Origin of the sequence: Jiangella anatolica (genome assembly GCF_003236295.1) — a bacterium.
Classification (GTDB): domain Bacteria; phylum Actinomycetota; class Actinomycetes; order Jiangellales; family Jiangellaceae; genus Jiangella; species Jiangella anatolica.
Genome location: NZ_POTW01000039.1, coordinates 1 through 53,634, shown reverse-complemented (window position 1 = coordinate 53,634; position 53,634 = coordinate 1). Strand labels below are relative to the sequence as shown.

The 53,634-nt window shown below is 69.7% G+C and carries 47 protein-coding genes and 1 pseudogene; 24 read left to right on the top strand and 24 right to left on the bottom strand.

Translation table 11 applies throughout. The features are described 5' to 3' along the window. Window positions 1-212 precede the first annotated feature (212 nt). Window positions 213-590 carry a VOC family protein gene (locus C1I92_RS16985; protein WP_111255837.1) on the bottom strand — a complete coding sequence of 126 codons (378 nt, stop codon included), beginning with the start codon at window positions 588-590 and terminating at the stop codon, window positions 213-215. Between the two features lie 431 nt (window positions 591-1,021). Between C1I92_RS16985 and C1I92_RS16980 the strand changes: the two genes are divergently transcribed. Beyond that, window positions 1,022-2,482, top strand: a complete 1,461-nt coding sequence (locus tag C1I92_RS16980) for a helix-turn-helix domain-containing protein (protein WP_111255836.1) — start codon at window positions 1,022-1,024, stop codon at window positions 2,480-2,482. A 3-nt stretch (window positions 2,483-2,485) separates the two neighbouring features. On the opposite strand, the gene C1I92_RS16975 is transcribed toward C1I92_RS16980, so the two are convergent. Beyond that, on the bottom strand, window positions 2,486-3,154 hold the full coding sequence (locus tag C1I92_RS16975) for a cupin domain-containing protein (RefSeq protein WP_146605174.1): 669 nt from the start codon (window positions 3,152-3,154) through the stop codon (window positions 2,486-2,488). Further along, on the bottom strand, window positions 3,151-4,131 hold the full coding sequence (locus C1I92_RS16970; protein ID WP_111255834.1) for an AraC family transcriptional regulator: 981 nt from the start codon (window positions 4,129-4,131) through the stop codon (window positions 3,151-3,153). Before C1I92_RS16970 ends, C1I92_RS16975 begins: the two co-directional genes overlap by 4 nt. 233 nt (window positions 4,132-4,364) lie before the next feature. Here C1I92_RS16970 and C1I92_RS16965 point away from each other — a divergent pair, with 233 nt between their 5' ends. Next, window positions 4,365-5,798 (top strand): tryptophanase, encoded by a 1,434-nt coding sequence (locus tag C1I92_RS16965; RefSeq protein ID WP_199521303.1) that lies wholly within the window; start codon window positions 4,365-4,367, stop codon window positions 5,796-5,798. Here C1I92_RS16965 and C1I92_RS16960 read toward each other — a convergent pair. Then, window positions 5,701-6,003, bottom strand: a complete 303-nt coding sequence (locus C1I92_RS16960; RefSeq protein ID WP_111255841.1) for a helix-turn-helix domain-containing protein — start codon at window positions 6,001-6,003, stop codon at window positions 5,701-5,703. The genes C1I92_RS16965 and C1I92_RS16960 overlap by 98 nt on opposite strands. Before the next feature lie 175 nt (window positions 6,004-6,178). Between C1I92_RS16960 and tsrT the strand changes: the two genes are divergently transcribed. After that, entirely contained in the window at window positions 6,179-7,837 is a 1,659-nt protein-coding gene (gene tsrT / locus C1I92_RS16955; protein WP_111255839.1) for a tryptophan 2-C-methyltransferase, read from the top strand. Here tsrT and C1I92_RS16950 read toward each other — a convergent pair. The 3 genes from C1I92_RS16950 to C1I92_RS16940 are packed head-to-tail and all read right to left on the bottom strand — an operon-like array spanning window position 7,812 to window position 11,504. Further along, window positions 7,812-9,272, bottom strand: a complete 1,461-nt coding sequence (locus C1I92_RS16950) for an MFS transporter (protein WP_111255833.1) — start codon at window positions 9,270-9,272, stop codon at window positions 7,812-7,814. The genes tsrT and C1I92_RS16950 overlap by 26 nt on opposite strands. Beyond that, a complete protein-coding gene (gene rfbA, locus C1I92_RS16945; protein ID WP_111255832.1) occupies window positions 9,269-10,180 on the bottom strand; it encodes a glucose-1-phosphate thymidylyltransferase RfbA in 912 nt (303 codons plus the stop codon). Before rfbA ends, C1I92_RS16950 begins: the two co-directional genes overlap by 4 nt. A gap of 13 nt (window positions 10,181-10,193) precedes the next feature. Next, window positions 10,194-11,504 carry a glycosyltransferase gene (locus C1I92_RS16940; RefSeq protein ID WP_111255831.1) on the bottom strand — a complete coding sequence of 437 codons (1,311 nt, stop codon included), beginning with the start codon at window positions 11,502-11,504 and terminating at the stop codon, window positions 10,194-10,196. Window positions 11,505-11,782: 278 nt separating this feature from the next. On the opposite strand from C1I92_RS16940, the gene C1I92_RS16935 reads away from it, so the two are divergent. Together C1I92_RS16935 and C1I92_RS16930 are read left to right on the top strand one after the other, a co-directional pair. After that, on the top strand, window positions 11,783-12,742 hold the full coding sequence (locus tag C1I92_RS16935) for an LLM class F420-dependent oxidoreductase (protein WP_111255830.1): 960 nt from the start codon (window positions 11,783-11,785) through the stop codon (window positions 12,740-12,742). A 7-nt stretch (window positions 12,743-12,749) separates the two neighbouring features. Then, entirely contained in the window at window positions 12,750-14,024 is a 1,275-nt protein-coding gene (locus C1I92_RS16930; RefSeq protein WP_111255829.1) for a glycosyltransferase, read from the top strand. 38 nt (window positions 14,025-14,062) lie between these two features. Here the strand turns inward: C1I92_RS16930 and C1I92_RS16925 are convergent, their stop codons facing one another. Continuing rightward, on the bottom strand, window positions 14,063-15,598 hold the full coding sequence (locus C1I92_RS16925) for an amidase family protein (protein WP_146605173.1): 1,536 nt from the start codon (window positions 15,596-15,598) through the stop codon (window positions 14,063-14,065). A gap of 455 nt (window positions 15,599-16,053) precedes the next feature. Continuing rightward, a pseudogene (locus tag C1I92_RS34930) lies at window positions 16,054-16,325 on the bottom strand (IS3-like element ISTesp3 family transposase); the annotation flags it as partial. A 572-nt stretch (window positions 16,326-16,897) separates the two neighbouring features. Here C1I92_RS34930 and C1I92_RS16915 point away from each other — a divergent pair. The 5 genes from C1I92_RS16915 to C1I92_RS35860 all read left to right on the top strand — a co-directional run bounded on the left by C1I92_RS16915 (window position 16,898) and on the right by C1I92_RS35860 (window position 19,774). Then, window positions 16,898-17,773: a sugar phosphate isomerase/epimerase family protein gene (locus C1I92_RS16915; protein ID WP_158564176.1), complete on the top strand. Its 876-nt coding sequence runs from the start codon at window positions 16,898-16,900 to the stop codon at window positions 17,771-17,773. 56 nt (window positions 17,774-17,829) lie between these two features. Further along, window positions 17,830-18,825: a Gfo/Idh/MocA family protein gene (locus C1I92_RS16910; RefSeq protein ID WP_158564175.1), complete on the top strand. Its 996-nt coding sequence runs from the start codon at window positions 17,830-17,832 to the stop codon at window positions 18,823-18,825. A 399-nt stretch (window positions 18,826-19,224) separates the two neighbouring features. Continuing rightward, window positions 19,225-19,335 carry a DDE-type integrase/transposase/recombinase gene (locus tag C1I92_RS35870; protein WP_146605175.1) on the top strand — a complete coding sequence of 37 codons (111 nt, stop codon included), beginning with the start codon at window positions 19,225-19,227 and terminating at the stop codon, window positions 19,333-19,335. Beyond that, entirely contained in the window at window positions 19,335-19,532 is a 198-nt protein-coding gene (locus tag C1I92_RS35865) for a hypothetical protein (RefSeq protein WP_199521304.1), read from the top strand. Before C1I92_RS35870 ends, C1I92_RS35865 begins: the two co-directional genes overlap by 1 nt. After that, window positions 19,451-19,774 (top strand): integrase core domain-containing protein, encoded by a 324-nt coding sequence (locus C1I92_RS35860; protein WP_111255824.1) that lies wholly within the window; start codon window positions 19,451-19,453, stop codon window positions 19,772-19,774. Before C1I92_RS35865 ends, C1I92_RS35860 begins: the two co-directional genes overlap by 82 nt. A gap of 99 nt (window positions 19,775-19,873) precedes the next feature. Here the strand turns inward: C1I92_RS35860 and C1I92_RS16895 are convergent, their stop codons facing one another. The 7 genes from C1I92_RS16895 to C1I92_RS16865 form a co-directional block, all read right to left on the bottom strand. Continuing rightward, window positions 19,874-20,824, bottom strand: coding sequence for a Gfo/Idh/MocA family protein (locus C1I92_RS16895; protein ID WP_158564174.1), 951 nt, complete (start codon window positions 20,822-20,824; stop codon window positions 19,874-19,876). 46 nt (window positions 20,825-20,870) lie between these two features. After that, on the bottom strand, window positions 20,871-21,779 hold the full coding sequence (locus C1I92_RS16890) for a zinc-dependent alcohol dehydrogenase (protein WP_233507043.1): 909 nt from the start codon (window positions 21,777-21,779) through the stop codon (window positions 20,871-20,873). A gap of 130 nt (window positions 21,780-21,909) precedes the next feature. Beyond that, window positions 21,910-22,707, bottom strand: a complete 798-nt coding sequence (locus C1I92_RS16885; protein WP_111255821.1) for an ATP-binding cassette domain-containing protein — start codon at window positions 22,705-22,707, stop codon at window positions 21,910-21,912. Further along, the gene (locus C1I92_RS16880) at window positions 22,704-24,692 is read right to left on the bottom strand and encodes a dipeptide/oligopeptide/nickel ABC transporter permease/ATP-binding protein (RefSeq protein ID WP_111255820.1); all 1,989 of its coding nucleotides are present in this window, start codon (window positions 24,690-24,692) and stop codon (window positions 22,704-22,706) included. The genes C1I92_RS16885 and C1I92_RS16880 overlap by 4 nt, the downstream gene beginning before the upstream one ends. Beyond that, entirely contained in the window at window positions 24,689-25,642 is a 954-nt protein-coding gene (locus C1I92_RS16875; RefSeq protein ID WP_369124111.1) for an ABC transporter permease, read from the bottom strand. Before C1I92_RS16875 ends, C1I92_RS16880 begins: the two co-directional genes overlap by 4 nt. Window positions 25,643-25,748: 106 nt before the next feature. Beyond that, entirely contained in the window at window positions 25,749-27,335 is a 1,587-nt protein-coding gene (locus C1I92_RS16870; RefSeq protein ID WP_111255818.1) for an ABC transporter substrate-binding protein, read from the bottom strand. Window positions 27,336-27,349: 14 nt separating this feature from the next. Further along, window positions 27,350-29,962 carry a family 78 glycoside hydrolase catalytic domain gene (locus C1I92_RS16865; RefSeq protein ID WP_111255817.1) on the bottom strand — a complete coding sequence of 871 codons (2,613 nt, stop codon included), beginning with the start codon at window positions 29,960-29,962 and terminating at the stop codon, window positions 27,350-27,352. 248 nt (window positions 29,963-30,210) lie between these two features. Here C1I92_RS16865 and C1I92_RS16860 point away from each other — a divergent pair, with 248 nt between their 5' ends. Then, window positions 30,211-31,110, top strand: coding sequence for a helix-turn-helix domain-containing protein (locus tag C1I92_RS16860; RefSeq protein WP_111255816.1), 900 nt, complete (start codon window positions 30,211-30,213; stop codon window positions 31,108-31,110). A gap of 20 nt (window positions 31,111-31,130) precedes the next feature. On the opposite strand, the gene C1I92_RS35625 is transcribed toward C1I92_RS16860, so the two are convergent. Then, window positions 31,131-31,667 (bottom strand): FAD-dependent oxidoreductase, encoded by a 537-nt coding sequence (locus tag C1I92_RS35625; RefSeq protein WP_111255815.1) that lies wholly within the window; start codon window positions 31,665-31,667, stop codon window positions 31,131-31,133. Then, entirely contained in the window at window positions 31,555-32,553 is a 999-nt protein-coding gene (locus C1I92_RS16850; RefSeq protein WP_158564172.1) for an FAD-dependent oxidoreductase, read from the bottom strand. The genes C1I92_RS35625 and C1I92_RS16850 overlap by 113 nt, the downstream gene beginning before the upstream one ends. 555 nt (window positions 32,554-33,108) lie before the next feature. Between C1I92_RS16850 and C1I92_RS16845 the strand changes: the two genes are divergently transcribed. Next, window positions 33,109-34,110, top strand: coding sequence for a Gfo/Idh/MocA family protein (locus C1I92_RS16845; RefSeq protein WP_111255813.1), 1,002 nt, complete (start codon window positions 33,109-33,111; stop codon window positions 34,108-34,110). 33 nt (window positions 34,111-34,143) lie between these two features. Continuing rightward, window positions 34,144-34,587, top strand: coding sequence for a VOC family protein (locus tag C1I92_RS16840; RefSeq protein WP_111255812.1), 444 nt, complete (start codon window positions 34,144-34,146; stop codon window positions 34,585-34,587). 85 nt (window positions 34,588-34,672) lie between these two features. Here C1I92_RS16840 and C1I92_RS16835 read toward each other — a convergent pair whose 3' ends face one another. The 3 genes from C1I92_RS16835 to C1I92_RS16825 all read right to left on the bottom strand — a co-directional run bounded on the left by C1I92_RS16835 (window position 34,673) and on the right by C1I92_RS16825 (window position 36,803). Beyond that, on the bottom strand, window positions 34,673-34,876 hold the full coding sequence (locus tag C1I92_RS16835; RefSeq protein WP_053205609.1) for a cold-shock protein: 204 nt from the start codon (window positions 34,874-34,876) through the stop codon (window positions 34,673-34,675). 64 nt (window positions 34,877-34,940) lie between these two features. Beyond that, window positions 34,941-35,888, bottom strand: coding sequence for a DNA polymerase domain-containing protein (locus tag C1I92_RS16830; RefSeq protein ID WP_111255811.1), 948 nt, complete (start codon window positions 35,886-35,888; stop codon window positions 34,941-34,943). Between the two features lie 9 nt (window positions 35,889-35,897). Then, a complete protein-coding gene (locus C1I92_RS16825; RefSeq protein WP_111255810.1) occupies window positions 35,898-36,803 on the bottom strand; it encodes an aldose 1-epimerase family protein in 906 nt (301 codons plus the stop codon). 113 nt (window positions 36,804-36,916) lie between these two features. Here C1I92_RS16825 and C1I92_RS16820 point away from each other — a divergent pair, with 113 nt between their 5' ends. Genes C1I92_RS16820 through C1I92_RS16790 form a run of 7 tightly spaced genes read left to right on the top strand, consistent with a single transcriptional unit; the run spans window position 36,917 to window position 44,307 of the window. After that, entirely contained in the window at window positions 36,917-37,792 is an 876-nt protein-coding gene (locus tag C1I92_RS16820) for an amidohydrolase family protein (protein ID WP_111255809.1), read from the top strand. Further along, on the top strand, window positions 37,789-38,481 hold the full coding sequence (locus tag C1I92_RS16815; protein WP_111255808.1) for a ThuA domain-containing protein: 693 nt from the start codon (window positions 37,789-37,791) through the stop codon (window positions 38,479-38,481). Before C1I92_RS16820 ends, C1I92_RS16815 begins: the two co-directional genes overlap by 4 nt. Continuing rightward, window positions 38,466-39,572, top strand: a complete 1,107-nt coding sequence (locus C1I92_RS16810) for a Gfo/Idh/MocA family protein (RefSeq protein ID WP_111255807.1) — start codon at window positions 38,466-38,468, stop codon at window positions 39,570-39,572. The genes C1I92_RS16815 and C1I92_RS16810 overlap by 16 nt, the downstream gene beginning before the upstream one ends. A 9-nt stretch (window positions 39,573-39,581) precedes the next feature. Beyond that, complete coding sequence (locus C1I92_RS16805; protein WP_111255806.1) at window positions 39,582-41,621, top strand: M3 family metallopeptidase; 2,040 nt, start codon at window positions 39,582-39,584, stop codon at window positions 41,619-41,621. A 59-nt stretch (window positions 41,622-41,680) separates the two neighbouring features. After that, window positions 41,681-42,259, top strand: a complete 579-nt coding sequence (locus C1I92_RS33860) for a TetR/AcrR family transcriptional regulator (RefSeq protein WP_111255805.1) — start codon at window positions 41,681-41,683, stop codon at window positions 42,257-42,259. Between the two features lie 14 nt (window positions 42,260-42,273). Next, complete coding sequence (locus C1I92_RS16795) at window positions 42,274-43,482, top strand: Cmx/CmrA family chloramphenicol efflux MFS transporter (protein ID WP_158564171.1); 1,209 nt, start codon at window positions 42,274-42,276, stop codon at window positions 43,480-43,482. A 9-nt stretch (window positions 43,483-43,491) separates the two neighbouring features. Further along, complete coding sequence (locus C1I92_RS16790) at window positions 43,492-44,307, top strand: serine hydrolase domain-containing protein (protein ID WP_111255804.1); 816 nt, start codon at window positions 43,492-43,494, stop codon at window positions 44,305-44,307. Between the two features lie 5 nt (window positions 44,308-44,312). On the opposite strand, the gene C1I92_RS16785 is transcribed toward C1I92_RS16790, so the two are convergent. Beyond that, window positions 44,313-45,305 (bottom strand): Rpn family recombination-promoting nuclease/putative transposase, encoded by a 993-nt coding sequence (locus C1I92_RS16785; RefSeq protein ID WP_111255803.1) that lies wholly within the window; start codon window positions 45,303-45,305, stop codon window positions 44,313-44,315. Window positions 45,306-45,337: 32 nt separating this feature from the next. Here C1I92_RS16785 and C1I92_RS16780 point away from each other — a divergent pair, with 32 nt between their 5' ends. Continuing rightward, window positions 45,338-48,553: an AfsR/SARP family transcriptional regulator gene (locus tag C1I92_RS16780; protein WP_111255802.1), complete on the top strand. Its 3,216-nt coding sequence runs from the start codon at window positions 45,338-45,340 to the stop codon at window positions 48,551-48,553. Here C1I92_RS16780 and C1I92_RS16775 read toward each other — a convergent pair. Together C1I92_RS16775 and C1I92_RS16770 are read right to left on the bottom strand one after the other, a co-directional pair. After that, window positions 48,522-49,313: an ABC transporter permease gene (locus tag C1I92_RS16775; protein ID WP_111255801.1), complete on the bottom strand. Its 792-nt coding sequence runs from the start codon at window positions 49,311-49,313 to the stop codon at window positions 48,522-48,524. The genes C1I92_RS16780 and C1I92_RS16775 overlap by 32 nt on opposite strands. Next, window positions 49,310-50,296 (bottom strand): ATP-binding cassette domain-containing protein, encoded by a 987-nt coding sequence (locus tag C1I92_RS16770; protein WP_111255800.1) that lies wholly within the window; start codon window positions 50,294-50,296, stop codon window positions 49,310-49,312. The genes C1I92_RS16775 and C1I92_RS16770 overlap by 4 nt, the downstream gene beginning before the upstream one ends. A gap of 125 nt (window positions 50,297-50,421) precedes the next feature. On the opposite strand from C1I92_RS16770, the gene C1I92_RS16765 reads away from it, so the two are divergent. From C1I92_RS16765 to C1I92_RS16755, 3 genes are read left to right on the top strand one after another with little or no spacing between them, the layout of a single operon-like run. Continuing rightward, on the top strand, window positions 50,422-51,759 hold the full coding sequence (locus tag C1I92_RS16765; RefSeq protein WP_146605171.1) for a hypothetical protein: 1,338 nt from the start codon (window positions 50,422-50,424) through the stop codon (window positions 51,757-51,759). Then, entirely contained in the window at window positions 51,756-52,382 is a 627-nt protein-coding gene (locus C1I92_RS16760) for a hypothetical protein (protein ID WP_111255798.1), read from the top strand. Before C1I92_RS16765 ends, C1I92_RS16760 begins: the two co-directional genes overlap by 4 nt. Next, window positions 52,379-53,506, top strand: a complete 1,128-nt coding sequence (locus C1I92_RS16755) for a hypothetical protein (RefSeq protein WP_146605170.1) — start codon at window positions 52,379-52,381, stop codon at window positions 53,504-53,506. Before C1I92_RS16760 ends, C1I92_RS16755 begins: the two co-directional genes overlap by 4 nt. The last annotated feature ends 128 nt before the right edge of the window (window positions 53,507-53,634 follow it).

The following is a 53,634-nucleotide window of genomic DNA, read 5'->3' as shown; positions in this document are numbered from 1 at the left end:
GGGAGACTCCCATCGCAGCGGCGATGTGGGCCTGGGGCCAGCCGGCCCGGTGGCGTTGAACGATCAGGCGGCGACCATGCACGGTCAGCCGGGCACTACCGTGGGACACGAGAACCTCCGGGTGGAGTGGGCCTTCGACAAGCCACATCCCATTCGGAGGTTCTCGTTCGTTCAACCAGGCTCGCCGCTACCAACGTCCTGGCCGGGTACACCTAGAGCGGGTCGAGCCGGGACCGCAGCAGGCAGAACTCGTTGCCCTCGGGATCGGCGAGGACGTGCCACGACTCCTCGCCGGTCTGGCCGACGTCGGCGACGACGGCGCCGGCGGCGAAGAGGCGCTCCAGCTCGGCGTCCTGGTCGCGGTCGGTGGCGTTGACGTCGAAGTGCAGCCGCAGCTGCCCGGGTGTCGGCTCGTCGGTGCGGCTGAGGATGATCGTCGGCTGCGGGCCGCCGAACCCGTCGCGCGGCCCGATCTCGATGTCGTCGCCCTCGCGGTCGAGCTCGACGAAGTCCAGCACCTCGCACCAGAACCGCGCCAGCCGCTCGGGGTCGCGGCACTGGAGGATGAGCTCACTGATCCGGCAGGCCATCGGCCCACCGTACCGAGATCACGAAAGCGCGGTGGGGTCGCCCGCACGCACCACCTGGTCCGCGGCAAGCCGCCGCGACGAAAACAGTCCCCGCCTCGTGCACGTCGATGATCGCCAGGCCTTCGCGAAATCGACACGACAGCCGACGAGCCGATCGTCGAGTCGCGTTCCCGGCGAACACTCCCAGTCGCATTGCTGAGGTCAGCGTGGCGGCGCCGCGACCAATCGGGCAGGGGACGACTTTCCGACCTCCGCATGCCCTCTGACCAGGTGAAACGTCAACATCATCGGGTGAACCCTGGTATTTCGCGAAGTGGACAGGCGACGTCGCGAAGTGCACCGTCACGCCGGGCCGAATCGCCGTAATCTCCGAGCAGAAGTCCCGGCACAAAACCCCGGAAGCCGGGCTTTCTCGGAAGAGGTGTGCAGAGATGAGCCCGGATTCTCACGTCGACCCCGATATCTCCATCGGCCAGATGATCCGCTCGGCCCGGATACGGATGCGCATGAGCCAGTACACACTCGCGGACCGGCTGGCCGCCGTCTCCGGCAAGCCCACGATGGGCCGCGACCGGGTGGCCCGGTGGGAGCGCGGCCGGCAGGTGCCGCGACGCGAGTGGCGGCAGTGGCTGGCGGTGGTCCTGGAGGTCCCCGCCGACCGGCTCGACGCGGGTGCGGTCGCGGCCCGGCGGCAGAGCCGGCTGGGCCACGCGGCCGCGCTCACCCCGCCGCCGGAGACCGGGACGGCGCGCCGTCCGCAGGGGACGCCGGCGCTGCTGCCGGTGTTCCGGTCCCGCGTCCAGGCCGGCATCCTCGCGGCCACCCTGCTGAACCCGGACCGCGCGTTCAGCCTGACCGAGCTGGCCGAGCACGCGGGCGGCTCGCTCGCGTCGGTCTCCAAGGAGGCCAAGCTGCTGGAGGACGCGGGCATCCTGATCAGGCGCAACGACGGCGCCATCCGGCTGATGCGGGCGGCCACCGACCGCGCCACCATCGGCCCGCTCACCGAGCTGATCCGCGGCACGTACGGCGTGCCACAGATCGTCGGCGAAGAGTTCGGCCGCGTCTCCGGCGTCGCGCGGATCGCGCTCACCGGCACCTGGGCGGAGCGGTTCACCGGCGTCGTCGGGCCGGAGCCGGACGTCATCCAGGTGCGGCTCACACCGGACGAGCACCACACGCCGGCCCGGCCGGAGCTGGTCGCCGCGGCCCGCCGGGCGGAGCGACGGCTGCACCGCCGGGTGGCGTTCGCGCTGATCGGACGGCCGGAGAACGGCGCCCGCCGGCCGCCCAACGGGCACGGCCCGCTCGCCGTCAACCGGACGACGCCGCGGCTGCGGCAACTGGAGCGGGTCCGGATCCCGCGGCAGCGCGGCAGCCTGCCGGTCGTCCACGTCGCGCCGCCGGCCGCCGCCGACAGCGCGCCCAGCGGGACCGGCGGCTGGCCCGAGGGCGCGGCCGTGGTCGCCGAACTGCTGGCCGGCAATCGGCTGGAGCTGTTCAGCGGCCCGGCCGCCGACGCTCGTCCCTACCTCGACCTCGCCGCACACCACCTGACGGCAGCGGAGGACGTCATGGCGGCATCGGCGGGCTCGGCGTTCGTGCTGGTCTGCCAGGCGGCGCAGCTGATCGGCTGCGGCCTGCTCGCGGCGCAGGGGCTGCGCCCGGCGCCGGGCGCGGATGCCGAGATCGTCGGGCGGTGCGTGATCGCCCAGTTCGGCGACCGGTTCGGCCACCTGGAGCTGCTGCGTCAGCGCCAGCTCAGCCTGAGCCGCCCGGTCGGCCGCGACAATCGCGTCAACGTCGCCGACGTCGAGGCCGCGCTGCCCGCCGTCCGGTCCCTGATCCAGGAGGCGCGCACGCTCGCCCCGCAACTCGACCTCTTCGGCTGACCCTCAGCGCAGCTGCGCGGAGTAGGTGTTGGGCTGGGCCCGCAGCAACCCCGTCAGCAGGGTGTCCTCCAGCTGGCGGATCATGACGGAGTTGCCGACGAGCCCGAACACCTGGTTGAGCCGTTGGGTGAGCGGCCGGACGATGCCCAGGTTGAGGTCGCGGCCGGGCCCGGTGAGCAGGTCCATCGCCGGCTCGAACCGCAGTTCCTCGTCGAGCGGACGGCGGAGCAGGCCGGCCAGATGGTCGCGGTAGTCCGCCGCGCTCACCCGGAAGCACAGCATCGCGCAGTCGGCGGACCACCAGGTGCGCACGTCGGGGCCGGGCGACAGCACGATCGCCGCGCCCGGCTGGGCCCGCACCTCGTGGCCGTCCAGCCACACCGCGTACGTCCCGGCGAGCACCACCTGGAGCACGTAGAAGTCCAGCTGGCCGGGGTGGGTGCGGGCCTCGGCGCCGAACGCGAGGTAGGCGGCTCCGACGCGGTCCAGCCGCCGGCCGTTGATGTAGGCGTCGACGCCGGCCTCGGGGTGCACCAGCTCGACCGGATGCCGGGCCACGAACCGGAAGACGACCTCGCGGGTGTGCTCGACGTCGGTGGAGCGGAGGACCGGGAACCGGTCGATCGGTGGCGCGTTCATACCCGCGCCGGCGTCATGGCGCGGCCCGCTCACCGCGCCAGGGTCTGCGACGGCAGTTCGCCGAAGCGCGCGTAGTAGGCCTGGGCGAACCGGCCGGGATGGCCGAGACCCCACTTGGCGACGACCTTGTTCACCGTGGTCATGTCGCGTTGCGACGCGAGCAGCTCATCGTGAGCGCGGCGCATGCGCACGTCGGTGAGGTACGCCCGCGGTGTCGTGCCCAGGTGGTGACGGAACGCCATCTGCAACGCCCGGACGCCGACCTGCGCCTCCTTGGCCAGGCTGGTCACGGTGTGCCGCCACTCCGGATGGCTCTCGATCAGCTCGCGCGCGATCGTGACGGCGCGGTGCGGGACCGGCGAGCGGCTGGTCCTGTCGAGCATCGTGGAGTAGTTGTTCGGCTGGGCCAGCAGCAGGCCGGTCATCAGCCAGTCCTCGTACTCGACCGCGACCGCGTGCTTGTTGATCATGCTGTGGTCCACGCGGTCCAGCTCCTCGACCAGCATCCGGAACACCGAGAGCCAGCTGCGGCCGGCGCCGGTGGTGACGTCCATGCCGAGGTCGAAGCGGATCGGCTGGGCCAGCGGCGCCTCGATCAGCCGGCGCAGGTGCGCCTCCAGCGCCGGTCGCTCGACGCGCAGGATCAGCTGTGCGCAGTCGGCCGACCAGCGCTGCGTCAGCGCGACCGTCGGCGAGATCACCGACGCCATGTCGGCCGTGGACAGCAGCTCCTCGCCGCCGTAGAGGACGAGGCCGCGCCCGGACAGCGGCACCTGCACGACGAAGAACGACTCCAGCTCACCCGGCTCGATGAGCACGTCGCCGCCGTAGGTGATGTAGTTCGCCGCGATGCGGTCGATGCGGCGGGTGTTCATGCGCGCGTTGATCTCGGTGGACCGGCCGAGCAGGTCCAGACGGTGCGGCGTGAAGACTCGCCCGACCACGTCACGTGCGTGATCGAGCTCGTGTGACTCGAACAACGGATACCTGTCGAGCGGAACAGTCGTCATGGTGGTTCTCCCTGCGGGCGCGCTCCCGCCGCGGCACACCACACCGTACTACTACGCGATCCGGCAAGATCAATTCGAAGGCTAGTCCTCGCCCACGGGCACGTCACCCGATGGAGTGTCACAATCCGGACCTCGATGTCACAGTCTCGGCCGGAAGGGGAACTGGCCCCTGCCGGGCGCGGCGGCGGACGCACAGACTCGGACGTGACGAGTCCGACGGAGGGAGTGCGCCGGTGCCCGCGTTCATGGAGCCGTTCCGCATCAAGGCCGTCGAGCCGATACCGTTCCCCAGCCGGGCGCAGCGCCGGCGCGCGCTGCAAGACGCCGGGTTCAACCTGTTCCGGGTGCCGGCCGCGGCGATCACCATCGACCTGCTCACCGACTCCGGCACCAGCGCGATGTCGGCTGCGCAATGGGCGGCCCTGATGGTGGGCGACGAGTCCTACGCCGGCGCCCGTTCCTACCAGCGGTTCGAGCAGGTGGTGCGCGAGCTGACCGGGTACGCCGAGGTGATCCCGGTGCACCAGGGCCGGGCCGCGGAGCGGATCCTGCTCGGCCGGCTGCTCCGCCCGGGCGACCTCTCCGTCTCGAACACGCACTTCGACACGACGCGCGCCAGCGTCGAGGCGGCCGGCGCGCGCGCCGTCGACCTGCCGGCCGAGGCCGTCGGGCCGGTGGCGTTCGGCGGCGACCTGTCGGTCCCGGCGCTGCGGGACCTGCTCACGGGCCCGGACGGCGGCAGCGTGCGGTGTGTCGTGGTGACGGTGACGAACAACGCCGGCGGCGGGCAGCCGGTGTCGCTGGGCAACGTCGTCGCCGTCCGCGAGCTGTGCGACCGGCACGGCGTGACGCTGCTGCTGGACGCGTCCCGCTTCGCCGAGAACGCCTACCTCATCACCGAACGCGACCCCGCGCAGGCCGGCCGGCCGCCCCGCGACGTCGCCCGCGAGGTGTTCGCGCTGGCCGACGGCTGCTGGGCGAGCCTGAAGAAGGACGGCATCGCCAACATCGGCGGGCTGATCGCGCTGCGCGACGCCGACCTGGCCCGCCGCTGCCGCGACCAGCTGATCGCCGTCGAGGGGTTCCCGACGTACGGCGGGCTGGCCGGGCGCGACCTGGAGGCGCTGGCGCAGGGCCTGCTGGAGGTCACCGACCCGGACTACCTGCGCTACCGCGCGCAGACCACGCGGTGGTTCGGCGACCGGCTGGCCGACGCCGGGCTGCCGGTGCTGCAGCCGACCGGCTGCCACGCCGTGTACGTCGACGCCGCGGCGCTGCTGCCGCACGTCCCACCGCACCGGCTGCCGGCGACCGCGCTGGCCAACGAGCTGTACCTGGCCGGCGCGGTGCGGGTGTCCGAGCTGGGCACGCTGGTGTTCGGCAGGCCCGACCCGGACGGCGGCGACGACCTGCCGGCGCCGCGTGAGCTGGTCCGGTTCGCGCTGCCGCGCCGCGTCTACACGAAGAGCCACCTGGAGTACGTCGTCGAGACCGCGGCGGAGGTCGTCGCGAAGGCGACGGAGATTCCCGGCTACCGCGTCGTCGAACAGACGGGTCCGCTGCGGCACTTCACCGCTGTGCTGGCACCCGGCGAGCCCGGCGGGCCCGCCGCGCTACCCGGGCGGCCCGCTCCAGATCCGACGAGCCCACCCCGAGCACCTCACTGATCCACTGCCGCCAATACGGGCCGGGGATGCGCTTGCCGCGTTCCCAGCGGGCGACCTCGTCGCGGGTGAGCGAGCCGTTGCCGGAGATCCGGGCCAGCTCGTCGGCGATGTCGTATTGGCTGTAGCCGAGTCGGCTGCGGGCCTGCCGGATCACCGAGCCGACGGTCTGGTCTGCCGATGTCACGCCTGCGGTGCGGACGATCATCTTCACGCTTCCGAGCGTGCTGACCGCTCGATCGACATACCAGGACAGAATGCGAACGATCCTGTCCACTTTGCGAAAACGACCAGGTCAGCACTCCGGCGCAAAAGCGGCCCCCTCCCCAGCTCCCAGCACGCCTGTAACGCTGGATGATCGACTCCATCCCCGGGGAGGCGTGGTGAATCGCCCGCTCGTGACACTGGTGAACCCGAACCTGGTTCACCCGCCCATCACTCCATATGCGCTCGACATCCTCACGACGTCGCTGGAGGCGGCCGGCTTCGAGGTGGACGTCCTGGACCTGACGCTGATCCGGGACCGCTGGCGGCACGCCGTCGCGGCCTACTTCGGCGAGCACCGCCCGCTGCTGGTGGGCGTCACGTTCCGCAACACCGACACGATCTACCCGCAGGAGCAGCGCGTCTTCCTCGACTCGCACCGTGAGATCGTGCGCGAGATCCAGCGGTGGACGACGGCGCCGATCGTCGGCGGCGGCGTCGGCTTCTCGTCGATGCCGTTCGCGCTGGTGGACTGGTTCGGCATCGACTACGGCGTCAAGGGCCCGGGCGAGACGACGATGGTCGAGCTCGCGCGCAGGCTGGCCGAGAACGACTCGCCGGCCAAGGTCGGCGGGCTGATCATCAACCTCGGCCGCGGCGACGTCCGGCAGATCCCGCACCGCAGCCAGCTGCTGGCCGACGGCCGCGTGGAGCTGGTGAACCGGTCGACGCCGTACACGCGGCGCTCCGGCGTGCGGAACAAGGTCGACAACCTCGCCTACTACCGTCGTGGCGGGCTGGGCAACATCCTGACGAAGAACGGCTGCACGTTCGCCTGCGCGCACTGCGTCGAGCCCGACGCCAAGGGCAACCGGTTCGCCCGCCGGGCCGAGGCCGCCGTCGTCGACGAGATGGAGCTGCTCACCGCACAGGGCGTGCGCGACCTGCACACGACCGACAGCGAGTTCAACCTCAACATCGCGCACTCGAAGGCGGTGCTGCGCGAGATCGTCCGGCGCAAACGCGCCGACCCGCACTCGCCGCTGCACGACCTGCGGCTGTGGATCTACGTGCAGCCGGCCCCGTTCGACGAGGAGTATGCCGAGCTGCTGGCCGAGGCCGGCTGCGCGGGCATCAACGTCGCGCCCGACCACGTCCGCGACGACGTGCTCGACGGGTGGAAGGTGACCGGCCGCGGCACCCGCTTCTACGGCTATCCCGACGTGCGGCGGCTGTGCGAGCTGGCCAAGCAGTACGGCATGCTGACGATGGTCGAGGCGCTGCTGGGCATGCCCGGCGAGACCGCCGAGACCATGAAGGACTGCGTCGACGGGCTGCTCGCGCTGGACGCGACCGTGGTCGGGTTCACGCTGGGCATCCGCGCGTTCCCGTACTCACCGCTGGGCCGCGACCTCGCCGCCCGCAGCGGCGGCACCCGCGCCGTCGCCGGCGTCCAGTCCAACACGGCGACCGCGCCGATCCTGCTCTCGACCCTGGACCAGTGCCACAGCCGGGTGGAGTACGAGCGGCAGTTCATGTTCGACCCGATGGGCGGGTTCCGGCCGGTGTACTACTTCTCCCCCGCGCTGCCGGAGGGCGCCCGGAACACTCATCCGGGCGACCGCTGGCTGACCAGCCTGGAGCTGCTGTGGGAGTGGGTGCCGCCGCAGGACCGGCCGCGGGTGATGCTGCCGACCGCCCCCGGCCTGTCGCCGGAGGACAACAACTACGCCGACAACCCGTTCCTGCTGCGGCTCACCGAACTCGGCTACAAGGGCGCATTCTGGTCGCACTGGCCGCTACGCACCGAGATCATGGGCGACACCGTCCCGGCCTGACGGTTTCGGCGGTGACGGGCGACTCCCGCACGAAGAGGACGGCGACGAACGCGGCACCGGCGAGGGCGGCGCAGATGAGGAAGACACGGCCGGATGCAGCACCGTAGGCGTGTTCGATCCCGGCATGGTCGGATTTCCAACCCGCTACCTGCGACGCGAAGACCGCGCCCAGAACCGAGATGCCGGCTGCTCCCCCAAACGACTGAAAGAACGTGAGCAGGGACGTGCCGGCGCCGAGATCTGGGTAGTCGAGGAGATTCTGCGCCACCACGACCAGGTTTGGCACGCAAGACCCGATCCCGAGCCCGAGGATCGTCATGCTCAGACACAACGACTCCAGCGACGTCGAGTCGTCGACTCGGCCCAGAAGTGCGAAGCCCACCACGCTCAGCGCTCCGCCGATCACCAGAGGCGGCTTGACACGGCCGGTGCGGCTCGTGAGCCGGCCGCACACCAGCGTCGCGCCGACGACTGCGGCGAGCAAGGGGAGCAGCAACAGTCCTGACTCGGTCGGCGAGTACCGACGAGCGATCTGAAAGTACTGGGCGAGGAACACCGACGAGACCACCAGGGAGGCGCCGGCGACGCTGATGGCGAAGAGCGCGATCAGCATCGTTCGATTGCGCAACAGCCGTAGCGGGAGGAGCGGATCAGCCGCCCGGCGCTCGACCAGCACACCACAGACGATCAGCGTCGCGCTGACCGCAACCAGGCCGAAGCTGATCCGCGACTTCCAGCCGAAGTCGGCACCGGCCGACGTGACCCAGATCATCAGGATGCAGATCGCGCTAGGCACGAGAAACACGCCCAGCCAGTCGAGGCGAGAGCCTGGGTGCACCACCGCGAGCTCCGGCGTTCGCCGAAGCAGCACGAGCGCCGCCACGGCGATCGGTGCGACGATCCAGAAGCACCACCGCCACCCCAGGAGTGGCACGTCGACGATGAGGCCGCCGACCAACGGCCCGCCAACCGTCGCAACGGCTCCGACGGCGACGAAATAGCCCACGTAGCGGCCTCGTTCACGCGGACCTACCAACGATGCGATGACGGTCGGGATCAGAGATCCCAATCCACCCATTCCCACGCCCTCGATCGCCCGGAACAGGATGAGGATCTCGGTGTTCGGCGAGAAGCCGGCAAGGACCGATCCGAGAGCGAAGATCGAGAACGCCAGCTGGACCAGCGTTCTCCTGCTCGTACGGTCGGCGAGCTTGCCCCAAATGGGTCCGGAGGCGGTGATCGTGAGTAGTGTCGCCGTAATCACCCAGGTGTACTGCCGCTGACTGCCGCCAAGCTCGGCGATGATGCGTGGCAGCGCCGTGGCGACGACCGTGCCGGACAGCGAGACGACGAATACGGCGAGCAGCAGGCCCGAGATCGCGCGAACGACATGTCCGTCCGTCGCCGTCGCCCGCCGAGGGTTCGGAGCCGTCAAGTTCCCCGGCCGGGTCCAACCCCCGACTCCTCACGAGCACCGGCTGCGCGCGCCGCATCGATCACGTACCGGCCATACCCAGACGAGGTGAGCTGCCGGCCGAGACGCAGGCATTGCTCCGCGTCGATGTAGCCCATCCGCAACGCCACCTCCTCGAGACATGCGATGCGCAGCCCTTGCCGGTGCTCCACGGTGCGCACGTACTCACTGGCCTCGAGCAGTGAGTCGTGTGTCCCCGTGTCCAGCCAGGCGAACCCGCGACCCAACTCGACCAGGCGGGCCAGCCCACGGTCCAGGTAAACGCGATTCAAATCCGTGATCTCGAGTTCTCCGCGCGCGGACGGCTCGAGGCCACTCGCGATCTCCACAACGTCGCTGTCATAGAAGTACAGCCCGGTGATGGCCCGGTTCGAACTGGGATAGCGCGGCTTCTCCTCGAGCGCGATCAAATTGCCGCTGTCGTCGGTGTAACCAACGCCGTACCGCTCAGGATCCACGACGGGGTACCCGAAGAGGACACATCCCTTCATGTCGCTGACGACGTTCGACAGCAGAGTCGAGAGTCCAGGCCCGTGGAAGATGTTGTCGCCCAGGATCAGCGCCACCGAATCGCCGTCGACATGATCCGCGCCCACGATGAAGGCATCTGCCAGGCCTCTCGGCTGCTCTTGTACCGCATAATCGAGTCGTATCCCCCACTGCGATCCGTTGGAAAGAAGCTGCTCGAACTGCGGCCTGTCTTGCGGAGTTGTGATGATGAGAATATCGGTGATGCCGGCAAGCATCAGGACGGACAGTGGGTAGTAGATCATGGGTTTGTTGTAGACCGGGACGAGTTGCTTCGACACACCCAACGTGACCGGATGCAGCCTGCTGCCATGTCCGCCGGCCAGGATGATTCCTTTCACCGTGCCTCGCAATCTAGCTTTGGCGGACCAACCGCGCACGATCTCCCGTGACGATCGCCTCGACTATGCGGACAGCTTCGACAGCGCCGTCCTCTCCACTGATCTCGCGTCCGAGTTGTTCCGCCCGAGCGGCCAAGCGCCCGTCGTGGGCCGCTCGCCGGATAGCCAAGGCGAGTTGCTCCGCGGTGACCTCGCGCAGGCGTGACGTGGGAGCGGCAACGCCCAGCTCGCAGAGGCGCTGCGCATTGAAACGCTGATCCGGCAATGACGGGCAGACGACCTGCGGCCGCGCGGCCATCATCGCCTCACCGGTGGTGCCAAGGCCGCCATGGTGGACGATCGCGGCCATCTGCGGAAACAGCCAGCCGAAGGGCACGGTGTCAACGAAAGCGATGTCGTCGCCGAGGTCCGCCGCAGCCATGCCGCTCCACCCGCCGACGACGACGGCCCGCACCCTGGCCAGCCGCACTGCCTCACGGACGAGGCGCGCCAACCGGTGCGGGTCCGAGGTCACGGTACTGGCGAATCCCACGTAGACCGGTGGAGGTCCGGTGGCCAGAAACGCTGCCAGCGAGGCTGGCGGCACCCAGGTCCCGGCGGCCGGCTGCGACCAGAAGCCGGTCGTGTGTACCCACGGCGGGTAGCTTGTCGTCGGCGGCAAGAGCCGACTGCTGAATGGATGCAGCACCGTGGTCGGCGACCCGTCGACCTGTCGGAACCTCCCGCCAGGACGACTACGCAGACCGAGCCGTTCTCGACGCCACTGGGTGCTGCTCCCGCTGAACAGCCACCAGATCGCTCGGCTGGAGACGTAGGTCGCTCGGTTGAACTGCCTGGGCGGGCGCCATCGGAACGACGGGTCGGGAAACGCCTCGGTCGGCACCCAGTACGGCTGCGGGCACATGAGCACCGACGGCACGCCCAGGAACTCTGCAACATCGTGCCCACCACCGCTGACATGGTGGACGACGACGTCGAAGGCCTCCCGACGGGCCTCCACGATGTCGCGGGCCATCGACGAGAGATCGTCGAGCACCGCTCTGACCAGTCTTCGTGTCTTCGGCACAGTCGTCAGGAGGCGTCGTCGCCCATGAAGGCCGCGGAAGCCCGCTTCAAGGCCTTTGACGACCTCCATGTCGCCGGCCAGCTCGTTCGGCCCGTCGTGAAGCCTGACCACGCGCTCACTGAACGGCTCACCCAGACCTGCGGATGCCGCCGGTGCCGCGAGGACCGAAGTGTGGCCAGCGCGCGCGAGCGCACTCGCCAGCGCAGCGAATGGCTGCACGTCTCCGCGGCTGCCGTGGGTGATGAGCAGGGCCCTCATCCGGCGCAATCCTGTCGTACGGGTGCGTAGAGTTCGTGCTTCCGCCGATGTGCGTGCGTCGGCCAACGACCTCGGTACATTTCAGACACCATCCTCGTCTCGGGCCTTTACAGAGATCCGGCGCCACGAGCCTCCCGCCGCTGGGCGCACGCTCAAAGGGGGCGAATTTCGTGCCCGCCCAGCTGCGTGCCCGGATATCGACTGCGAGAGCCACTGCATCGACGTCGGTGGAAACGGCCCCGTTCCGGCGCTTCGGAGGACAGTCCTACGATCCCCGCATGGACCTGAGGATCGTGGCTGAGCCCCAGTTCGGAGGAACCTACGAGGACCTGTTGGCTGCCGCCCGCGCTGCCGAATCCTCGGGATTCGACGGATTCTTCAGGTCGGACCACTACCTCGATCGAGCAAATCCGTCGGCATTGCCAGGACCAACCGACGCGTGGACGACATTGGCTGGTCTGGCGCGCGAGACAGCCACCATTCGCATTGGTACCCTCGTCACCGCTGCGACACTCCGGCATCCCTCTGTGCTAGCCATTTCGGCCGCCCAGGTCGACCGGATGTCGCATGGCCGACTCGATTTCGGACTCGGCAGCGGACATGACGTAGAAGAGCATCGTCGCTACGGAGTTCCCATCCCTGATATCAATGAGCGCTTTGACGTCTATACCGAACAGCTCGAGATCATCACCGGCTTGTGGACGACACCTGCCGGCGCACACTTCAACTTCAGCGGAAAGCACTACACGCTGACAGACGCACCAGCATTGCGTACGCCGGTCCAGTCGCCCACGCCGCCGATCATCATCGGTGGCGCCGGCAAGAAGCGGACTCCGCACCTCGCCGCCCGATTCGCCAACGAGTTCAACGTGATCTTCGCGGGCGCATCGGCCGCGGCTGCGCAGTTCGATCGGGTGGCGGCCGCCGCTCGAGCAATCGGGCGGGACCCAGGCGGGATCGTCAGATCCGCCGCGGTCGCGACCGCCGTTGGCAGGACCAGCGGCGACTCGATGCGTCGCCTGGGCGTGATTCACAAGTGCCTCCCGTGGCTGCGATCTGAGGCCGAGGACTTCGGCCGGATCGTCGCGGGCTCGCCGAACCACGTGGTCGACCAGATCGGGCGATACCGCGAGGCCACCGGCATCTCCCGCCTCTATCTCGATTTTCCCGACGTCTGGGATCTTGACCAGATCGAGCTGATCGCCTCGGACGTCAAGCCACAGCTGGAAGGGGATTAGTCACCGAATGGACACGTTGGTTCTGACCGACGGCACCCGCGGCGACGTTCAACCGTTCATTGCACTGGCTCGCGCATTGCGCTCCGCCGGCCACCGCGTGACACTCGTCGCGCCCGAGACCTCGATGACTCTTGCGACAGCACACGACGTTCCCTTCGTCCCGCTGACCGACAGCGCGCGGACGGAGATCGTCGAGCGACGTGCGCCCAATACGGTCGGCCGCAACGGGCTGATGCGCATGCATCTCGCGCTGCGGATCATCCGGGCGAATCGGATGGAGCCCGGCAGCAAGTTGCGGGAGCTCGCCGACGCGTCGGCGCAGGGAGCAGACGTGCTTGTCCACCACACCAACGTGCCCGGTCACCATCTGGCGGAATGGCTGGGCGTACCGGCGGTTCCCGTATGCCCGTTTCCGTACTGGGTGCCGACCAGCTCGTTCCCGGATCCCACCCTGCCCTTCGCGCTACCGCCATCCCTCAATCGCGCCTCATACGGCCTCAACAAGGTGCTACCCACGAACCTCCTGCTCCGGCTCTACTCGAAGAAGCATCTGAGTCGCTGGCGGCGCGACACCCTACGACTGCCAGCGCGGCACGGTCAGCACGATCTCTTCCGCCGACCCGACGGCGATCGGGTCACGTTCCTCCAGGCATTCAGCCGCCACATGCTCCCGGCCCCGGTGAGCTACCCGGACTGGGTCGAGACGACCGGCTTCTGGTATCTGCCGGCGCCGCCGGACTGGCGCCCCCCGGCCGGTCTGGCTGAGTTCGTCGACGACGGAGAGCCGCCGATATTCGTCGGCTTCGGGAGCATGGTGGGCGCCGATCCTCGTCGCACGACGCGGGTCGTAGCCGATGCCCTGCGCGTCGCGAAGTCCCGCGCGGTCGTCGCCACGGCCTGGGGCGGGCTGGATCCGGATGGATTCGGCGACGACGTCTTCTGTCTCGAGCAGGTGCCGTTCGACTGGTTGTTTCCGCGCGTGTCCGCCGTCGTGCACCACGGTGGCGGCACGATCGGCGCTGCGCTGGCGGCGGGACGTCCGCAGGTGCTCTGCCCCTTCATGTTCGACCAGCCGTTCAACGCACGTTGCATGCACGACATAGGAGTGGCTCCTCCACCCCAGCCGGAACGCAGCCTAACCGCCGACGGTCTGGCCGAGGCGATTCAGCTCGCACTCACCGACCACGGCATGACCCGGCGCGCTGCAGAGGTAGGTCACCGCGTACGCGACGAAGACGGGTTGAGCGCCGCGGTGAGGACCATCGAATCGGCCGTGCGGTGACGCGACCAGCGGCGACCCTCACGCAGAACATCCTCTGGCTACGCTGTCGCGGACTCCAGCGCATGCCCGGCTCGGTAGATGAGGTGCTCGCCGAACTGCGGACCGATGATCTGGAGACCTCTCGGCATGCCGTCGTCGCCCACGCCCGACGGCACCGTCAACGCGGGGTGACCCGTCAGGTTGAACGGGCAGCAGGTCAGGATCGGCGCCGCGCGTATGAACGCCTCGCTGCGCTCCTCTGGAGGCTTCGTGGCAAGATCCACCAGATCGAACGATGACGACGGAACCTCCGCAGGCCCGGTGGGCGAGGTGGGCGTGATCAGCAGATCGGCATCGCCGAGGGCGGCCTCGACCTGGCGGCGCAACTCAAGTCGCAAGTTCTGGGCCCGGCCGAAGGGCACACCGAGGTACCTGCTGCGCACATGCTCGCGCGTCAGGAACATCGTCGTCGCCCCGTGGTCGCCGATGAGCTGCTCGCCAGCCATTGTGGCGACGCGAGAGACATCCACCCTGCCGAAGTGTCCATATCCCTGGCCGAGGGAGTCGATCATCGCGGTCTGTGCGAGGATCGCCCCGGCTAACCAGATGGCGAAGCTGTCCGTCCACAGCGGCACCGATACCCGCACCACGTCCGCGCCGAGTCCGATCAGCACCTTCTGAGCGTTCCCGAACTCTCGCAGCGTGTCCTCAGTGCATCCCGACGGTTCAAGGGACTCCCCGATCACCGCGATTCGAAGTCCCTTGATCGGCCCGTCGAGCGCGCTCGTGTAATCCGCCTCCACGGGAGGTGCGGCCATCGGATAGGGGTCTCTCCAGTCTTGCCCGGCGAGTGTCTCGAGCAGCGCCGCGTTCTCGGCGACGGATCTCGTGATCGGCCCGATGTGGTCGATGGTGTGGTCCTGGCTCAGCAGGCCGTACGAGGGCACGAGGCCGTGCGTCGCCTTCATGCCGACGAGGCCACACCAGGCCGCCGGCCACCGCACGCTACCCGCTTGGTCGACTCCCAGCGCCGCATCGGCGAACCCACTGGCGACGGCGGCAGCCGAGCCCGAGGACGAGACGCCGGCAGAGTAGCGGCGGTCCAGTGGATTCCGTGTCTCCTCGAAAACCGATCCGCTCATGTTCGTCTTCGCCACGATCACTGCGCCGGCGTCGAGGAGGCGTTCGACGGCGACCGCGTCCTCGGTCGGCACCACCGCGCGTGCATGCGGACGCCCTCCCGTCATGGGCACACCCGCGACCGCGACGTTGTCCTTGACACCGACGCGCATCCCGGCGAGGGGTCCCGACGCGGATCCCCGGACCTCACAGAACCGAACGACGGCGTGATACGGGTCTTCGGCCGGCAGGGGTGGGCGTCCCGGATCACGATGGTGGTGGCGAACTGGGACGTGAGGATCTGCCAGCCGTTCTAGGCGTTCGAACACGCGAAGGTAGTCGGCGACTTGTGAACGCGCCCGCTCCAGATCGTCCGGCCGGACGTGGGATCCCTGGCGCACAGCGTAGGCGGCCAGTTGATCGGTGCTCGGCGGCTCCAGCGGCCTGGAACTCGCCGCCTCGGGCGCCTCAGGCACCAGGGCTCCCTCGCCGCGCGGAGCGACCTCCCCCGGGTCGCAACCGCACCCATCTCACGGCCACGTTCCACCTCCTCGTTCGGCACTCTCGAATCTCGTGTCCGCGGTGAGTCCCTGCCGTCGATCGCTTGGGTCCAGCTCAATTCGGCGACGAGCGGTCTCCGTGACGGGGCCGGCTCAAGGTCAGCCACTCACGATCGTGTGTGCAACGTGCGTTTCTCTTTACTGTATGAGTCCAGCAGGAGCGCAGCAATACGCCGGCGAGACGCACAAAGTACGCCCGAAACGCAGTTCGTGCCCCACGTAGCAATGCCCGCGTAGCGGTGAACGTGGCAGGGCATGGGGAGCGGGTTGTCGATGGCGTCTTGTGCCGAGGTCACGTCCAGGTACGCCAGGGTGTATGTGAAGGCGAGCAAGAAGAACACCACGCGCGTACGAAGGAGCGGTCCTTCCCTCACCGCAGGGCGGCAGGTGGCCTCGTCGGCCCAGCAGGCCGAGTCTTGGAGGACCTCCCTCCTCAGGGTCGCGTGGAACCGACTCCGCGGGCATGTTGTCCGCGCTCGAGCCAACGGCACCCATGGTTTGGGCTACTGAGCTCGGAGCAGAGCCCGGCGAAGTCCTTGGAGGTGTAGACCGACCCGTGGTCGCCGTGGAGGATCGCGCTGCTCAGGCTGCCCGGGTCGCGGCGGCGGCCTTAAGCGTCGTCTTCGACGAGGCTGGTGCGCATCACCTCGTAATCCGGGAAAAGAGCATGGCCGAATCAGGAATGTCATACGGTGAAACCGTCTGAGATCGTTGACGGGAGATGATGTACTGACGACCGCGAGGTGTCCTGCGTACTGATCGTTGCAGGTGCCGGCGGCCGGGGAGCAGGGAGGCTGCGATGGGCGGTTCCACAGGGACCACCCGCCAAGATGCGCGCCGGATACGCACCACACGCTGGGATCGGACCGGTCGAGTCCCACCAATCCCTCCTCATCCCAGGAATTTCACGGCATCCGTGCCGACTTTGTGCGGCCCGCGCGCGCCGAGGTCACCCTCGCTCTGTTGCCGACCCTGACGTGGGTTAGGGATGTTTGTTCAACGCTAACGCAGGCGTCCAAATGCGTATGCACGCAATGGGGCGAAGATCAGCCCCTGCCACCACGACAGTCCGTCGTGCACTCTTGCTGGAGGGGACACACGGACTGGTAGATCTGCATGGAGTGTCAGTTTGCAACTACGCCATATGGGCTAGCGACTCGGCCGCTACGCCAACCGTTTGCCTACCTCACACAGCCTGACTACGGCGTTAACGAGATGCGCTGGGACCACGGCGACAACCGCATGGGAGGCCGCATGCGTATCGGGTGTTCGACTATCACATTCGGCCCTCAGTCCATCGAGGAGGCCTTCGAACGGATTGCTGATCTCGGATTCAGAGTGATCGATTTGAGCGCAGTGCCGGGTGTCTTTGACCACGTCAACCTCATCGACCCGCCGGCTGAGGAAATCGGCCGTATCGCATCCCTCGTCGATCGGTACGGTTTCGAAGTCGCCGGGCTTCTGTCTGTGCCGTGGATTCCAGACGCTCTTGACGACGCAGTTGAGCTTCGACGACGCTATACGTTTGCGGCCGACGTGGCCAAGGCAGTCGGTGCTCGAGCCTGGGTAGTTGACGGGAACAGACCCGACACACCCGACGCGTCGGGTCGGGCAAAGGGGCTTGAACGCTTCCGGCGTACGATCACGATGGCCGCAGACCTGGCGCATGAACGTGGTATTGCCATCGCGATCGAAGCACCGCATGGCGGAACTCTCGCTGAGACGTTGCCCGAGGCGATCGAGCTACTCGAGGTGGCAGACATCCCCGAACTAGGCATCGATTTTGACACGAGCCACGTGCTCAACTCTGGTGCGACGACGTCAGAGATGCTCGATGCCATAGGAGATCGAGTCATCCATGTTGCCCTCCGCGACGCGCGAGTCGGTGGTCACGCTTGTACGCCGGGCGACGGTGATGTCGATTTCGCCGAGTTGTTCCGGTTGTTGATCACAACAGGGTACAACGGCGATGTACTGCTTGAGCTGGAGCCGGCGGCAGAGGACGCCTCCGCTGAGGAAAGAGGGCGGGAGGCCGTACGCGCACGCGGATACCTCGAGCCCCTACTGGTCGCGGCCGGCAATCAGGACTGATCAGCTGACAAATCGTTGCCCCATCACGAGAGAGGCCCCGCTAGATGTCCAGACGTATGGTTCGGTTCGCCACCATCGGAGCCGGATTTCAGACAGAGCAGTCGATTCTTCCTTCCCTCCGTTTCACGGACCTGGAACTTGTCGCCGTGTGTGATCTTGACGAAGAGCGGGCCCGAGTGGTCGGATCGCGGCACGGGGCGCTGCGCACATATACGGACTACCAGAAGATGCTCGCTTCTGAGGAGATCGACGCGGTCTCGGTCGTAGGGCCGCCGGAACTGCATCACGAGGCTGGTCTGGCGGTCCTTGAGTCGGGCCGGCACCTGTTCGTCGAGAAGCCGCCTGCACCTGACCTGGCCAAGGCGAGGCAAATCCAGGCCGCGGCGGCCTCGCGGGGCCTACAGGTCATGGTGGGATTCATGAAACGTCATGCACACGCATATGTGCGAGCCCGAGAGCTCAGCACGCGGCCGGGGTTCGGCCGGCGGACGATGCTCCGGTTGAACTATTCGCATGTCCATTATGCCTCTTTGCGTGAACACGCAATCTTCATGACCGTTCACGGTCTCGATCTAGCGCGATACTTTATGGGTGACGTTGCGGGTGGTTCCGTAGCCAAGCGGGAAATCGATGGGAACTACGTGATAGCTTTGCTCGTCCAGCACGAGGATGGAGGATTCTCTCAGATTACCCTCTCGACACACGAACCGCGCGTGCAGGAGTCTGTCGAACTCGTGGGTGAGTCTGCACTAATACAGGTGACCAACTTGACGGAGCTGCGCTATCACCCCCGAGCCTCCACGTGGGAGGATGTTCAGTCCACCGACGAATCGATGGTCTCGCTCTGGTACCCCGAGTTTGCAATACCGATTGAGTACACCAGTAATCACGTCCTGCAGGGCTACGCCGGCCAGCTCCGGCACTTCGCAAACGCTCTCGCGGCTGGCGAGGCGGTATCACCCAATATTGACGACGGCGTCGAGGCTATGCGTCTCGCGGAGGCGCTTTGCGATGCACCTGATGGCATCACCCCCTTGCGCCTGCGTGACTGATGTCGGTGGCGTGAGCACAGCACCATCCCTTGATGTAACTCGTTCAGTATGGCTCAGCTGAGGCACGAGCTCACATGCCAGCGATGTCGCAAGCCGTTCGGCGCGCTCAGGAGTCGCGGGCGCATTGGGCATGCCACTGACATTCTCCATGTTTCGACATGTCAACGAGACAACGGAACCTTGTCCGAAGATTTCGGCGTAATCATTGCCTGAGTCCAGCTGGCGGTCGTGCACAGATTGAAGGTGCAAACCGCCCAGAGTGGGTCCGCGCGGTCACGCCGATAGCGTGACCGAAGCCGGAAGCTCGGTGATGTGCGCCTGGAGCTCGGTGACCTCTCCGAGGAGTACCGCGCTACCGGATCTGGTCGACCGTGACTTCCCGCCGCCGGCCCGAAACAGCTGTGGGTCGCCGACTTCACCTATGTCGCGACCTGGTCCGGCACCGTCTACGTCGCGTTCGTCTTCGACGTGTTCTCCCGGATGATCGTGGGCTGGCGCGCGGCGTCCTGATGAGCACCGAACTCGTGCTCGATACTCTCGACCACGCCATCCTGGCCTGCCGCCAGGCCAGGATCAGCGACCTGTCCGAGCTGGTCCACCACACCGACACCGGCTCGCCGTACACATGGTTCGCGTTCACCATCGGGCTGCTGCCTACGACAACGCGCTGGCCGAGTCCCAGATCGGCATCTACAAGACCGAACTGATCCGCCCCGAAGGACCCTGGCGCGACCTCGAGCACGTCGAGATCGAGACCCTGAACTGGGTCCACTGGTTCAACCACGAGCGCACACACGCTTCCGTCGACGACCTCACAGCTCCCGAAGCCGAGACCGCCCACTTCGCTGCACGAAACCGTCCTCCCGGGGCGGTTCACCCGCGGCCGCCCACCGCCACGAGGTACGGCAGCTTGCGGCGAAACCCTCCGATGACGCCACGCACACCTTGAGAGTCTTGCGGGAGCGTGCTCGCGCTTGACGAGGGTGAGACGTACCGCGACCGCGAGCGACGAGCCCAGCCCGGGTGAGGCTCGACGGCCGCGGGTGACTCAGACGCCGGCGAAGCGACAGAGTCGTTCTGCCAGGGCGAGTGTCGCCGCCGCACTCTGCATGTCCGAGCGGTTCGACGCCCCTTCGACTGCCACCTGTCGGAAGTGCTCCAGCTCAGGCAGGAATCCAGAGATGGTCGGCGAGCTGTTCATCGGCATTCCGACGGTGTAATTGGGGCGCCATCTGTGCTCCGGCCGCTCCGGCGGGCGGTGGATGCAGGTGTCGATGTTCTCGACCACGACTGCGTGGCCGGCCCCGTACACCTCGACTCGCTCGTTCTGCTGACTCCAGCTGGCCGTCGTGCACAGATTGAACGTGCACACCGCGCCCGACGATGCCCTGGCGACCGCCGCCACCGCGAACCCACCGCCGGCCGTATCCACGACCCGGGCCTCCAGTTCGTCAAGCTCCCCCACGATGTAACGCGCCAGGTCCAGCGGATGGACGGGATTGTCGATCAGATAAGTGCGCAGATCATCACCGAACCCCCGCCCGACGGCGAAAGTGAAGGAGGCAAGCGACGGCACGCCGAACTCTGGAGACTGGACGATCTCACGTGCGCGCTGGTAGGCCGGCGCAAAGCGCTTCATGTACCCAACCACGACGGGGACCCCGGTCGTGGAGCTCAATCCGGCCAGCTCGCGAGCTTCGGCCGACGAACCGGCACCCGGTTTGTCGCAGAAGACCGGCTTCCCCGCAGTCAGGCACAGTCTGATGAGGGGCGCGTAGTCCCAGGGCTGGACGCAGACGACGACACCATCGACGTCCGCCTCCGCGAGCATCTGCTCAGCGTCGTCGTACGCGTGGGCCGCGCCCCAGCGATCGGCGACCGCGCGAGCGCGCTCGATATGGCGTGCGCACGTGGCCACCAGGTCCAAGCCAGCGGCCCGGGCGTGAGGCAGGAGGTTGGTGGTGGAATGCCCGCCGACACCGATCACTCCGATACGCATCGTCACCGTCCTTCCGGCATCGTGACGCTCGCGGGCCCGGTGGTCGTCACGTCCATCGGAGGAGCACCTTGCCCGCCTGTTGGCCGAGAAAGTCGGTGATCGCATCCTGGGCGTGTGCCGCATCTACGTCATGGGTGCACATGTGTGCCAGGGGCAGACCACGCTCGTGGAGCGCGCACATCGCCGGGTAGTCCTCGGTGGCGTAGTACCACGCACCGGTATAGGTGATCTCCCGGCGGATGAAAGTCTTCGACGGGTTGATCGGAACATCGCTGTGGCACTCCCCCGATTGCAGGACCACACCCCCGTTGTCGACGACGTCGAGCGCGTATGCGATGGACTCGGGGCGCCCGCTGCATTCGATGACGAGGCGGGGCCTGTGACCGATGTCGTCCCCAGGCGCGCCCACTGCCCTCGCCCCGAGCTTCAAGGCCAGGTCGCGCCGGAACTCGGCCGGCTCGATAGCGACGACCTCGGCGCCCTCGAAGGCACGCACGAGCACATGGCCGAGACCGACCGGGCCTAGACCGATGACCAAGACGCGCTCAGCCGGTTCGGATCGGACACGACCGAAACCTCGGCTCGGCACACCGAGCGCATCACCCGTGAACAGCGCACCGACTCCGGTGTCCATGCCGAAAGGCAGCTCCCGCAGCGCCGAGGCTGAGACCACTGCGAGCTCCGCATGCCAGCCGCCACTCTTCGCTGCAGAGCGCGGGCCGCGACGGCAATGCAGCTCCTGACCTGCCGTGCAGCGATCGCATTCCCCACAGCCCACAACGGCTGACAGCCCGACCCGGTCCCCGGCCCGGAACCGCGAGGCTCCTGGCTCGACCACGATTCCGGCGGCTTCGTGGCCGGTGTTGCCGTCCACGCCCTCGATCAGCGCGCCCCGCTCCGACCCGCAGACGGCTGATGCCTCGATCCGGACGAGGGCATCGCCTGGGCCCGGCACAGGGTCCCGGACTTCGACCAAGGACACTCGCCCCTGCCCGTGATTTCGTAGCGCTCTCACCGGACTCCTCTCACTGTCAGAACCACCTTTCGGGCATGTCGGGCCAGCACACGGGCCGCCGCTCCGGCGTTCACACCGACCTCACCCGAGGGTCTGGGACCGGTACCGCGGCAAGCAGGGCGCGGGTGTATGCGTGGCTTGGAGAGCCGGTTACCTCATCCGTCGGTCCCTGTTCGACGATCGATCCCTTGCTCAGGACCGCGACCCGGTGAGACATGTGCCGGATGACGTCGATGTCGTGTGAAACGAACAGATAGCTGAGCCCAAGTCGGCGCTGCAGGTCGAGGAGGAGATTGAGGATCTGCGCCTGCACCGAGAGATCCAGCGCACTGGTCGGCTCGTCGCAGATGATCAGCTTCGGTCCCAGGACGAGAGCGCGCGCGATCGCGATCCGCTGTCGTTGACCACCGGAGAACTCGCGGGGAAAGCGGTGGAAGGTATCGGTTGCCATGCCTACTTGTGCGAGGACATGCTCCACCTGTGCGGCTGCGTCGCGGCGAGACGCTCGCCGGACGATGCGGAGTGGCTCGGCCAGTGTGCTTCCGATGGTGCGCGAGGGATTGAGCGAACTGTACGGGTCCTGGAATATGACCTGGAGCTGCTGACCGAGCGCGCGACGCTGTCCGGAGGTCACGGAGGTGATGTCGGCGCCACGGAACAGCACCTGGCCGCGAGTAGGACGGACGAGTCCGAGGACCGCGTTCCCGATGGTGGACTTGCCCGAGCCCGATTCGCCCACCAGCCCGAGTGTTTCGCCGTCATCGACGTGCAGGCTCACGTCGTCGACGGCGAGCACTGGCCGGTCCCCGCGTCGGCGTCCTTCGAACTGGACCCTGAGGTCGCGTACTTCGAGAATCCGCTCGGTCATCGCGAGCTCCCGCGGATGTCCTCGTACCGAATGCATCGCACACCGTGGCCTGCTCCGGCGTCGAGCATCGGGATCGGTGCCTCCGTGCACTCGGGCATCGCGAAATCGCACCGCGGCGCGAAGTGACATCCGCCGGGCCAGCTCCCCGGCGTGGGCACGACTCCAGGTATCGCCGGAAGCGGCCGGCCCGGAAGTGACCGACGCGGCATGGAACCCAGCAGCCCGAGGGTGTAGGGGTGCGAGGGATGGTCGAACATCTCGCTGGCCGAGCACGACTCCACGATGTGACCCGCGTACATCACATGCGCTCGCTGACACATCTCGGCGACAACACCCCAGTCATGCGTGATCAGCATGATCGCCATGCCGCGGTCGCGCTGCAGTCTCCGGAGTAGTTGGAGAATCTCGGACTGGACCGTCACGTCCAGTGCCGTCGTAGGCTCGTCGGCGATGAGCAGGCTCGGTTCGCCGGCGAGCGCCATGGCGATGGCAACCCGCTGTGCCATCCCGCCCGAGAGCTCATGGGGGTAACGTCCGGCGACACCGATCGGGTCCGGCAGCCGGACGTCATTGAGCAGGTCGAGGCTCCGTGCGCGCACCGCCTTCCGGGACCCCCCCTGATGGCGCCGCACCAGTTCATCTACTTGCTGACCCGCGGTATAGACCGGGTCCAGGCCGGCGATGGGGTCCTGTGCGATCAGCGCGATCCCGGATCCACGCAGGCCTTGCATGGTTCGCGGGCCGGACGACGCCAGGTCGATGCCGTCGTAGACGATGCTGCCACTGGTGACCTTGCCGGCCGCGGGCAGCAAACCGAGGATCGCGCTGCCCAGAACGGACTTGCCACATCCGGACTCACCGACGAGGCCAACCGTCTCGCCTGCCCGGATGTCGAGGTCGACGCCCGCCACGACTTGGACCTGCCGTCCATCCAGCGAGAGCGAGATCGACACGTCGCGAACGGACAGGAGAGCGTCCGTAGCCTGCGCCCGGGCCGGGCGGCTCGCCGTCGAGGATCGCATCGAACCGCTCGGACCGGGACGGCTTCCTCTAGCCGGAGCACGACCGGTCCGCTCGGCGCCGGCGTCTCTGATCGCGTCGCCGAGCAGAGCCAGAGCCAGTGTCGCCAGGCCGAGCGTTACTCCAGGAGGCACCAGGAGCCACGGCTGCCGGCTCACGACAGCCGAGGCCTCGATGATCATCCCGCCCCACGTCGGCGTGGGCGGCTGTGGCCCGAAGCCGAGGTATGCAAGGCCGGCGTCGATGAGAAGGGCGCCGCCTGCGAACAACGAGGCATGCACGAGGATGGGCCCAGCCACGCGAGGCAGGATGTGCTTCACGACGATGTGCCGGTTCGGGATCCCGAACACGCGCGCCGCCGAGACGTACAGCTCTTCCCTGACTCCTAGGGTGACGCCTCGTACGACCCGCGCGAACCCCGGAGCCGCGAGGATGCCCAACGCGACCATCGCGATCGTCATGTCGCCGTCGAACACGCTGAGCACCACCAGCAGGACGACGAGAGCGGGGATGGCGATGATGACATCGATCAGCCAGGTGAACACGCGATTCGCCCACCCGCCGAAGAACCCCGCGATGAGTCCCCAGCTGACGCCGATCAGGAGGAAGGTCGCAACGGCGATTGCGGCGTGGGCCATGCTCAGCCGGCCGCCGAACATCAGCCGACTCAGCACGTCTCTGCCGAGCGAGTCGGTACCGAGCCAGTGGCCCGCGGTCGGCCCGGACAGGATCTGATTCAGGTCGACATCGGACGGATCGTAGGGCGCCAGATAGTCCGCGGTGATCGCCGCGAGAACGACGAGCAGCAGGTACCCGATCGACAACGCCGCGAGTGGCTGCCGGAACACGGCCCGCCAAAGGGTTCGCCCCCGCGGGTCAGTTCGACTCGGCCCGGAGACGCCCAGAGGGGAGGCGACGCCGTCCAGGTCGACGGCGCCTCCGCTGTGCGGGATCGTCGTCGTCATGTCACACGCACCTTCGGGTTGAGCCAGCCATAGACAAGATCGACCACAAGATTCGTGGCGACGACGATCAGCGTGAAGACGACGACGACGCCTTGCACGATGGGGAGGTCATGACCGAGGGTCGCCTGGACGGCGAGCCGGCCCATGCCGGGCAGGGCGAACACGCTCTCGATGAAGAGCGCCCCGCTGAAGAGGCCGACAAAGAGCATGCCGACCATCGTCACCACGGGTATCGCGGCGTTGCGCAACGCGTGGCGGAACACGATGGAAAGCTCCGAGGCGCCGTTGGCGCGCAGGAACCGCACGTACTCCTGGGACAGCGACTCCAACATCGAGTCACGGGTCTGTTTGGCGAACCCCGCCATCCCCGCGAGCATCAGTGTCCCCACGGGCAGGATCAGGCTGAGCGCCCAGTCTCGCGGTGACACATCGATGGGCACGTACCCCGTAGCCGGCAGCAGCCCGAGCGTCACCGAGAACAGGGCCATGAAGACGAGGGCGAGCCAGAAGTTGGGAAGTGCGAAGCCCAACAGGGACAGGACGTCGACCACGCGTCCGAGCCGTCCGCCGCGAACGGCGCTGAGAACACCGACCGAGACGCCGACCAGCGCGGTCGCCGCCGTTCCCAAAAGGACCAGGGACGCCGTCACGGGCAGTCGGCTGAGAATGGCGGAACTCACGTCGAGCCCGCTGACGGGCGACACACCGAGATCACCGGTGAGCGCCTGGCTGAGCCACTGCCAGTACTGCACCATCAGCGGCTGATCCAAGCCGAGCTCGTGACGCAACGCCTGATACTGCTGCTCGGGACAGCTCGCCGTCTGCCCCCCGCAGCCGAGGATCGTCCTGGCGACATCGCCGGGCGCCAGCGTCTGCAGGACGAAGGTCAACAGGGAGATGAACAACACCAGGGCCACGGAGATGATCAGTCGACGTGCCACAAGTCGCATCATGGTCGCGCCCTCCTTCGTCTCACCTCGGCCGCTACCGGCCTTGGGCTCCGCCCGCTATCCGCGGCGCCGAACGCTGCCGCCTCCCTGCTGTGGATCGCCGACATTACCCACCGTTCGACGACGTCGGCCGGAGTTCCGTCACTGTCGGCACGCTCTGGAAGTTCGCCCACGGGACCTCCACGACGTCGGCGTCGTACAGCACGGACTCGCCCTGGAGATAGACAGGGAGGAACCAGGCCAACTCGGCCACGCGGGCGATGATCTGCCCGCTGAGCTCGTCGAGGGTCTCCTCGTCAGCGACCAATGCCTGCTGCTGCAGCTGGACCAGGGTCTCGTCCAGACTGTCCGCCGGGTTGTTGAGCGCGTCAGGCAGCCAGAAGTAGGTGGCCATCTGGACCGGCGGGGACACGCCCCAGCCGAGGAATCCGGCTCCGTATTCCCTGTTCCCGGCATCGTCCGCCTGGTCCATCTGCTCGTCGGCGTTGATGTCGAGCACCACACCGACGTCGCCTAGATTGTCGGCGATGGCTTGCGTCAACTGTTCCCCGGTGAAGGTTCGGACCGGCAGCGTGAAGCCGTCTGCGTACCCTGCTTCGGCCAGCAGCTCCCTCGCCTTGTCCGGGTCGTATGGGTAGAACCCGTCGCCGTTCCATCCGCTCTGGTCGGGAGCCGCCAGCTGGTCGGTCGGACGACCAGAGTCACCGGCCAACGCCGACGCGATCGCCTCACGGTCGATGGCGTAGTTGAGCGCCTGGCGGACGCGTACGTCACCGAGCGCCGGCACCACTTCCCCGGTGCGATCCCAGATGTTGAGGCCGGCGACGATGGGAAAGCCAGGTCCCGCGACCGAGAGACCGGCCTCCCGGCCCGCGTCGACCGTGGCCGACGTCGCCATCCCCGCGTCCAGTTGCCCTGCCTGCAGTGAGGCGAGCGCAGCGCTCTCCTCCGGTAGGAATGAGACGACGACCTCATCCCAGTGGACATCGTCGGGGCTCCAGTAGTCGGGATTCGCCACGAACGTGTAGTGGTCTCCATGAACCGTCCGGTTCGCGTCCAGCTGATATCGCCCCACGCCGAAGGTCTCGGTGGCAACACCAGCCGGATCGGCCAGCGCGGCCGGGCTGATCATGGCGCCCGCGCCGCCTTGGGTGAACAGCGACGGCAGCAGTGGATTCGGCGTTGCGAGATGGACGCGGACCGTGAGGTCATCGACAACTTCGACCTCCGAGACTGCGGCGAGCTGCGCCGCGGACTGGCTGCCGACCGCCGGGTCGCGCCGGTACTCGATGTTGGCCTTGACGGCCTCGGCGTCCAGAGGCGTCCCGTCGACGAACGTGATGTCGGGTCGGAGTGACAGCTCGAAGGTCGTGTTGCCCTCACCCACGTATTCCCAGGAAGTAGCCAGCTGCGGTTGCAGACTGCCGTCCGGCGCCTGGTAGATCAGGACGTCGTAGGCCAGCGCCAGCATGTCGTTCCAATGTGGATCCTTGGCAGGATCGAGGGTGGCCGGTGGCGTCGGACGCGCCTGGTATCTCAGGATGTTCGGCGAGCTGCCAGCGCTCCCGGGGTCGGCGCCAGGCTCGGTCGCGTCCGTGGAGCAAGCGCTCAACGCCAGCAGAGCCATCAAGATCGACGACACCAGGGCGACATGACGCGTGGAGGCGTGTGTGTCTCGCGAGATGCGGTTCATTTCATCGTTCCCTTCTATCCACGCAAGACCTGGTCACAGGCCGGGGCATGGAGCAGACTGCGAGTTCGGTGATGCCCTGGTCGTGCCTCGAACGCCCGGCCGTCGGGAAGGCGGACCTCCGCGGTCGTCCCGGGAGGCACGGCGATGTCGAGGCTGAATCGCTCCCCGTCGAGCCGCCACGACGACCGAATCCGTCCGTACGGGCTGTCGTGGATCGCCTGCGCCGACGTGATGCCGCCGCCGGGCCTCGGCTCGATCAGGAATCTCCTGTATGCGGATGCCGAGTCCAGCATCCTGATCCCGGCGGTGTAGCGGTGGAGGAATGACACCACCGCGCCCTTGCTGTAGTGGTTGAGTGAGGCGTTCGGCGCCCCGGTTTCGTCGATGCCGTTCCACTGTTCCCAGATGGTGGTGGCACCGCGGTCGATCATGGCGAGCCACGAAGGCTCCGTGTCCTGAAACAGCAACTCGTAGGCGACGTCGATGTGGCCGTTGTCCGCCAGAACCGGGAGCAGGTATGGCGTGGCCAGGAATCCGGTGCCGAGGTGGTTGTCGGCCTTCCTGATCAGGTCGACGAGGCGTTCCGTCGCACCCTGCCGAAGCTCCGGGGGCAGCAGGCCGAGGGCCAGAGCGCGCACATAGCTGGCTTGGGTGTCCGGTTCGATGGTGCCGTCCCCGCGGATGAACTCGGTCTGCCAGGCGAGACGGACGGACTCCGCGAGGTCCGAGTACTGGCCCGCTTCGGTCTCGCGATCCAGCACTGCCGCAACCTGTGCGAGTAACCGCGCCGAGTGGTAGAGGTACGCGGTCGCGATGCTGCCGTGGTCCCTCGCCCTCAGGTCGGCGATGGTGGCACTACTCATGTCCGCGCCCGGCTCCAGCCATTCGCCCCAGTGGAAGCCGGTGTCCCAGAGGAACGGCTCATGCGGCGCCGACGCCGGCCTCGCGGCCTTCCTGGCGAGGTGTCGGCGCTCACGTGCAGTACGGGCGGCGTAGTCCACCCAGGACCTCATCGACGGCCACTGGTGTTCGAGCACGTCACGGTCGCCGTAGGCACGGTAGACCTCCCAGGGGACGATGACGGCGGCATCGCCCCACCCTGCCGATCCGGGTGGGAAATCGGCATAGAACGAGTCCGGCTCCGGGTTCGGTACGCAGTGCGACACGACACCGTCAGGTCGCTGGTCGGCGGCCAGATCCCTGAGCCACTTCACGGAGAAGCCGGCGACGTCGTACAGGAAAGCCGCCGTCGACACGAAGATCTGCCAATCGCCGGTCCAGCCCGCTCGTTCACGCGTCGGGCAGTCGGTGGGTATGTCGCAGGCATTGCCGCGGAAGCTCCAGACTGCCGCCTCATGCAGCTTGTTCACGCGGTCGTCGCTACATTCGAACCACCCTGTGCGGCGCAGGTCGGTGTGGACCACGATTCCCGTCACATCGTCGACGTCAACGTCCTCCGGATGACCTTCGACACGTGCGTAACGGAATCCGTGGGTGGTATGCCGCGGTTCGAACGTGGCCCCTGGCTGACCCGTGGTCGTCACCTTGTCGGTCTGGAACGACCCGGAGTGCTCGGGCTCGAGTCCTGTGATGTGATCGACGGTCACGTCGCCGCTACGATCCAGCGCCTCTCCGTAGGTCAACGTCAGAGTTGTCCCTTCGGGACCAAGCTTGGTGAGCCGGATCCAGCCATTGACGTTCTGCCCGAGGTCGATGACCTGGCGCGTGGCCGACAGGCGCGTGACAGATACCGCGCGCAGTTCCTGTACTCGGCGCACCGGAGGCGCCGGCGAACTGCGCAACCGCTTCGGGTCGAAGTCTCGCGTGGTCACTTGTTCGGCTCTTCCCCGGTCCGCCCGCAGGTCGACAACCTGCCCATGCCAGAGGTCGGCGGCCCGTACGACGCTGGCGGCGGCGATCCAGTCTGGCCCGGTCCCGAACCTGGCCAGGGAGCCGTCGGCCTGTTGGACATGGAGTTGAGCCAACAACCCGAGGGGAACATGCCGGTATCGCCGCGTCCACTTGACCCAGCCGCCGGACAAGACCGCGTCGAGCGTGTTCTGCCCGACGACGATCAGGTCCGTAACGTCGAAAGTCTGCACCTGCAGGGTCGACTCGTAGCTTGTGAAGCCCGGTGTCAACTCGGCGTCGCCGACGCGTTCGCCGTTGATGAAGAACTCGTAGATGCCGTGTGCCGTCACATACAGCCGTGCCCGCTCGCAGGAACGATCAACGTGCGCGCCACCGCTGACGACGTACGCAGGATGAGGCGGCGTCGAGCCAGCCGGCGGCTGAGGCGGCTCGATCCACCGCGCCGCCCAATCGTCCGCGGTGAGCAGGCCCATCTCCCACCAGGCCGGGTCGGCCCACGCGCTCTCGCCTGCGTCGGTCCACACCTTCACTGTCCAGTCGAGCCGCTCCCCGGAGCGCAATGGCCGCCCGGCGTAAGGGACGAGCAGGGACTGATCGGATGCCACGCGGCCGGAATCCCAGCCGCCTGCCCGCAGACGATAAGCCGTTTGCCGGTTGGCTCCGGACGGCAGGCGCCACGAGAGCCTGGGAGTCGCGATCGTCAGCCCCAGAGGGTGTTGGACGTGCTCGACACGCAAATGGGTCGGTACCATCATCAGCGGTAACTCCTTCTGAGCCGATCGCAGACGTCGTTGAGCCCCTCACCTGGGGCGACTTGCGCCGAGACCTGCGGCGGAACCACCGATCCAGGTGGCCTCGTCCCGGATCACCCGCGCACCGCTACGGACCGGACGCCTCGATGCCGCCGACTGGTCACCTTGACGTAACCTCGACGATCCCAGATCGTTTCACTAGACGACATTGTCAGTTCAGACGAATCTCTTCCCGGATAGCGAGGTAGCCGATGACGCGCCCGGCAGACTCGGTGGCGACCCGATTCGAGGACTTCGGGTTGACCGCGTTCACGTTCCGCCGTGAATGCGAATCCGGCCAGCCACATGACCTGCGCGGATCGCCACTGCACACGCACCTCGAGATCGAGTTGCATTTCGTCGAGTGCGGCGCGATCAGCCTCGACTGCGGTGGTCGGGAAGACCGGTTGCACCGTGGCGAGCTCCAGGCTTTCTGGGGCGGCATCCCTCATCGGGACGTTGACCCCGAACCGCCCCTGACCGTCTACCACGTTGCGCAATTGCCGATCGTCAATGTGCTGACCTGGGGGGGATCGGCCGAGATCCTCGACCGCCTACTCGCGGGCGAGGTCGTACGGTCTGCTCCAGAACTGCTCGATCGCACCGCGGACCAACTCGCCTTCACCCGCTGGACTTCTCACCTGACCACCGGCGACCATCGACTCAGGGCTGCAGTCGAGATGGAGATCCAGGCCCGCCTTCTCCGGCTCCTCGTCGACACCGCATCGATGACGCGCTCCGCTGCACCCCACACTGGGACGGCTACTGCGGATCTCGTAGCGCGGGCGATTCGATACGTGACTCGGCATTTCGTCGAAGAGATCACCGTCAAGGACGTCGCACACGCGGTCGACAAGCACCACGACCACCTCATGGTGAGCTTTCGTCGCATCTGCGGACTCACCTTGTGGGAGTACGTCACTCGGCTCAGGCTGAACGAGGCTCAGCGCCTCCTCGCCACCACCGATCTCCCCATCCTCGCGGTGTGCCACCGCTCCGGGTTCAGCTCGACGAGCCGCATGTACGAAGCCTTCCACCGCTATCACGGGCAGACGCCCGCGAACTACCGCCGCCAGCAGCACGTTGGCTCTGGCGTCACCGCGGCGTTGTGATCGGCGCAGCGCGCGCGGGATCATCCCGGACCGTGGTAGGCGGACGACTGCCGGGTTCTTCCTCGATCGGGACGATAGGTTGGATCACTCTCCACGGTCTCCCACCGCCAGTCCCGCACGTCAGCGGAATCGGTATCAAGTTTCACGTTCTGCCCGAGTAGCCCACCGCGCAGGTCACCGATCGCCAGGTCTCGTGGTGCCACGCCGGAACTCGCAGACAGGGACGCAGCAAGTCCGGCGGCTTGACCCATCGCCATACACGGCCCCTTGACGCGGTAGGAAGCGTGCGCCTCGAACGTGCCGGAGATGCATCTGCCCGCCATCACGAGTTGGTCGATGTCGCGCGGAATCAGGGCTCGATACGGAATCTCGTAGCTGCTCCGTTTCACGGGCCCACTGCCCACTCGGAAGCCGACCTGGCCAGTGCCCGCCGGCTCATGGATGTCAGCGGGGAAGGACACACTCGCGACCGCGGCCTCGAACGATCGGCCGCTTGCGACATCCTCGCCTGTCAAGACATACTCCCCCGTGATTCGGCGCGTCTCGCGGACGCCCACTGCGGGGCAGTCTCGATGAGATGGGCGTTGGCGAACTCCGCAACTCGCCGGCGGAGGAAGTCAACGACGGCGAGCGTCTGACGGCGTCCGTCGACTCGGCTCTCGTCAGATCACGCACGTCCGTGCCGTCCACGTCCCGGACGTGGACGAGCATGACCGCCACCTCGCCCGGATTCGGCAGGTGAATGGCCCACGGGTAGTCGTACGGCAGGCGATACTCATCGCCGGTCCGTTCGATCGCCTGTTCTATGAGATCACGTAGTCCCGCGTTGCGCCGCTGAACCCAGGTAACGCCGCCCAGTCGGAACATCGTGGTCATCGGCTGCATCAGCCCGTCGCCCCGGCCCTTCTCGAAATGAGCCCCTGCCCGCGCGGCGACGTCGCCATCACCCGTGCAATCGACGACCACCCTCGCGAGCACTGCGAATCGACCGGACTTGGTCTCGATCACCACGCCCTTGACAGCTCGGCCCGTGCGCAGCGTCCCGACGACGAACGTGTGATAGAGCAAGTCGCTGCCACTGTCCAGGACGAGGTCCTCACTCACGTGCTTCCAGAGCTCCGGGTCGAACGAGATCTTCCAGCCTTCAGCTCCCCACCCTTCTCGCGATTCAAGACGATCGATCAGGTCCGCGTTGACTCCCCCGTTCTGGTGGGAGTCCCAATGAGGAACGACCAGCCCCGCGGTCGCCATACCGCCGAGGAACCCGTGGCGTTCGAGGAGCAGCGTCTTCGAGCCGTTCCTCGCGGCAGCGATAGCGGCCGCTGTACCCGCCGGGCCGCCGCCGCAGACCAGGACGTCGACGTCCGCCAGGACCGGAAGCTCCCGTGCTTCCTCGCGGACCCATGCGCGATCCTCCGCAGGTGGAGCACTCGTCGCACGCACGACACCGGACCCGGCTGGTCCCTCGCGTCCTCCGTTGGAGCGGGTCCGTGCGAGGCCCGCCGCAGTGTGCCGTCGGTCCGGCCACTGTGCGGCCTCCGCCCAGACGCGAGGCGTCGATCGCTCGGCATCGAAGCTCACAACTGCATCCCCACCACTCGATGTCTTGGCGCAAACTGACCGTGCCACTCGGTTTCGTCCCATGACATTCCCGGTTCACCGATCATTGTTCCCGGATGACGAGTCGGGCTGGGCAAGCGACGCCAGACCAGCCAGACTCGACTGGATAATCCCTGGCCACCTCGGCCGCGAGGCCCAGTTCCAAGGAGGCGTCCCGACTGGAAGCGGGGGCGGGCGTCGGCACCCCTCCATCGGGTGTGTCGAGAAGTCGTTCAGGCTGCGGGAGGCGCCGCGCACAGGCGTCTCATGTGACTCGTCCTTCATCGGCAGATGCATGCCGTGACCAGCAGAATCCGTCCCCTACGCCCGACATATCCCACCACTTAGCGTCGACACGAGGAGCGAATATCTTCATCAAGATCACGACGAGGTGCTGCGATGATCGGCGACGCCGGACCAAACCACGGCGCGGTCCTCCGCATCGGCGTTATCGGCGCCGGTGGCCACGCGACCCACCAGATCTATCCGTGCCTGAATTCCCTTCCGATCCGACTCGCCGCCATTTGCGACATCGACGAGGCCCGGGCCGAACACAACGCGCGAAGGTTCGGAGCCGAGTCTGTATACGCCGACCATTCGTCCATGCTGAGCGACGCGAGCCTGGATGCGGTCATCGTGTGTGTGGGTGCCGAGCACCATTCCAAGTTGGCGATCGACGTCATGGAAGCCGGACTGCCCGTCTGGACGGAGAAACCGCCGGCCGCGTCTGCGGCTGACGCCGCCGCTGTCTTGGCGACCAGCCGAAGGACAGGCCAGACCTGTATGACTGGTTTCATGAAGCGATTCGCGCCCGTGTATCGGCGCGCGCGTTCGGCGGTAGCATCGCCGGACTTCGGGCCGCCGTGCCTTCTGGCGATCGACTGGTCCTTCGGTGTCGCGGACAGCAGTTGGTTGGATATGTTCCTTCTCGACTTCGGAATACACATGGTAGACCTGGCCCGCTACATGTTCGGCGAAGTCACCGAGGTGTTCGCGCGCGATCACTTCGGGATCGCCTACGCAGTGACCTTGACCTTCGCCAACGGCGCGGTCGGAACCCTGAGCATGACCGCGAACAGGGGTCTCGACATCACCGAAGAAGTGCACCTCACCGGCAGCTACGGGAACCATCTGACCATAGACCGTTCTGGCCGCCTGACGAGGTACCGCGGCAACACCGTGTTGGACTACCATGATCGGCCACTCGCGCTGCAGGACAGCCTGGTGGACATCGGCTATCAGGGTGAGCTAGCCGAGTTCGTCTCCGCCGTTCGAGATCGACGCGAGCCGGAATCGTCGATAGCCAGCAGCTACGAAACCATGCGGGTTTACGACGCGATCAGGCACTCGATCCAAGAGCAGCGCGTCGTGTGCCTCGACGAGATCGACGCACGCTCCTGAAGAGCGCGAACCAGCCCCGGGAACGGAGACTCGATGGATTATCGCAGGATCGATCACGTTGGACTCACCGTCGGCGACATCGACCGATCGGTGGACTTCTATGCGTCCATGTTCGACCTCACCGTGATCGGCCGCGGCGATGGAGACGCGGACTGGATCGCGCGCGGTCTTGGATTCGCCCAGGTCAAGCTCGCGACAGCACACCTCGAGGGAGAGAACATCCGGCTCGAGCTGATCCAGTACGTCCAGCCGCCTGGGCGACCCGATGCGCCGCGGAACAACGATGTCGGCGCCGCCCATATCTGCTTTCCCGTCCTCGACATCGAGGAGGCTTACAACGACCTGACCGCGAAGGGCGCGCGCTTCATCGCGCCGCCAAGCCCGCCACACATGAACGGCAAGGGCTTCCGATTCGCCTATCTGCTCGACCCGGACGACATCGCGGTCGAGATTCTGCAGCACCAGCGGAGTTCGTAGCGAGCGGCGCCGCATGCGGAGATCTTGGGCGGCACCGTCCGGCCTGAACCGCGGCACGGCGGGACGAGTGCCGCCTGACCCGCCTTCAGATGGTGCGGACGTTCTCGGCCTGGGGGCCCTTCTGGCCCTGGGTGATGTCGAACTCGACCCGGGCGTTGTCCTCGAGGGTGCGGAAACCGCTGGAGGCGATCGCGCTGTAGTGCACGAACACGTCGGCGCCGCCGCCGTCCTGCTCGATGAAGCCGAAGCCCTTCTCGCCGTTGAACCACTTCACAGTGCCCTGGGCCATGCTGTCGTGCTCCTATTCTCTGTTCCAGCAAACGCAGCAGACCCTAGCACGGCCGGACGAGGCGCTATTGCTGCCGCTCCCGGGCGCGTCGCTTCCCTTCGTGCATCGCGACGACGCGCGCGACGGGGATGGTGTGGCCCTCTTCGACGAGGTCGGCGGGCAGTTCCTGGGGGGCCGGCAGCGCCGCCGCCCAGGGGTCGTCGTCGCCGAGGAGGGCGGGCGCGGTGTGGATCGTGAAGTCGCCCGGGGTGACGGAGTCCAGCGCGTCCCAGGAGACCGGGAACGACACCGGCAGGCCGGGCCGCAGCCGCGGGCTGTACGCGGCCACGACGGTCGCGCCGCCGGAGCGGGTGGAGTCGAGGAACACCTTCCCGCCGCGGTCCTCCTTGATGTACGCGGTCGTGGCCAGCGCCGGGTCCAGCCGCTCGGCCCGGGCCGCGACGGCGCGGGTGGCGGCGGCGACGTCCTCGTGCGAGTGCGGCCGCAGCGGCACGAAGATGTGCACGCCCTTCGACCCGCTGGTCTTCACCGCGCCGTCGAGGCCGTCAGCCGCGAGGGCCCGACGGACGAGCTGGGCGGCGGCCGCCGCGGCGGCGAACGTCTCGCCCTCGGGCGGGTCGATGTCCATGATGAGGTGCGTCGGGACGTCCCACTGCTCGGCCCGCACCAGCGCCGGGTGGTACTCGACGGCGCGCTGGTTGGCGAACCACAGCAGGGTGCGCCGGTCGTCGCACAAGGCGTAGGACACCTCGCGCTTGGACGCCTGCGCCCACACCGAGACGGTCGGGATCCACGACGGCGCGTACTTCGGCACGTTCTTCTGCATGAAGCCGGGCTGGCCGGGGCGGACCCGGATCACCGACAGCGGCCGGCCGGCGAGGCCGGGCAGGATCCGGGTGTGCACCGCGTCGAGGTAGTCGACGAGGTCGCGCTTGGTGGCGCCGCCATCGTCGGACAGCGGCTGGTCCAGATGCGTCAGCGCGACGCCGTCGCGTTCCTCGTCGGCGCTCATGAGGACAACCTATCCCCCGGTGAGGCGCAGCCCCCAGGTGAGCGTCCACGTCTCCTCGGGCAGCAGCCAGCGCAGCGCCTCGCCCGTGCGCAGCGCGTTCGGCGGGGCGGTCATCGGCTCGACGGCGATCGCGTCGGCGGGTCCGTCGGGGCCCGGGAAATAGTCGGTGACCCACAGTTGCACGTAGCCGAACGCCGGCTCCTGCCACAGCTCGACGGTGCGGCCGTCGGGCGCCCGCAGCGCGCTGGTGATGACGCCGCTGCCGTCGACGTCGAGGTCGGTGTAGCACGCGTGGCCCGGACCCTCGCCGACGGGGACGCCGCCGCGCAGGTCGTCGTCGGTGCCGGTGACGTCGTACGTGCCGGTCGGAATGGAGCGGTCGTCGATGCGGAACGCGCGCCCGGCCGGGACGGTGAGCGTGAGGTCGCGGACCGGGACGTCGCCGACGCGCAGGTACGGGTGGATGCCCAGCGCGACGGGCGCGGTGTCGTGGCCGGCGTTGCGCAGCCGGTGCCGCACGATGACGCCGTCGGGCGTGAGCTCGTACTCGACGGAGGTCTCGAGCGCGAACGGGTAGCCCGGCTGCGGCGCGACGTCGGCGGCCAGCGTGACCGACGCGTCGGTGCGGGAGCCGCGGGTGTACCGCGTCCGCATGAGCAGGCCGTGCACCGCGTGGCCGGCCTCGGGCTCGGTGATCTCCAGCTGCTGCTCGACGCCGCCCAGCATCCAGCGGCCACCGTCGACCCGGTTCGGCCACGGCGCCAGGACGGCGCCGGCGGCCAGCGGCGGCGGGCCGTCGGCGGCGTGCGGCTGGATCAGCTCGGTCCCGGCGACCGTGAGCGAGCGCAGCGCGCCGGCCCACTCGGACACGACCGCGCGGGTGGTGCCCAGCTCGAGCGCGTGCGTGGTGTCCACTGGCTCTCCTCGCCCCGGCGACCGTCGCCCGGCGTGGGTCACTGTAGCGGCGTGCGCGACGATGACCACGGCAGCGCGCCACCAGGACCCTCCGCCCGACCTTGGCAGGACACATGACACTGATCGACGCACATCAGCACTTCTGGGATCCGGCCGCGGTCGCGTACCCCTGGATGGACCCCGCGGACGCCGTCATCCACCGGCGCTACGGGCCCGAGCACCTGGCGCCGCACCTGGAGCGGCACGGTATCGACGGGACGGTGCTGGTGCAGTCGGCCGACAGTGACGAGGACGCCGACGCGATGTTCGCCGTCGCGGCGGCGTTCCCGCCGGTGCTCGGCATCGTCGGATACGTGCCGCTGGAGGATCCGGCGCGGGCGGCGGAGCGACTGGCGCAGCTGTCGGAGCGGCCGGGCCTCGTGGGGATCCGCACCCTCATTCACGACCGGCCGGACCCGGACTGGCTGCTGCGACCGTCCGTCGTCGACGGGCTGCGGCTGCTGGAGCAGGCGGACCTGCCGTTCGACCTGGTCGCGGTGCTGCCCCGGCACCTGGAGGTGCTGCTGGAGCTGGCCGAGCGGCTGCCCGGCCTGCGCGTGGTCATCGACCACCTGGCCAAGCCGCCGTTCTCCGGCTCAGGCTCCGGTGACGCCGAGCGGTGGCGCGACCTGCTCACCGCCGTCGCCGCACACCCCGGGGTGTATGCGAAGGTGTCCGGCCTCTACCCGCCGCCGGGCACGGACCTGCGGCCGTGGGTGGACCACGCGATGGAGGCGTTCGGGCCGGAGCGGCTGATGCTCGGCAGCGACTGGCCGATCGCCGAGCGGGCCGGCGGCTTCGACCCGGTGTGGTCGGCGCTGGTCGAGGTCGTGGACGGGTACGGGCCGCAGGTCGCGGCGCAGCTGCGGTCGGAGACGGCGCGGCGGTTCTACCGGCTGCCGGACCCACCCCGAGCATCGCAGGCCGCTGCACAGAGGGGAGCACGATGAGCAACGCGTTGGTGGTCCGGGGCGGCTGGGACGGGCACGCGCCGGTCGAGGCGACCGGCCTGTTCGTCCCGTTCCTGCGCGAGGCCGGGTTCGACGTCCTGGTGTCCGACACGCTCGACGTCTACGCCGACGCCGGCACGATGGCGCGGACCGACCTCGTCGTGCAGTGCTGGACGATGGGCGAGATCACGGTCGAGCAGCTGGCCGGGCTGACGGCCGCCGTCCGCGCCGGCACCGGGTTCGCCGGCTGGCACGGCGGGATCGCCGACGCGTTCCGGTCCAGCTCGGACTACCTGCACCTCGTCGGCGGCCAGTTCGCGACGCACCCCAGCCGACCGGCCGCGGAGTGGGTGCCGGACGCGCCCGAGAACAACTACCTGCGCCACCGCGTCGAGATCGTGCCCGAACGAGCCGGCCACCCGATCGTCGCCGGACTGTCCTCGTTCGAGCTGGAGACCGAGCAGTACTGGGTGCTCACCGACGAGTACAACGACGTGCTGGCGACCACCACGCACCCGGCCCGGCCGGACCAGCCGTGGCGCCGCCCGGTGACCTGCCCGGCGGTGTGGACCCGCGAGTGGGGCGAGGGCCGGGTGTTCGTCGCGACACCGGGGCACCAGCCGGACATCCTGCGCGACCCGAACGTCCGCACGATCGTGGAGCGGGGGCTGCTGTGGGCGGCCCGGTAGGCGTCGGCGTCGTCGGGGCCGGCGCGATCTCCCGGCAGTACCTCGACACGCTGGCACGGCTGGACGCGGTGCGGGTGGTCGCGGTCGCCGACCGGGACGCGGCCCGTGCGCGCGCCGCGGTGTCGGGCCGCGACGGCGTCGAGGCGGTCCCGGTCGAGGCGCTGCTGGCCGACCCGCGGGTGGACGTCGTCGTCAACCTCACTCCCCCGGCCGGGCACGCGCCGGTCGCGCTGGCCGCCGTCGAGGCCGGCAAGTCCGTCTATGTGGAGAAGCCGCTGGCGGTGACGGCGTCCGAGGCGCGGGCGGTGCTGGCGGCGGCCGGCGGGGCCGGGGTGCGGGTCGGCGGCGCGCCGGACACCGTGCTCGGCACCGGCGTGCAGACGGCGCGGCACGCGATCGACGGCGGGCTGATCGGCCCGCCGACGGCCGCGACGGCGACGTTCCTCTGTCCCGGCCACGAGAGCTGGCACCCGGACCCGGACTTCTACTACACCGCCGGCGGCGGTCCGCTGCTGGACATGGGCCCGTACTACGTGACGGCGCTGGTCACGCTGCTCGGCCCGGTGACGTCGGTGCTCGGCGCCGGCAGCACGGCTCGGCCGTCGCGGACCATCGGCAGCGGTCCGCGGGCCGGCGCGACGATCCCGGTCGAGGTGTTCACGCACGTCACCGGCGTGCTGACGCACGCGTCCGGCGCGCTGTCCACCGTCACGATGAGCTTCGACGCCGTCGCGACCCGGGCCGAGCCGATCGAGGTGCACGGTCCGGCCGGGTCACTCATCGTGCCGGACCCGAACGGGTTCGACGGCGACGTGCTGCTGCGCCGGCTCGGCGGCGACGGCTGGGTGCGGCTGCCGGTCGCGGCGGGGTACCGTCTCGGCGGCCGCGGCCTGGGTGTCGCGGACCTGATGACGGCGCCGACGGCGGCCGCGGCGCGGGCGTCCGGGCCACTGGCGCTGCACGTCCTCGACGTCATGGAGTCGGTGCTCCGGTCGGCCGCGGCGGGCGGCGGCAGCGTCGCCGTCGAGGCGCAGGTGGACCGGCCGGCCGCCGTCCCACTGGCCGGCCAGCCGGAGCCGCCGCTCGGGTAGCGTTCCGGCATGCACACATCCCCGGAGCAGAACCCGTTCGACACGATCAGTGAGCTGCCGTACCGGCTGCCGCCGTTCGCGCGCATCGAGACCGCCCACTACCGTCCGGCGTTCGAGCGTGGCATGTCCGAGCAGCTGGCCGAGGTGGAGGCCATCGCGACGAATCCGGAGCCGGCGACGTTCGAGAACACCGTCGTCGCGCTGGAGCTGTCCGGGCAGCTGCTGCAGAGGGTCGCCGCGGTGTTCTTCAACCAGGCTTCGGCCGACGCCGACGACGAGATCCAGGAGATCCAGGCGGAGGTGTCGCCGAAGCTGGCGGCGCACTCCGACACGATCCACCTCGACCACCGGCTGTTCGCCCGCGTCGACGCGCTGCTGGCGTCGGCGGACGACCTCGACGCCGAGTCGCGGCGGCTGCTGGAGCGCTACCACCTCGACTTCGTCCGGGCCGGGGCCGGGCTGACCGAGGCGCAGCAGGAGCGGCTGCGGGCGATCAACGAGGAGCTGTCCGGCCTGGAGACGGCGTTCCAGAACAAGCTGCTCGCCGACACGAACGCCTCTGCCGTCGTCGTCGACGACGCCGCCCAGCTCGCCGGGCTGTCCGCCGACGCCGTCACCGCCGCCGCGGAGACCGCCCGGGAGCGCGGCCTGGACGGCAAGTACGTCATCACGCTGGTGCTGCCCAGCGGGCAACCGGTGCTGACGTCGCTCACCGACCGGGCGCTGCGCGAGCGGATCCACCGCGCGTCGGTCAGCCGCGGCGCCAACGGCAACGAGCACGACACCCGCGAGACGGCGGCGCGGATCGCGGCGCTGCGGGCGGAGCGGGCGGCGCTGTTCGGCCACCCCGACCACGCCACGTACGTGCTGGAGGACCGCACCGCGAAGACGCCGGCCGCGGTCCACGACATGCTCGGCAAGCTGACCCCGGCCGCCGTCGCCAACGCGCACGCCGAGGCGGCCCGGCTGCAGGAGGTCATCGGCGACGAGTTCGAGCTGCGGGCGTGGGACTGGGCCCACTACTCCGACCGGGTCCGGCGCGAGACCTACGACATCGACGCCGCGCAGCTACGGCCGTACTTCGAGCTGGATCGAGTGCTGCGCGACGGCGTGTTCTACGCGGCCGAGCGCCTGTACGGGCTGACGTTCACCGAGCGCACCGACCTGGTCGCCTACCACCCCGACGCGCGCGTGTTCGAGGTGTTCAACGAGGACGGCAGCGGCCTTGGCCTGTTCATCGGCGACTTCTTCACCCGCGACTCCAAGCGCGGCGGCGCCTGGATGAACTCCTTCGTCGACCAGTCGACGCTGCTGGGCACCAAGCCGGTGGTCGTCAACAACCTCAACATCGTCAAGCCACCGGCCGGCGAGCCCGCGCTGCTGACGTTCGACGAGGTCAACACCATGTTCCACGAGTTCGGGCACGCGCTGCACGGCCTGTTCTCCGACGTCACCTATCCGACGCTGTCCGGCACCAGCGTGCTGCGCGACTTCGTCGAGTTCCCGTCGCAGGTGAACGAGATGTGGGCGGTCTGGCCCTCGGTGCTGGAGAACTACGCCGTCCATCACGAGACCGGCGAGCCGCTCGCGCAGTCGGTGGTGCAGAACCTGCTGGACTCGCAGATCTGGGGCGAGGGCTACGCGACGACGGAGTACCTGGCCGCGACGCTGCTCGACCTCGCCTGGCACGAGCTGCCCGTCGGCGCCGTCGTCGAGGACCCGCTGGAGTTCGAGGCGCAGGCGCTCAGGCAGGCCGGCGTGGCGCTGGAGGCCGTGCCGCCGCGCTACCGGACGTCGTACTTCGCGCACATCTTCTCCGGCGGCTACAGCGCGGGCTACTACTCCTACATCTGGAGCGAGGTCCTCGACGCCGACACCGTCGAGTGGTTCAAGGAGAACGGCGGTCTCACCCGGGCGAACGGCGACCACTTCCGCCGCACGCTGCTCTCCCGCGGCGGCAGCATCGACTCCATGCAGGCCTTCCGCGACTTCCGGGGCCGCGACCCGCAGATCGAGCCCCTCCTCCTCCGCCGCGGCCTCACCCAGTAACGCCGCCGCACCCGGCCGGTTCTGGACAGCTTGGTCCAGAACCGGCTACGGTGGCGGCCATGGCCAGGCCCAAGGAGTTCGACCCCGAGTCCGTCGTCGACGCGGCGATGGACGTGTTCTGGGTGGGCGGGTACGCGGCCACCTCGACGAGCGACCTGTGCGCGGGCACCGGGCTGGCCCGCAGCAGCCTCTACAACACGTACCGGAGCAAGCGCGAGCTGTACGAGCAGGCGCTGCGCCGCTACGGCGAGCGGACCCGCACCGAGCAGGCCGAGCTGCTCGCCCAGGAGGGCCCGGTCCGCGAGGTCATCCGCGGCTTCCTGCTCCGGGCCGTCGACACCCAGCTGGCCGATCCGCAGCGGCGCGGCTGCCTGGCGCTGAACGCCGCCGTCGAGGTGGGCGACGCCGACCCGGCGGTGGCCGGGCTCACCCTGGCCGACTTCGACACGATCGTCGCCACGATGAAGGCGCTGATCGAGCGCGGCCGGGCCACCGGCGAGCTGACGTCCGGCGGCGACCCCGAGGCGCAGGCCCGGCTGGTGCATGCGGCGCTGACCGGCATCCACGTCGTCGGCAGGGTCGCCGGCGACCGTGCCCGCCTCACCGACATCGTCGACGCGCTCGTCGACGGCCTCTGAGACGGGAGACCCTCGTGCGTGTACCGCCGGCCGTCTACGTCCTCGGCGCGAGCATCTTCGTCCTCGGCACCACCGAGTTCATGATCGCCGGGCTGCTGCCGGAGATCGCCGCCGACCTCGACGTGAGCATCCCTCGCGCCGGGCTGCTGATCTCGGCGTTCGCCATCGGCATGACGGTCGGCGCGCCGGTCATGGCGGTCGCGACGCTCCGGCTGCCGCGCAAGGCGACGCTGCTCGCGGCGTCGGCGGTGTTCCTGGCCGGGCACGTGCTGGCCGCGCTGGCACCGTCGTACGAGCTGCTCATGGCAGCGCGGGTGGTGTCGGCGGTCGCGACCGGCGCGTTCTGGGCGGTCGCGGCGGTGGTGGCGGTCCGTCTGTCGGCGGCGGAGGCGACGGCGCGGGCGCTGGCCGTGCTGGTCGGCGGGCTGACGCTGGCCAACGTGCTGGGCGTGCCGGCCGGGACGTGGGTCGGCCAGCAGCTGGGCTGGCGCGCGGCGTTCTGGGCGGTCGCGGCGCTGAGCGTGCTGACGGCGATCGCGGTGGCTGCGCTCGTCCCGCGCGCCGCCGGGGCGAGCGCCGCGCCGCCGCGGGTCCGCGACGAGCTGCGGGTGTTCCGCGGCCGGCGCATCTGGCTGGCGCTGGCCACGACGGCGACGTTCCAGTCCGCGATGTTCGCCGCGTTCTCCTACTTCGCGCCGCTGCTGACCGACGTCGCCGGGCTGGACGAGGCCGACGTGCCGCTGGTGCTGGCGCTGTTCGGTCTGGGCAGCTTCCTCGGCATCACCGCCGGCGGGCGGATCGCCGACCGCGGGCTGTTCCTCAACATCGTCGGCAGCCTGGTCGCGCTGGCCGCGGCGATGACGGTGCTCGCGCTGGTGTCCGGCAACACCACGGCCGCGATCGCCGCCGTGTTCGCCGTCGGTGTGGCCGGGTTCTCCATCGCGCCGGGGCTGAACGCGCGGGTCTTCGTGGTGGCCGGCGACGCCCCGACGCTGGCGTCGTCGGTGAACACGTCGGCGTTCAACGTCGGCAACACGCTCGGCCCGTGGCTCGGTGGCGCCGCCATCTCCGCCGGCTGGGGCTACGTCGCACCGGTGTGGCTGGCGGCCGGGCTGGCGCTGGTCGCGCTCGGCATCGCGCTGGCCGCCTGGGACCAGGAGCGGCGACACGACCGTGCGCTCGTCCCCGCGACCGGTCCCGCGCTGGCCACCTGCGACGCATAGAGTCGGGCCATGGACAGCGTGCGGATCGTGGAGCAGTGGCCGGTCGACCACGCGGCGACGGCGGTGGTGCGGGCCGATGGAACCGTCGCCGGCGCGCACGGCGACCAGGACCGGCTGTTCCGGCTGGCGTCGGTGACCAAGCCGCTGACGGCCTACGCCGCGCTGCTCGCCGTCGAGGAGGGCGCGATCCACCTCGACGACCCCGCCGGCCCCGAGGGCTCCACCGTCGCACACCTGCTGGCGCACACGTCCGGCCTGGCCTTCGACGAGCACAAGGCCGCCTGGGCGCCCGGCCGGCGGCGTCTCTACTCCAACGCCGGCTTCGAGCAGCTGGCCGACCACGTCGCGAAGCGCACCGGCATCCCGTTCGCCGACTACGTCCGCGACGGCCTGCTCGCCCCGCTCGGCATGGCGGCGACCGTGTTCGAGGGGTCCCCGGCGTCGGGCGCACGGTCGACGGTGGCCGACCTGACCCGGTTCGCCGCCGAGCTGCTCGCGCCCGCGCTGCTCGACCGGTCCACCGTCGCGCAGGCGACGACCGTGCAGTTCCCCGGGCTGGTCGGCGTGCTGCCCGGGTTCGGCCTGCAGAACCCGAACGACTGGGGCCTGGGCTTCGAGCTCCGCGACGGCAAGTCGCCGCACTGGACCGGCGCCACGAACTCGCCGCGCACGTTCGGCCACTTCGGCCAGGCCGGCACGTTCATCTGGGTCGATCCCGACCTCGGCGCCGCCTGCGTCGCGCTGGCCGACCGCGACTTCGGCACGTGGGCGGCCGAGGCGTGGCCGCCCTACAGCGATGCCGTCGTCGCGGAGCTGCGGGGCTGACGCCGTTACAGGACGTCGTCGAGCGTCTGAGCGGTGAGGACGCGAGCGGTCCAGCTCTCCAGCTGCGCGCTGGAGGCGGCGTGCACGGTGTCGAGGGTGCTCTGCGTGAGCGGGCCGAACTTGAGGGTCAGCAGCTGGACGAGCGCCTTGGCATGGCCTTCGGCACGGAGCATCTCCGCGGTGGTCACGTAGGCCTCCTCCTCTTCTGGTCCGAGTTGCGTGAACAGCTGGTGCAACTGGTCGGTGGGCGTCTCGCCCACCGTCTCAATGTACGTCAGCAGCGCCAGAAAGTCGTCGATGCCGCCCGCGCCGGTCAGGATCTGGCGCAGGTCGTCGGTCCAGTCCCGCAGGTCGTCGGCGAGACGGGCGTTGCCGGCGGCGATCTTGAGCAGCAGCAGCGTGATCCGGGCCGGCGGAGTGAGCGGCCGAGCACGCAGCGCTCGCTGGTCGAGACGCGCCAGATCGTCGAGCAGGAATCGGAACCGCGGCAGGTGCTCTCGTGCCGCGTCGACGGCCTCGGCGTCGAGATCGAGCAGCTCGACGATGTCGGCCGGGCCACTCCACGGGCGCCGATTGTGGTGCACGACCAGCGGGATCACGGCGGGCAAGCGGGTCGCGTCGGGATGCTCCGCGAGGTAACGGTCCCAGATGCGCACCACGTAGCGCAGCATCCGAAACGGCATCAGCGGATCGGTGCTGCTCTGGTGTTCGATGAGGACATAGAGCAGGACGTCGCCGCCCTTGACGGGCGCGGTGAACAACAGGTCGGAGTGCCGCCAGCGCAGTGCGGCGTCGACGAAGCTGCCGGGAACCCGGGCCAGCTGGTCCAGGTCCAGCCGGCCGGACAGACCAGCCGGCAGCACGGCACGCAGCTGCGATGCGGCGTTGACCGGTTCACCGAGGACCCGGCGAAACACCGCGTCGTGCGGATTGGGCTGATTGGACATGGTGGGAACGGTAGGGGGCGGGACCGACAGAGTCGCCGGGCTGTCGGCCATGCCCCTGGAGGCCGCTAGGGCAGAATCGTCCGGTGCGCATCGGGATCCTGGGGCCGCTGGAGGTCCGCGCCGGCGATGGCTCGCCGGTGTACGTGGCCGGCGCCCGGCTGCGCGCGCTGCTGATCATCCTCGCGCTGGAGCCGGGCCGGCTGGTCCCGGCCGGCCGGCTGGTCGACGGCATCTGGGGTGACGATCCGCCGGCCGGCGCGGCGAACGCGCTGCAGGCGCTCGTGTCGCGGCTGCGGCGGGCGCTGCCGGAGCTGGCGATCGAGTCGCACCCGGCCGGGTACCGGCTGGCGCTGGACCCGGACGCCGTCGACGCGGCCCGGTTCGAGCGGGCGGTGACGGCGGCCCGGTCCGCCCCGGACGACGCGGCCGTCGAAGACGGGCTGCGGGCGGCGCTGGCACTGTGGCGCGGTCCGGCGCTGCTGGACGTCGCGGAGTCGGAGTTCTTCCACGCCGCGCGGACCCGGCTGGAGGACCTGCGGCTGGCGGCGACGGAGGACCGCGTCGACGCGGCGCTGCGGCTGGGTCGCGGCGCGGCGCTGACCACCGAGCTGACCACGCTGGTCGCGGAGTACCCCCTACGGGAGCGGCTGGCCGGCCAGCTGCTGCGGGCGCTGGTCGCCGCCGGCCGCCCGGCGGAGGCACTGGCGGCCTACGAGCGGACCCGGGCGGCGCTGGCCGACGAGCTGGGCACGGATCCGTCGGCCGAGCTGGCCGCGCTGCACACGAGCATCCTGCGCGGCGAGCTGCCGGCAGCGGAGCCCGTGGCCGCACCGGCCGCGGCCCTGCCGCCTACGCCGCCGCGGACCAACCTGCGCGCCGGCCTGACCAGCTTCGTCGGCCGCGACGCCGACGTGGCCCGGGTGCACGACCTCGTCGGCGAATACCGGCTGACCACGCTGACCGGGCCGGGCGGGTCGGGCAAGACCCGGCTGGCCGGCGAGGCGTCGCGCGCGCTGCTGGACCGGATGCCCGACGGCGTCTGGCTGGTGGAGCTGGCGCCCGTCACCGCCGGCGCCGACCTGGCGGCCGCCGTTCTCGGCGCGCTGGACCTGCGCGACCAGCTGTTCCTCTCCTCCGGCGACGACGCGATCGGCCGGCTGGTGTCGGTGCTGCGCACCCGCGAGGCGCTGCTGGTACTGGACAACTGCGAGCACGTCATCGACGCCGCGGCGGCGCTGGCCGACCGGCTGCTCGGCGACTGTCCGCGGCTGCGCATCCTCGCCACCAGCCGGGAGCCGCTGGGCATCACCGGCGAGGCGGTCTGGCCGGTGGAGCCACTGGCGCTGCCGGAGCACGACGACGACCCGGCCGGCCTGCTCGGCTCCGACGCGGTGCGGCTGCTGGTCGACCGCGCCCGCGCCGTGCGGCCCGGCTTCACCGTCACCGCCGCCGACGCACCCGCCGTCGCCCGGATCTGCCGGGCCCTGGACGGCATGCCGCTGGCGATCGAGCTGGCCGCGGCCCGGCTGCGCACGATGACCGTCGACCAGCTGGCCGCCCGGCTGGACGACCGGTTCCGCCTGCTCACCGGCGGCAGCCGCACGGCGCTCCCCCGGCACCAGACGCTGCGCGCCGTCGTCGACTGGAGCTGGGAGCCGCTGCCCGAGCCGGAGCGGGTCGTGCTGCGCCGGCTCGCGGTCTTCGCGCACGGCGCGACGGCGGAGGCGGCGGCCCGGGTGTGCGGCGACGGCGCCGACGTGCTGGACCGGCTCAGCTCGCTCAGCGACCGGTCGCTGCTGCTGGTCGACGACCACGGCGACGTGCCGCGGTACCGGATGCTGGAGACGATCAAGGCGTACGCGCTCGAGCGGCTCGACGACGCGGGCGAGCGCGAAACCGTCCGCCGGGCGCACCTGGACTACGTCACCGACCTCGCCGAGTGGGCCGAGCCGCACCTGCGCCGGGCCGAGCAACTGGAGTGGCTGCGCCGGCTGGCGGCGGTGCACGACGACCTCAACGCCGCCGTGCGCGGCGCCGTCGCGGCCGGTGACGCCCCGGGCGCGCTCCGGCTGGCCACCGCCGCCATGTGGTACTGGTGGCTGTCCGGCCATCGGGCCGAGGCCGGCGAGCTGACGGCGGAGGCGCTCACGGCGCCCGGCGACGTCGACGACGTCACCCGGGCCACCGCCTACGCCGGGCTGGCGATGATCGCGACCGCCGGGCTCGGCGACGAGCAGGAGGTCAAGGACTGGGTCGAGGAGGCCGAGCGGCTCTGCGGCGGCAACCGGAGCAACGCGCTGCTGCGCATGGTCGGCGGCCTGGCCGACTTCATGAGATACGGCGACGACCTCTTCGCCGCGTCGATGGCGAAGCTGCTCGACGACGAGGACCCGTGGATCCGCGCGCTGGGCCGGCTCAACCACGCGCGGCTGCTGCCGTTCGCCGAGCGGCGCGAGCCGTCGGAGCTGGCGCTGGCCGAGTTCCGCAGCACCGGCGAACGCTGGGGCATCTCGTTCGGGCTGACGACGCTGGCCGACCTGCTGGCCCGGCAGGGCGACCTGGCGGCGGCGCTTGCGCACTACGAGGAGGCGATCGTCGCCGCCAGCGAGGTCGGCACCACCGAGGACGTCGTGTTCATGCGCGGCAAGGAGGCGCAGCTGCGCTGGCTGCTCGGCGACACCGCGGGCAGCGCCGCGGCGCTGGACCGGGCCGAGCGGGATGCGGCGGGCCTGGCCTGGCCGGACGCCGTCGCCGGGCTCGCGCTGTACAAGGGCGACCTGGCGCGCTGGGCCGGCGACCTGGACACCGCCCGCACCGAGCTGGACCGCGCCGACGCCCTGCTGGCGACCATCTCGGTGCACCCGCTGTTCCGGGCGATGGTGCACGACTCGCGCGGCCATCTCGCCGCCGCGGCGGGCGACCTGGCGGAGGCGGCGGCCGAGCGGGCGGCGGCGACGCGGCTGGCCCTGGACATCGGCGACGAGGACGTGCTCGGCCGGACCCTGGTCGGCCTCGCCGACCACGCGCTGCGGCGGGACCGGCCCGCCGACGCCGCCCGGCTGCTGGCCGCGGTGACGGTGCTGGCCGGCGGGCCGGACCGGTCCCAGGCCGAGGCGACCCGGGCCGAGGAGGCGGTCCGCGCCGCGCTCGGCGAAGAGGCGGCCGCGGAGCTGACCGCCGTCGCCGCACGCGAGCTCGACGCCGTCGACGCGACGGCGGCCGTCTCGCTGGTGCGCGAGACGGCCGCGTCGGTGCTGGGCCAGACGATCAGCGGACCGGCGGCCGGCGGAACAGCCTGAGCGCCCAGACGTAGCCGAACAGGCCGATCGCCGCGGTCCAGGCCAGCGCGAGGACGGCGTTGGTGCCGATCTCGGTGCCCAGCAGCAGCCCGCGCACGGTCTCGATCACCGGGCTGAACGGCTGGTACTCGGCGAACCAGCTCATCCCGGCCGGCAGCGAGTCGGTCGGCACGAAGCCACTGCCCAGGAACGGCAGCAGCACCAGCAGGGTGGGCAGGTTGCTGGCCGTCTCGACGCTCTTCGCCTTGAGCCCCATCGCCACGGCGAGCCAGGTCAGCGCGATGGAGAACAGGCAGATCAGGCCTATCGCGGCGATCCACTCGGCCACGTTGCCGTTCGTGCGGAAGCCGATGAGGAACGCCACCCCCGTCACGATGACCAGGCCCACCAGCGTCTGCAGGAAGCTGCCGATCACGTGCCCGGTGAGCACCGCGCCGCGCGAGATCGCCATCGTCCGGAACCGGGCGATGATGCCCTCGTGCATGTCCATCGCGACCGAGATCGCGGTCCCCTGGACCGACGCGGACACCGTCATCAGGATGATGCCGGGCACCAGGTAGTTGATGTAGTCGGCGCGATCGCCGCTCGGGCCGCCGAGCCCGGCGCCGAGCGTCTCGCCGAAGACGTAGGCGAACATCAGCAGGAAGATCACCGGGATGCCGATCAGCTGCACGGTCATCGCCGGGTAGCGGACCCAGCGGCGCATGTTGCGCCGCAGCATCGTGCGCGAGTCGCGGGCGGCGAGTGCGAGGGTACTCATCGGACGGTCTCCTTCTCAGCGGTCTCGCCGGCGGCCTCTTCGGCGGCCTCGGCGGGACGACCCGTCAGCGCGAGGAACACGTCGTCGAGGTCGGGGGTGTGGACGGTCAGCGACGCGACCTCGATCGAGGCGACGTCGAGGTGGTCGAGGACGGCGCGCAGCGAGTGCACGTCGCCGTCGCTGGGGATCTGCAGCGCGAGCGCTGCGTCGTCGCGGGTGGAGCCGGCGAACGTGCGGGCGGCCTGGTCCAGCTCGGCCGGGTCGTCGAACTGCAGCCGCAGGTGCCCGCCCGGGATCAGCCGCTTGAGCTCGTCGGACGTGCCCTCGGCGACGATCTTGCCGTGGTCGAGCAAGGCGATCCGGTCGGCCAGCTCGTCGGCCTCCTCCAGGTACTGCGTGGTGAGGAAGATCGTGACACCGCCGGCCACCAGCTCGCGGATCGCCTCCCACATGGTGCGCCGGGTGCGCGGGTCCAGACCGGTCGTCGGCTCGTCGAGGAAGATCACCTTCGGGTCGCCCATCAGCGTCATCGCCAGGTCCAGCTTGCGGCGCATGCCGCCGGAGTACATCGACGGCGCCTTCGCCGCGGCGTCGGTCAGGTCGAACCGCTCCAGCAGCTCGGCCGTCCGGCGCCGGCCCTCGTGCCGGTCCAGGTGATGGAGGTCGGCCATCAACAGCAGGTTCTCCTCGCCGGTGAGCAGGTTGTCGACGGCGGAGAACTGGCCGGTGACGCCGATCGCGCCGCGGACGCCGTCGGCGTCGGCCGCGAGGTCGTGGCCCGCGACGCTGATGCTGCCACCGTCGGCCTGGATCAGCGTGGAGAGGATCTGCACGGTCGTGGTCTTGCCCGCGCCGTTCGGGCCCAGCAGCGAGAAGACGGTGCCCTCGGCGACGGTGAGGTCGATGCCGTCGAGCACGGTCTGCTCGCCGTAGGCCTTGCGCAGGCCGGTCGCGGCGATCGCCGCCGGTCGGTCGAGTGTCATGGTCCCTCGTTTCGTGGTCGCTCGGTGCCGATGCGACCACTCTGGGCGTCGCCCCTGATGTGGCCGTGAGACCGCGCTGACATGGCGCTGACACGGCCGCTGACATGCGCCAGTAAGGTGTTCCGGTGCCCCTTGCCCCTACCTTGGCTCTGACCGCGCTGCTCCTGGGGGCTCCGGCGAACGCGCTGTCACCGCCTGCTGACACGGTCGACGAGCTGGTCGCCCAGCTGCGCGACGACCCGATCCTGGTGCAGCCGTCGATGGGCATGGGCGACTCCGCCGCGGCGCACGACGTGCTGGCCGAGGCTGCGGCCGACGTCGGCGTGCCGGTGTACGTCGTCCTGGCCGACACCCCGGCCGATCTGGCCGGCACGGATTCCATCGCCGAGCAGGCGGCCGCGCTCTTCCGCGCCGAGCTGGGCGACGGCCTCTACCACGTCGAGTTCCGCGAGGGCATCTCCTACACCCGGTCGTGGGGTGGCGGTGAGCTGGACGAGGCCTACCTCGCGCCCGTGACGTTCGCGCTCGAACGGGCGGAGTCGTCCGGGCCGGGCGAGTACCCGCAGGCGTCGGCGCTGCTCGAGGCCGTGCTGACGCTGCGCTGGGCGGCCGCGCCGCTGGAGGAGCTGCCCGACGCCATGGTCGACGAGTACGCGGCGCAGCCATGGGCGTTCCTCGCCGACTCGGACTACGACCGCGCGGACGCGACGGCCGGGCGCCGGGTGGCCGTGCTCGCGACGTCGTTCGGCCTGCTCGTCGCGGGTGTCATCGTCACGCTCGTGGTGGCCCGGGCCGCTCCGGCCGGTCGCGGCGACGTGCGGCGGCGGCTCGCCGACCAGCGGAGCCGCGCGGCGGACCGGAAGCGGGCCGCGTCCGCCGGACAGCAGCAGGTCGCGTCCGCCGGCGCGACGTTGTCGGACCCGCCCTCTAGGGTGGGTCCCACCCGGACCGGGCGGGGTGCACCCACCACGGCGGTCCCGGCCGACATCGCGGCGACCGCCACCCGGCAACTGGACGAGGCGCGACGGCGGCTGGCGTCGTTGTCCGCGGAACGGCTCACGTCGCCGGCCGGTACGACCGCGGCCGACGCCGTCGAGGCCGGCGACCGCGTCCTCGCGACCGGCGACCCGCTGGACGCCGTCGGCGCGACGGTGCTGGCCGCCATCGCCGTCCGTGAGGTCGAGCGGACCGGCTCTCCGAAGCGGCCGCCGTACCGGCCCTGCTTCGTCGACCCGCTGCACGGCGAGGCCCGCGACACGGTCCGGCTGGAGGGCTCGTCCATCGATGCGCCCGCGTGCCGCGACTGCGCCCGCTCCCCCTACGCGTTCCTGGCGGTCCGGCGGCGGTTCCGCGGCTGGGCGCCGTACACCGAGACGTCCACCATCTGGGCCCGGACCGGATTCGGCGCGCTGGTCGGCGACCTGCCGGCGCAGGTCCTCGACGACCGGAGCGGGCGCCGATGACGCGGCGGCTGGTGGGACTGCTGATCACGCTGGTCGCCGCGGCGGGCGGCGGCGCGCTCGCGTGGTGGCTGGCCGCGCCCGACGTCACGCCGGACCGGCCGCCGACCGAGCGGGCCCGAGCCGCTGCCGCGGTCCTCGACGAGCGGCACGTGTACGTCGATCCGGCCTCCGCCGGCACGTTCACCGACGACGAACTGGCCCGGCTGGACGCCGCGGCCGCCGCGTCGGACCCGCAGGCCTTCCTCGTCGTGTGGCCGGACAGCGACCAGGCCGGGTACGGGCGGGCGTCCGACGTGCTGCACCAGATCGGCGACCTGACCGGCCGGCCCGGGCTGTACCTGCAGGTCAGCCCCGGCGAGGAGGTCGACAGCACGGACGTCGGCATCGAGGCGGAGTACCTGTCCGGCTACGACGTCACGACCGACGCGGCCGCGCTGCTGCGGCTGATCGACGAGAACGACGGGCGGGAGTACGAGGTGGGCGAGGACACCAGCAGCCACTACTGGGGCGGCACGGGCGAGATGGTCGCCGCCGCCCTGACGATCGGCGGCGTCAGCGGCATCGGCGCCGGCGTGGTCGTGCTGATCGGGTGGGCGCTGGTGCGGCGCCGGAGGGCGGCATGATCTACGAGCCCGATCCCGCGGCGATCGCCGCCGACCTCGCCGACGACGGCGTGCACGTCGACCCGGCCCTCGCCGATCAGTTCACCGCCGACCAGTTGTCCGGCCTCGCCGCGATGGTCGACGGCGCCGACCCCGCGGTGCACGTACTGGTGGTCCCGCTGACCTACGACTCCGACGTCTCCGCCAACCAGCTCGTCGCGCAGGTGCACCGTGCGGCGCCGGCGGACGGTGTCTACTTCGTCGCCCGCTACTCCGGCGTCGACGCGTGGCGGGTCGAGGCGACCAGCTACAACGCCGTCACGAACAACGAGGACGCGCTGGCCACCTACGTTGCCGGCGACAGGTACCCGAGCGACCTCGCGCTCCAGGTGACCGAGACGGTGGAGATCTTCACCGGCGGCACGGCGGAGCAGGAGTACGCCGAGCTGTATCCCGACAGCGAGACCGCCACCAGCACCGGCTCCGACGACTCGCAGGTGCTCGGCATGGACCCGCCGGTGGCGATCGGCCTCGGCGTCGTCCTCGTCGCCGTCGTCGGATGGTGGCTGCTGCGGCGCCGGCGCCCCCGCGGCGACGTCGCCCTGAAGCGGCGGGCGCTGCGCCGGATCTCGTCGGCGCAGACCCAGGAGTGGCGCCGCCGGGCCGAGACGGAGACCGCCGCCCTCGGCGACCGGATCCGCGCGCTGGAGATCGAGCACGGCGACGACAGCGCCACCTGGGCCGCCGCGCTCGACCACTACCAGGCGGCGACGGCGATCCTGGACCGCTCCGACGCGGCGGCGGACGCGATCGGCGCGCTGGTGCTGGCCCGCCGCGGCGACGACGCGCTGAGCCACGCCGCGGACGGCCGGACCTGGACGCCGTCGGCGGCCTGCTTCTTCAACCCGCTGCACGGCCCGGCGACGACGAAGGCGAAATGGAAGACCGCGGCCGGCCGGCGCGACGTTCCCTGCTGCGCCGCGTGCGCTCGCGACCTCGGCAAACGTCGCGAGCCGGAGATCCTCGACCTGCCCACCGGCGACACCGTCGTCCACTACATGGACGCCGGCGTCGAGCCCTGGGCCTCGACGGGGTTCGGCGCCCTCGCCCCCGACCTGCTCGACCGCCTCCAGGACCCGCGCTAGCCAGGTTGGACTTCGGCGCCCCGCCACCCATGCAGCGCAGCGCCGGCCTTGGCACGCGGGAGCGATCCACAAACGCCGCATCTCCGGCACGGAAGGTCGCCTGCAGCGTGCCAAGCACGACGCCGGAG

Excerpts from the sequence above, each read along its gene's own strand:
- C1I92_RS16865 (WP_111255817.1), bottom strand. The coding sequence starts at position 29,962 with ATGATGGTACCGACCCATTTGCGTGTCGAGCACGTCCAACACCCTCTG.
- C1I92_RS16940 (WP_111255831.1), bottom strand. The coding sequence starts at position 11,504 with ATGAGGGCCCTGCTCATCACCCACGGCAGCCGCGGAGACGTGCAGCCA.
- C1I92_RS16845 (WP_111255813.1), top strand. The coding sequence starts at position 33,109 with ATGATCGGCGACGCCGGACCAAACCACGGCGCGGTCCTCCGCATCGGC.
- C1I92_RS16910 (WP_158564175.1), top strand. The coding sequence starts at position 17,830 with ATGGTTCGGTTCGCCACCATCGGAGCCGGATTTCAGACAGAGCAGTCG.
- C1I92_RS16870 (WP_111255818.1), bottom strand. The coding sequence starts at position 27,335 with ATGAACCGCATCTCGCGAGACACACACGCCTCCACGCGTCATGTCGCC.
- C1I92_RS16770 (WP_111255800.1), bottom strand. The coding sequence starts at position 50,296 with ATGACACTCGACCGACCGGCGGCGATCGCCGCGACCGGCCTGCGCAAG.
- C1I92_RS16835 (WP_053205609.1), bottom strand. The coding sequence starts at position 34,876 with ATGGCCCAGGGCACTGTGAAGTGGTTCAACGGCGAGAAGGGCTTCGGC.
- C1I92_RS16915 (WP_158564176.1), top strand. The coding sequence starts at position 16,898 with ATGCGCTGGGACCACGGCGACAACCGCATGGGAGGCCGCATGCGTATC.
- C1I92_RS16880 (WP_111255820.1), bottom strand. The coding sequence starts at position 24,692 with ATGACGACGACGATCCCGCACAGCGGAGGCGCCGTCGACCTGGACGGC.
- C1I92_RS16785 (WP_111255803.1), bottom strand. The coding sequence starts at position 45,305 with ATGGCCGACAGCCCGGCGACTCTGTCGGTCCCGCCCCCTACCGTTCCC.
- C1I92_RS16930 (WP_111255829.1), top strand. The coding sequence starts at position 12,750 with ATGGACACGTTGGTTCTGACCGACGGCACCCGCGGCGACGTTCAACCG.
- C1I92_RS16885 (WP_111255821.1), bottom strand. The coding sequence starts at position 22,707 with ATGACCGAGCGGATTCTCGAAGTACGCGACCTCAGGGTCCAGTTCGAA.
- C1I92_RS16755 (WP_146605170.1), top strand. The coding sequence starts at position 52,379 with ATGATCTACGAGCCCGATCCCGCGGCGATCGCCGCCGACCTCGCCGAC.
- C1I92_RS16985 (WP_111255837.1), bottom strand. The coding sequence starts at position 590 with ATGGCCTGCCGGATCAGTGAGCTCATCCTCCAGTGCCGCGACCCCGAG.
- C1I92_RS16895 (WP_158564174.1), bottom strand. The coding sequence starts at position 20,824 with ATGCGTATCGGAGTGATCGGTGTCGGCGGGCATTCCACCACCAACCTC.
- C1I92_RS16840 (WP_111255812.1), top strand. The coding sequence starts at position 34,144 with ATGGATTATCGCAGGATCGATCACGTTGGACTCACCGTCGGCGACATC.
- C1I92_RS16805 (WP_111255806.1), top strand. The coding sequence starts at position 39,582 with ATGCACACATCCCCGGAGCAGAACCCGTTCGACACGATCAGTGAGCTG.
- C1I92_RS16815 (WP_111255808.1), top strand. The coding sequence starts at position 37,789 with ATGAGCAACGCGTTGGTGGTCCGGGGCGGCTGGGACGGGCACGCGCCG.
- C1I92_RS35860 (WP_111255824.1), top strand. The coding sequence starts at position 19,451 with ATGGTTCGCGTTCACCATCGGGCTGCTGCCTACGACAACGCGCTGGCC.
- C1I92_RS16875 (WP_369124111.1), bottom strand. The coding sequence starts at position 25,642 with ATGCGACTTGTGGCACGTCGACTGATCATCTCCGTGGCCCTGGTGTTG.
- C1I92_RS16760 (WP_111255798.1), top strand. The coding sequence starts at position 51,756 with ATGACGCGGCGGCTGGTGGGACTGCTGATCACGCTGGTCGCCGCGGCG.
- C1I92_RS16790 (WP_111255804.1), top strand. The coding sequence starts at position 43,492 with ATGGACAGCGTGCGGATCGTGGAGCAGTGGCCGGTCGACCACGCGGCG.
- C1I92_RS16775 (WP_111255801.1), bottom strand. The coding sequence starts at position 49,313 with ATGAGTACCCTCGCACTCGCCGCCCGCGACTCGCGCACGATGCTGCGG.
- C1I92_RS16860 (WP_111255816.1), top strand. The coding sequence starts at position 30,211 with ATGACGCGCCCGGCAGACTCGGTGGCGACCCGATTCGAGGACTTCGGG.
- C1I92_RS16960 (WP_111255841.1), bottom strand. The coding sequence starts at position 6,003 with ATGATCGTCCGCACCGCAGGCGTGACATCGGCAGACCAGACCGTCGGC.
- C1I92_RS35865 (WP_199521304.1), top strand. The coding sequence starts at position 19,335 with ATGAGCACCGAACTCGTGCTCGATACTCTCGACCACGCCATCCTGGCC.
- C1I92_RS16830 (WP_111255811.1), bottom strand. The coding sequence starts at position 35,888 with ATGAGCGCCGACGAGGAACGCGACGGCGTCGCGCTGACGCATCTGGAC.
- C1I92_RS33860 (WP_111255805.1), top strand. The coding sequence starts at position 41,681 with ATGGCCAGGCCCAAGGAGTTCGACCCCGAGTCCGTCGTCGACGCGGCG.
- C1I92_RS16820 (WP_111255809.1), top strand. The coding sequence starts at position 36,917 with ATGACACTGATCGACGCACATCAGCACTTCTGGGATCCGGCCGCGGTC.
- C1I92_RS16935 (WP_111255830.1), top strand. The coding sequence starts at position 11,783 with ATGGACCTGAGGATCGTGGCTGAGCCCCAGTTCGGAGGAACCTACGAG.
- C1I92_RS16980 (WP_111255836.1), top strand. The coding sequence starts at position 1,022 with ATGAGCCCGGATTCTCACGTCGACCCCGATATCTCCATCGGCCAGATG.
- C1I92_RS16970 (WP_111255834.1), bottom strand. The coding sequence starts at position 4,131 with ATGACGACTGTTCCGCTCGACAGGTATCCGTTGTTCGAGTCACACGAG.